A 53,646-nucleotide genomic window follows, 5' to 3' on the forward strand; every position below is an offset into this window, starting at 1 on the left:
CGAACTGTACGCCGAGACGATGTAAGGCCGCTCGCCAGCGCGACCCCTGATACGAGATACCCAGACCCATGCCCACGCTCGAAACCAAACTCAATGCGCGCTCGGAATCGTTCCGCGCCAATGCCGACGCCATGCAGGCGCTGGTCGACGACCTCAAGGCCAGGATCGCCAAACTGGCCGAAGGCGGCGGCGAGGACGCGCGCGCCAAGCATCTGTCGCGCGGCAAGATGCTGCCGCGCGAGCGCGTGCAGCAGCTGCTGGACCCCGGCACGCCGTTCCTGGAGCTGTCGCAGCTGGCGGCCTACGACATGTACGACGATGCCGCGCCGGGCGCGGGCATCATCACCGGCATCGGCAGCATCGCCGGGCAGGAATGCGTGATCGTCTGCAACGACGCCACCGTCAAGGGCGGCACCTATTACCCGCTGACCGTGCGCAAGCACCTGCGCGCGCAGGAGATCGCCGAGCAGAACAACCTGCCCTGCATCTACCTGGTGGATTCGGGCGGCGCCAACCTGCCCAACCAGGACGACGTGTTCCCCGACCGCGACCACTTCGGCCGCATCTTCTACAACCAGGCCAACCTGTCCAAGCAGGGCATCCCGCAGATCGCGGTGGTGATGGGCTCGTGCACGGCGGGCGGCGCCTACGTGCCGGCCATGAGCGACGAGTCCATCATCGTCAAGAACCAGGGCACCATCTTCCTGGGCGGCCCGCCGCTGGTGAAGGCGGCCACCGGCGAGGAAGTGAGCGCCGAGGACCTGGGCGGCGCCGACGTGCACACGCGCCTGTCCGGCGTGGCGGACTACTTCGCGCAGAACGACGCGCACGCGCTGTCGCTGGCGCGCAATATCGTGCAGCACCTGAACCGCCGCAAGCCGGACCAGATCCGCCTGCACGAGCCGCTGCCGCCGCGCTACCCGGTGGAGGAGCTGTACGGCGTGATCCCCACCGACACGCGCAAGCCCTACGACGTGCGCGAGGTCATCGCGCGCATCGTGGACGATTCCGACTTCGACGAGTTCAAGGCGCGCTACGGCACCACGCTGGTGTGCGGCTTCGCGCGGATCTGGGGCTACCCGGTCGGCATCATCGCCAACAACGGCATCCTGTTCTCGGAGTCGGCGCTCAAGGGCGCGCACTTCATCGAGCTGTGCTGCCAGCGCAAGATCCCGCTGGTGTTCCTGCAGAACATCACCGGCTTCATGGTGGGCCGCAAGTACGAGAACGAAGGCATCGCGCGCAACGGCGCCAAGATGGTGACGGCGGTGGCCACGGCGCAGGTGCCCAAGTTCACGGTCATCATCGGCGGCTCGTTCGGCGCGGGCAACTACGGCATGTGCGGGCGCGCGTATTCGCCGCGCTTCTTGTGGATGTGGCCGAACGCGCGCATCTCGGTGATGGGCGGCGAGCAGGCCGCCAGCGTGCTGGCCACGGTGCGCCGCGACGGCATCGAGGCCCGCGGCGGCGCCTGGAGCGCCGAGGAAGAAGACAAGTTCAAGCAGCCGATCCGCGACCAGTACGAGCACCAGGGCCATCCCTACTACGCCAGCGCGCGCCTGTGGGACGACGGCGTGATCGACCCCGCGCAGACGCGCACGGTGCTGGGCCTGGGCCTGTCGGCCAGCCTCAACGCGCCGATCGGCGAGATGAAGTTCGGCGTGTTCCGCATGTAACGCCCTGCCCCGCCCACGCTCACGCACCGCCACAGGACACCGAAATGGAATTCACCACCCTCACCGTCACCACCGCGCAGCACGTGGCCACCGTCACGCTGAACCGGCCCGACGTGCGCAACGCCTTCAACGAAACCGTGATCGCCGAGCTGACCGGCGCCTTCCGCGCGCTGGGCAGCGAGCCCTCGGTGCGCGCCATCGTGCTGGCCGGCAACGGCCCGGCCTTCTGCGCCGGCGCCGACCTGAACTGGATGAAGAAGATGGCCGGCTACTCGCACGACGAGAACCGCTCCGACGCGCTGACGCTGGCGCAGATGCTGCACACCATCTGGTCCTGCCCCAAGCCGGTGATCGCGCGCGTCCACGGCGACGCCTACGCCGGCGGCGTGGGGCTGGTGGCGGCGTGCGACATCGCGGTGGCGGCCGAGGGCGTGACCTTCTGCCTGTCGGAGGCGCGCCTGGGCCTGCTGCCGGCCACCATCAGCCCCTACGTGATCCGCGCGCTGGGCGAGCAGGCCTCGCGCCGCTACTTCATCACCGCCGAGCGCTTCGGCGCGGCCGAGGCGCTGCGGCTGGGCTTCGTGCACGAGGTGGTGGCCGCCGCCGCGCTGGACGCCAAGGTGGCCGAACTGGCCGCCACGCTGGCGGCCAACAGCCCGAACGCGGTGCGCGAGAGCAAGCGGCTGGTGCAGGAGGTGGCCGGGCAGCCGGTCGACGACGACCTGCTGGCGCAGACGGCGGAGCGCATAGCCGCGATCCGCGCTTCGGACGAAGGGCGGGAAGGCGTGAAGTCCTTCCTGGAGAAGCGCGCGCCCGCCTGGAAGGTCTGAGGCACGCCGCACGCAAGGAAAAGACAAGAGGACCACCAGCATGTTCAACAAAATCCTGATCGCCAACCGCGGCGAAATCGCCTGCCGCGTGGCCGCCACCTGCCGCCGCCTGGGCATCCGCACGGTGGCGGTCTACTCGGACGCCGATGCCGGCGCGCGCCACGTGGCGCTGTGCGACGAAGCCGTGCACATCGGCGGCGCGGCCGCGCGCGACAGCTACCTGCGCGGCGAGCACATCATCGCGGTGGCCCTGGCCACCGGCGCGCAGGCGATCCACCCGGGCTACGGCTTCCTGTCCGAGAACGACGGTTTTGCCGAGGCTTGCGCGGCCGCCGGGCTGGTCTTCATCGGGCCGCCGGCATCGAGCATCCGCGCGATGGGCAGCAAGAGCGCGGCCAAGCAACTGATGGAAAAGGCCGCGGTGCCGCTGGTGCCGGGCTACCACGGCGAGGACCAGGACGCCGCGCTGCTGCGCCGCGAGGCCGACCGCATCGGCTACCCGGTGCTGCTCAAGGCCAGCGCCGGCGGCGGCGGCAAGGGCATGCGCGTGGTCGAGGCCGGCGCTGGCTTCGAGGCCGCGCTGGCCTCGGTCAAGCGCGAGGCATCGGCCAGCTTCGGCGACGACAAGGTGCTGGTGGAGAAGTACCTGACGCGCCCGCGCCATATCGAGATCCAGGTGTTCGCCGATACGCACGGCAACTGCGTCTACCTGTTCGAGCGCGACTGCTCGGTGCAGCGGCGCCACCAGAAGGTGCTGGAAGAAGCCCCGGCGCCGGGCATGAGCGAGGAGCGCCGGCGCGCAATGGGCGACGCCGCCGTGGCCGCGGCGCAGGCGGTGGGCTACGTGGGCGCCGGCACCGTGGAGTTCATCGCCAACCAGGACGGCTCGTTCTACTTCATGGAGATGAACACGCGCCTGCAGGTGGAACATCCCGTGACCGAGATGATCACCGGGCAGGACCTGGTGGAGTGGCAGTTGCGCGTGGCCGCCGGCGAGCCGCTGCCGCTGAGGCAGGACCAGTTGCGCATCCACGGCCACGCGCTGGAGGCGCGCGTGTACGCCGAGAACCCGGACAAGGGCTTCCTGCCGTCCACCGGCACGCTGCGCTACCTGCGCACGCCGGCGGCGGTGCAGTTCGAGCTGGGCCAGGACCGCGGCGGCCCGGCCGGCGCGCGCATCGATTCCGGCGTGCGCGAGGGCGACACCATCAGCCCCTTCTACGACCCCATGATCGCCAAGCTGATCGTGTGGGGCCGCGACCGCGAGGAAGCGCTGGCGCGCATGGCGCAGGCGCTGGCGCAGTACCACGTGGTGGGCCTGTCCACCAATATCGCCTTCCTGCAGCGGCTGGTGGCCTCGCCGGCGTTCGCCACGGCGGACCTCGACACCGGCCTGATCGAGCGCAACCACGCGGCGCTGTTCCCGCCCGCCGGGCCGGAGGGCATCGACGCCATCGCGCTGGCGGTGGCGGCGCTGCTCGACGCGCAGGCGCGCGCGCGCCGCGTGGACCCGGCCGACGCGCATTCGCCGTGGCGGCACGGCGGCGCCTGGCGCCTGAACGGCGAGGCCACGCGCCGCTTCCGCCTGCGCACGGCCGAGGGCGAGACCGAGGCCAGCCTGCGCGACGACGGCGCGCGGCAGTGGCTGAGCGTGAACGGGCAGACCGTGCCCTTCCGCGCGGCCAGCGCCGGCGACGGCCATGCGCTCGACCTTGGCGAGCGCACGGTCAAGGGCAGCACCCATCTCGACGGCGATGCCATCCATGTGTTCAGCGGCAGCCGGCAAACCCGGCTGGAGGTGATCGACCCGCTCGCGCACGCGGCCGGCGCCGATGCCGAGGGCGGCAAGCTGGTGGCGCCGATGCCGGGCCGCATCATCGCGGTGATGGTCAAGGCCGGCGCCGTGATCGGCAAGGGCGATCCGCTCATCGTGATGGAAGCCATGAAGATGGAGCACACGCTGACCGCGCCCGCCGACGGCGTGGTGCAGGAAGTGCTGTACGCGGTGGGCGACCAGGTGCAGGACGGCGCGCAGCTGGTCACGCTGGAAGACGCGCCGGCCTGACGCCTTGCCCGGCATGGCCTGTGCCTTGCCGCGCCGCGGGCATCCACGGAGTGCCTGCGGCGCGGCTTTTGCGCGCATTTGACGGCAAATTCCGGCCCGCGGCGGGGTATTTCGGGCATACTGCCCGCTCCCTCCCTCTAGCGGGGCCGGTTCCCGGCCTCCCCCTCTCCCCATGCCCGGGTATCAAACCAAGCAAGAGCGCGTTGCCATCGCGGGCGCGCCCGATTTGGTCATTCGTTGCCTGCTGGACCAGCAGCAGTTCCACGATCCCCACGGCGACGCCGAACGCATGGGCATTTCCTCCGCCGCGTGGCCGCTGTTCGGCATGCTGTGGCCGTCCGGCGCGCTGCTGGCCGAACGCATCGCCGCGCGGCCGGTGGACCCGGCCGAGCGCATCCTCGAGATCGGCTGCGGCACGGCGCTGGCCAGCCTGGTCGCGCACCGCCGCGGCGCCGACGTGACTGCCAGCGACTGCCACCCGATGGCCGGCCCCTTCCTGGCGGAGAACGCGCGCATCAACGGCCTCGCGCCGATGAAATACCGGCACGGCCACTGGGGCGCGGCCGACGGCAGCGACCCGAGCCTGGCAGGCGTGCAGAACGTGGCGGGCGACTTCGACCTGATCATCGGCAGCGACCTGCTCTACGAGCGCGACACCGACGGCAGGCTCGCGCGCTACATCGACAGCCACGCCAGCGCGGCCGCGGAGGTCTGGATCGTCGACCCCGACCGCGGCAACCGCCCGGCCTTCAACCGGTGGATGGCGGCGCTCGGTTTCTCGCTGGCGGAGCAGCGGCTGGACCGTCCCGCCGGCACCGACCAGGACGCCTACAAGGGACGCCTGCTGGTGTACACGCGGATGGCGCGGCCGGGCATCGTGGCGCAGTAGGCGGTGCGATGGTCTGGCGGGGGCTTGTGGTGGTGGCGGCAGGCGCCTGCCCTCACCCCCGCGCCGCGCGCGCCCGCGCCAGCAGCAGTTCGCGCTCGCGCGCGTTGCGGGTCATGCCGGCGGCGCGTTCGAACTCGGCGCGCGCTTGCGCGAAGCGGCCCAGCTTCGACAGCAGGTCGCCGCGCACGCTGGGCAGCAGGTGATAGTTCTCCAGCGCGGCCCCCGCGGCCAGCGCATCGACGATCTCCAGCCCGGCCGCCGGGCCGAAGGCCATGCCCACCGCCACCGCGCGGTTCAGCTCCACCACCGGCGACGGCATGACCCGCGCGAGCGCGTCGTACAGCGCGGCGATCTGCGCCCAGTCGGTCTCGGCCGCGCTCGGCGCGCGCGCGTGGCAGGCGGCCAGCGCGGCCTGCAGCGCGTAGGGGCCGAGCGCGCCGCCAAGCGCCTGCGCGCGCGCCAGCGCGTGCAGGCCGCGCCGGATCAGCAGCGGGTCCCAGCGGCCGCGGTCCTGGTCGGGCAGCAGCACCGGCCGGCCCTGCGCGTCGACGCGCGCGTGCGTGCGCGAGGCCTGTATCTCCATCAGCGCCACCAGTCCGTGCACCTCGCTTTCGTCCGGCATCAGGCCGGCCAGCGTGCGGCCCAGGCGCAGCGCTTCCTCGCACAGCGCAGGGCGCATCCAGTCGCTGCCGGCGGTGGCGGCATACCCCTCGTTGAAGATCAGGTAGATCACCTCCAGCACCGACGCCAGGCGCGCCGCGCGCGCCTGCGGCCCCGGCACCTCGAACGGCACGCGCGCCGCGCCCAGCGCGCGCTTGGCGCGCACGATGCGCTGGGCGATGGTGGGCTCCGGCGTGAGGAACGCGCGCGCGATCTCGGCGGTGGTCAGGCCACCGAGCAGGCGCAGGGTCATGGCCACGCGCGCCTCGCGCGACAGCACCGGATGGCAGGCGGTGAAGACCAGGCGCAGCAGGTCGTCGCCGATGTCGTCCTCGCGGGCCACGTCGAGCCCATCGACGAAGTCGGGCACTATGCGGGCCTCCAGCGCGTCGAGCTCATGGCCGATCTGCTCGTGCTTGCGCGCGTGCAGCGCCTGCCGGCGCAGGTGGTCCAGCGCGCGGCGCCGGGCCGTGGTCATCAGCCACGCGCCGGGGTTGTCCGGCACGCCGTTTTCCGGCCAGCGCTCCAGCGCGGCCAGCAAGGCGTCCTGCGCCAGTTCCTCGGCCAGGCCCACGTCGCGCACCACGCGCGCCACGTGGGCGATGACCCTGGCGGATTCGATGCGCCATACGGCCTCGATCGCGCGGTGCGCCGGGGGAATCGCCGTCATCCTGCCGCCCCGGGGCATTCAGGCCGGGTCCGCGGCCTGCGGCTCCATGTACACCAGCTCCCAGATATGGCCGTCCAGGTCCTCGAAGCCGTGGCCGTACATGAAACCGTGGTCCTGCGGCGCGCGCGGCGCGCGGGCGCCGGCGGCCAGCGCCTTGGCGACCAGCGCATCGACCTCGGCGCGGCTCTCGCACGACAGGCAGATCAGCACCTCGGTGCTGTGCGCGGTGTCGCACAGCGCGCGCGTGGTGAAGCTCTTGAAGAAGGCCTCGGTCAGCAGCATGGCGTGGATGTTCTCGCCGATGACCATGCAGGCCGCGTTGCCGTCGGTGAAGCGCGGGTTGAAGGTAAAGCCCAGGCCCTTGAAGAAATCCATCGCGCGCGGCAGGTCGGCCACGGCGAGGTTGACGTAGATTTGCTTGTGCATGATGTCCTCGTGGTGCTCGTGATGTGCGTTGCGCTCGTTGCGCTCGCGTCCGCTTCGGCGCCTTCAGCGCTGGCCCATGCCGAGCGCGCGGAAGCGGTCCACGGCGGGGCCGGGCGCGAAATCCTCCAGTTCATAGAGCGGACGCACCTCGATCTCGCCGTCGGCCGTCTCGCCGTGCGGCGCGGGAAAGCGGCGCGCCCACTCCATCGCTTCCTCGCGGCTGCGCACCTGGATCAGGGTGTAGCCGGCCACGAGTTCGTTGGTCTGCGCGAACGGGCCGTCCGTCACCGTGCGCCGGCCGCCGGCATGGCGGATGCGCCAGCCGGCCGCGCTGGGCTTGAGCCCGGCGCCGTCGAGCAGCACGCCGGCCCTGGCCAGTTGCTCGTGATAGGCCGCCATCGCGGCAATGAGGCTTTCCTCGGGCATCTGGCCGGCTTCGCTGGCCTGGGTGGCTTTCACCAGGATCATGAATCGCATTGCATCGCTCCTCGGGTTGACCGTCGGTCGGAAGCCGGCGGCACCGGCATTGCGGTCGGTCCTGTGACCGGCCCGGTGCCGCGGCGCATGCCGGCACGACGCGCCGCGCGCGGCAGGATCGACAGCGCGCGCGCGAAAATCCCGCGAACCCAGGGTAATTACCTAGAAGCATCCACCTCCGCCCATGCCGCCCATGCAGCCGCGTGGAGCTTCACGTAAAGCACGGCCCCACTTCGCGCACTTCCACCGTGCACCAGCTTGCGGCCGGACATTCGGCGGCGATGGCGATGGCCTCGTCCTGGCTGGCGCAGTCGAGCAGGAAATAACCGCCGACCATCTCCTTGGCCTCCGCGAACGGACCGTCGAGCAGGTCGCGGCGGCCTTCGCGCACCTGCACGCGCACGCCCCGGGCATCCGAGGTGAGCGAATTGCAGCCCAGCAGCACGCCGCGCTCGGTCAGGCGGCCGGCGAACTGCGTCATGCTTGCATAGGCCTGCCGGCCCGCCTCCTCGGTGCGCGCGGCGCGCTGGCCGACAGGTTCCACGATCAGCAGCATGTACGGCATACGGGTCTCCAGCGCATGTCGGGATTGGACAGGCCCCCATCCTGCGCGCCCCCGGTGCCGGCCGCAAGCGGCCGGCCACCTGCGCGGCCACCCTCGCTTCCTGGCCGTTAATTGCAGTGAGGATGCCGGCGGCAGGACGCGACACGACGCGGCAGGCCGGCGTGCCGGTTTTCCCTTGCGGTCCGGCGCAGGCCGCCAATAATCCTATTCGCACGTCCGGCGCAGGCTGCCCCGGGCGACTGCATCGAATCTCGAACGGGAGCACGACGATGGGCGAAATGGTGAAGATAAGCACGGCGGACGGGACCTTCGCCGCCTACCTGGCGCGGCCGGCGGCGGCGAAGGCGCCGGCGATCGTGGTGATCCAGGAGATCTTTGGCATCAACGCGGACATGCGCAAGACCTGCGACGACTTCGCCGCGCAGGGTTACGTGGCCATCTGCCCCGATCTCTACTGGCGCCAGGAGCCCGGCGTGGAACTGACCGACGCCACCCAGGCCGAGTGGGACAAGGCATTCAAGCTCTACAACGGCTTCGACGTGCCGGCGGGCGTGCGCGACATCGACGCCACCATCCGCTACACGCGCGCGCTGGACGGCGCCGGCGGCAAGGTCGGCGCGGTGGGCTTCTGCCTGGGCGGGCTGCTCGCCTTCCTCACCGCGGCGCGCACGGACGCCGATGCCGTGACGGTGTACTACGGCGTCGGCATCGACCAGTACCTCGGCGAGGCCGGCAACATCCGCCAGCCGCTGCTGATGCATATCGCGGAAGCCGACGAATTCGTGCCGCGCGAAACCTGGACGCGGATCATCGCCGCGCTGTCGCCGCGGTCCCATATCGAGATACACACCTACCCCGGCTGCTCGCATGCGTTCGCGCGCAACAACGGCGTGCATTTCGACGCGGCCTCCGCGCAGGCCGCCAACGAGCGCACCGCGGCCTTCTTCCGCGCCAACCTGTCCTGACGGTGGCGCTGTTGGCCGGCCACCGTCACCGCGGCGGCGCCTGTCGGGCGCGGCCCGCCTGTTCCGCGGCGCAAACGCGCGGCTCCCGCGCGCCAGGGCGGGCATGCGCCACAAATGCCGGCGCCGCGCCACCGGCACGGACCGTGCGTTGTCATGGTCAGGCGGGCCACACCGTTGGCCCGCCGCCAACATGACCCGTCACGGAGAACCATCATGGACACCCTCGAAATCAAGGACCTTCCCGCCGCGGAAGCGCTCGACCGCGAAGCGATGCAAGCCGTGAAAGGCGGCATCGGCAGGACCCCGGTGCAGATCGCGGCCTGGGAATTGTCGGGCAAGCCCGCCACGTGGCAGGGGCTGGTGCTCGGCGACGATGGCCAGCTGCACATGCCCACGCCGAAGTGATGCGCGCTGCGCGGCACGGGCGCAGGCGGGAAGAACGCCCGCCGCGCCCGCCGCGCCCGGCTGCGTGGCCGGCTGCGTGGCTGGATGCGGCGCGCCGGCAGGCAGGACCGACATCCCGCCGCGGTTCATCAGCGTGACCGGCCACGAACGATTGGAAGGCCGCAACGCGCGCACGCATCGGCGATGCCCTGCACCGCTGCGTCTGCCAGCGCATCGACACCCGCGACGATGCCTGCGACCACTTCGACCGCTTCGACCGCTTCGACCTCGACAACCCGCCGCACGGCAAGCTGCGCGCGGCGCCGGCAAAACACCTGTTGGAAATTCGCGCGCGACTGCTAGCATGAGAGGAAGCCGATTGCCCCGCGGCGCATCGCCGCCGCGCAGCGGATAGCACGGCGGCCCGCGCAGACATCTGCTCCGCCCGCATACGAAGGAGGCCGCCGACATGACCTGCTCCCGATCTTGGCAAAAGGCATGGCAACGGGCCACCCTGGCATGCGTGCTCGCCGGCGGCGCGCTGCTGGCGCAGGCGGGCGACATCACCGGCGCCGGCTCGACCTTCGTCTACCCGCTGCTGCTGAAATGGGCCTCGACCTACTACGCCAGGACCGGGCAGGAGGTGAACTACCAGGCCATCGGCTCGGGCAACGGCATCCGCCAGATCAAGGCCGCCAACGTTGCCTTCGGCGCCTCGGACATGCCGCTCAAGCCGGACGAGCTGCGCGCCTCGGGGCTGGTCCAGTTCCCGCTGGTGGCCGGCGGCGTGGTGCCCATCGTCAATCTCGACGGCGTGGTCCCGGGCCAGGTCCGGCTGACCGGGCAGGTGCTGGCCGACATCTACCTCGGCAAGATCGCCAGGTGGAACGATCCCGCCATCGGCGCGCTCAATCCCGGCCTCGCGCTGCCGGACCAGAAGATCCTGGTGGTACATCGCAGCGACAGTTCCGGCACCACCTTCAACTGGGCCAACTACCTGTCCGAGGTCAGCGGCGAATGGAAGCGCGGCGTGGGCGCCGGCACCACCATCAAGTGGCCGACCGGCGTGGGCGCGGTCGGCAACGAGGGCGTGGCCGCCTACATCAAGAGCGTCAAGGGCGCGATCGGCTATGCCGAGCTGACCTACGCGCTCCAGCGCAAGCTGCCCTACACCGCGCTGCGCAACAAGGACGGCGCCTACGTCGTGCCCTCGCGCGAGACGTTCAGCGCCGCGGTGGCGTCGGCGGACTGGAACCAGCAGCCGGACTTCTACCAGGTCATCACCGATCCGCCCGGCGGGCAGGCGTGGCCCATCACCGGCGTGGTGTTCGTCATCATGCCGAAGGCGCCCAGGGATGCCGCCAGCGCGAAGAACGCGCTGTCGTTCTTCCGCTGGGCGCTCAACGACGGCCAGGCCGACGCCACCGCCGAGCACTACGTGGCCCTGCCGCCGGTGCTGGTCAAGCAGATCGAGGCCTACTGGAGCGAGAACATGAAATGAGCCGGCGGGCTGCCGGCAAGACCGCGCGAAGGCGTCTGGCCCGCGCGGCTCAAGAAGGCACGGAAACAGCCGATACCGGTAAAATCAGACGCCGCCGATTCACGACGGCGCGCATACCTGATCCCGGAGTTGGCATGGAATCCCTCTCGTTCGAGTTCGTCTCAATCGAGGAAGCAAAACAGATACTGGACGGCGCGGTCCCCACGCAGGCCGAACCCGACTGGCCGACCATGCGGCGCCCCGAAAGCACCGGGACGCAGGTCCTCACCGACACCGCGCTCAAATGGCTGGCCTCGCTGCCGCCCGACGCGCGGCCGCTGGAACTGTGCCGCGGCTACGCCCGCATCGGCAACCAGATGGCCGCGCTCGCGGCCAGCCCCGCCGTGCTGTCGGCCTACCTCACCGACCTGCTGATCGACCGGCGCGGCGGCCGCCAGGGCTTTCCCGGCGGCATCGCGCTCGAACTGAGCCGCCTGCAGGAACACCTGCTGCGCACCATACAGCCCTGAACCAGCGCCGCCCGCGGTGCCGCCGGCGCGGCGGCACCGGCACGGCAGCGCTAGCGCGTCTTCGCCGGCGCGCAGTCCTCGACCATGCCGCGCACGCGGCCGCCACTGAGCAGCGGATGCCATTCGTCCGCGCTGCGGATCTCCACTTCCGTGCCTTCCCCGCCCCGGCGCAGGCTGACCAGGTGGTAATACCTGTACTCGGAATTGTCGGTACTGCCGATGCGGATATCCACCCTGCCCGGCTCGGGATACGACACCACGTTGGCGTCATCGCCCAGCCGGCCCTTCAGGCACGCCACCAGCGCGGCCGGGCTGGCCGCCGAGTGCACGCGCACCGGCTCCCTCGCCTGGATGGACTCCGGACTGACGCCGCTGGCGCATCCCGCGAGCCATGAAACCGCCAGCGCCAGCGCGGCGGACAGCAATACGCGTCGGTGGGACATTTTCTCTCCTTTGGCAAAAAACGGTGGCCGCATGTTACCGCAATCGGCTTGGGAGGCTGTCGGTGTGGGAAGGCGGACGATCGGACCAACCAATACACATGAGCGGACACTTTCGATTCCCGTACGTGGAAGCCTGGCTATGACGCCGCCCTACAGCCTTCTTCCGGCAATCGCGTCGACGTCGGTCCTTGATTCGAAGAATCCCCTGAGAGTCCTTATTTTTGGAATTTGTCAGATTTACTCTTCACACCGATTCCAGTCAAATGGCCAGCCATAGCGAGCGGGCGCGCTACCAAAGCCAGCATATACATATGTTCCTAAAGCCGGACTATCTGGAATCTACCCATGAGCCATCTGGAATACGAGATCGACAGCAACCAGCGCCTGAGGCAAGCATTCGAAGATCTGCTGAGAGAAAGATCCGCCTTCTCCCTGCCCGAAACCTCCTTGACGCCGCGTGAAATCGTCAAGATGCTGGAACTCGACGAGATGGATCGGCGGATCCAGAACCGCAGGGCACGGTTGTTCTTCGACGGCAAGCACCTGAAGTGGGTCGAGGGTCGAAATATGAGATTCTGGCCAGCGACCTCAGGAAAACAAGGCCATACCGCACCGATCCATCAGACGAAAAAAGATGTGGGGCCAATCCCCGAAGGAAAATATACGGCCCTGCAACGGGACTTCCAGCGCTGGGAAGACACCGGGATATTCAATCGAGCCGCTTGCCTGCTCAACATCATCAAGATCAAGGCCGGAAGATGGCCAGGCTGTACGATGGCCTGGGGCACCCGGCGCGTAGGTCTGCTGCCATACCCCGGGACTGAGGTCTACGGACGCAGCAATTTTACAATTCATGGCGGCTGGTTCCCGGGTTCCATTGGATGCATCGATCTTACGAATTCGATGGAAGCGTTTGCCAAAGAGTTTTTATATTATGCGAAAGACATGGAACTGGAAGTTCGCTATTAAGATAGCGGCGGCAATCATGCCCGGTCTGATCGCCGCGCTGATGCCAATCGACTTCTGGAATGCCTGGACTGCACCGGAAGCGTATCCGTTTGACGCCGCCGGACCCGCCGCCGCCATGTGGGCATACCAATCGCAGGCGCATTATCTGGTCTCGGTCGCCGCGCTGTGGGCGAGCAGCGTGCTGGCACTCTGCGCGTTGTTTGCCACAAGACATGGGTGGCGTCTTCGCTGGCTGTGCGCCATGCCCTTTCTTGCCGTCTGGGCGTTCTGGGTGCTGGACGGGTCTCGGCTGGCCTGACGCCAACGAAGCGGGTCGCGCAAAAAAAAACGGCCCGGAGAGCGACAACTCTCCGGGCCATTGCTTGCATCGTCACTGTAATAGATGGTGCGGCTGGCAGGATTCGAACCCACGACCCCTTGGTTCGTAGCCTTGATAGCTCATCTAACCACCTGATTTAATTGAAAAATTCGGCGACGCACGCTACCAATCTTGTGCCGTCCTGCACAATTTCGTACTTGTCAGTTACCCAGAAGTCCCCATGCCGGCCAGGGCCAGGCTCGCCGGCGGAATCCGCGATTTCGCTACCGGCATGCCGCGGCGGCCGCCCGCAGCCTGACCTCATACCCCACCCGCAGCGCCAGCTCGGCCAGTGCCGCCCGGTACCACTCGAAGTCGCTGGCCGTCTCCGGCACCTGCGCCAACGGCCAGTCCGGCTCTGGGATCTCCGGCGCCTGGCACGGCACCGCGATAGGCACCTTCACCTCCACCGGTTTTTCGATCACCGCTGGCGCGGCCGCGCATCCGGCCAGCAGCAAGCACAGCATCAGCGCACGGATCATGGCTGGCCCCTGACGAACGTCTGCCGCAGCCCGTGCAGCGATACGCACTGGTCCACCCCTGGCGCCTGCGCCTGTATGCGGCCAGCCAACAGGCCGTATTTCGACTGCTTCACCTGGGCATCGGCATCCGCCTTGGCCGCCTGATACTGTCGCAGCTTGGCCTGCGCTTGCAGGTCTGCCACCGCGGCGTTCTGGGTGGCCACCGAGCCGGCTAGCGTCTTGTTGGTTTCCGTGGCCTTACCCAGATCGGTCTTTGCCTGCACGAGCTCGGCGCGCGCTGCGTCCCGCTCGCCGCGGTAGATCCACACCGACCCGCCGGCCAGCGCCAGGACGACCAGCACGGCGAAGACGGCAATGCGCTGCGGCGTGGCGAAGATGGCTTTGATGATGTCGATCATGCCTTGACCCCCAGCGCCGCCTTCGCGCGCGCCCAGAACTGCTGCCGATCGGCCAGCCCGTTCGTGCTGCCGTTGATGGCCCGCGTGAGGCCGATGAAGTCCCCGGCATCCACGAATCGGTCCAGCCCGTGCGCCTGCCAGTACCAGCCAGCCGAGGCGGCGGCCGCATCCGGCTGCTCGAGCAGCGCCGGCATGGAGAGCAGATCCAGGTGCAACCCCAGCCCGCACAGCAGGTAGTTCTTGCGCCCGGTGATCTGGATCAGCCCACGGCCCATGAACCGCTTGCCGTCGCCCGGCTGCGTATTGCCGAGGTCGGCCCTACCCTCGTAGCGCATCTGCGTGGGCGTCGGGCCCCAGATCTCGCGCGTGTAGATCAGTTGCCCCGACTCGTGCGCGACCTGGGCGAGCCACGCGGCCACGCGCGCCGGCGTGTCGATGCCGAAGCGCTGGGCGGCATCACCGAGCGGCAGCGCGAACACGTCCGCCCGCCGGCCGGCACCGGGCATGATGGCGTGGAGGATAGCGGGCGTGATCATTGCGTGAACTCCTTCCGCACCTCGTCCACCACCTCCAGCGCATCCTTGTCGCGCCGGCGCTCAATGAAGTTGAACAGCCAGCGCACCACCGCCCAGCCTGGCAACCCACAGGCAAAGACCAGGCCGAACAGCGCCACCAGACCGATGTAATCGACCGTCCAGCCGTGCAACCCGAAGTGCTGGACCACCGCCGCTCCGCCGCCCACGCTCGACACCACCGTCGAGATGAGCGCGACGGCCCATTCTCCCGTGCTGCGCGGCCGCATCATGAGCATGACCACAAACGCGGCCAGCCCGCTCGCGCCGGCTGCTACGCCAGCGACGCCGCCCACCGCCTTGAAGGCGGCCGCACCGCCCGCTGCTGCCGCGGCACCGCCGCTGATTGGTTCAGACATGTAGTTCCCCGAAAATGAAAAAGCCCGCTCGAGGCGGGCAAAAAAAAGCCGCCTCGATGGGCGGTGACACGTTGGAGGCCTGGTGGCCAGAGCTACAGCAGCGATACGTCGACCAGCACCACCTGCGGAGCGCGACCCGATTCGATCTGCAAGCCATTGCCGTCGCCCTGGTCCCAAATGCCTTTGGTAGCGTAGCCCTGCAGCCGCAGGCCTCCGCCTGTCGCCGTGGTGTACACATGGTCCGCCACAAAGATCACGTCCGAGCCGGGGATGCTGTAGATCCCCATGCGCGTATAGGAGACGCATGCGGCGTAGGCTCCGGCTGGCAGCGGGTTCGATTCCCATGTCTGGTTGTAGCCAGGCGCACCGCCAGGCGGCGACAGCACGCCAACGATCTTCATGTAGTTCATGTTCGAATCGAACGCGAGCGTGCCGTCCTGCTTGTAGACCTGCAGGCCGAAATTGCTGCCAATGGGCACCGGCTCATCGAACACGTATGCCGTGACGGTAGCGCCCGGCGTGCCGTTGAGCGTGAGCGTCCAGGATGTGCCGTTGTTGACCGAGCCAAGCAGAGCCACCGGGCTGGAAGAGCGCACGCAGACCATCGGCAGCGTGGCGTTGAAGCTGTAGGAGCCCCGCCCATTTGCGCCCAGCGTGATGACGGCCTTCTGCCGGAAAGCGAGGTTGGAATAGGACTCCGTGATCTGGACGAAGCCATGTTCACCGTACACCGTCAAGCCAGCCGGCATTTCCCCCTCCCCATCACCACCATCAGAACACCCCGAAAACAAGCACACTGTTAGCGCGCTGAGCACCAACAGCAGCGGACCACGCCGGAAAGGCCCAACGAATCGTGCCACCGACAATCGTGACCTCCGCGATTGCCAGTGGCGAGTCGCCCGGGCCAGGGATTGAACCCAACGGAATAACATTGCAAAACGCCTGACCATTTGTCAGCTCCTGATGTGAAATGGAACCATCGATGGTTCCGGTGGAGACGCTGCCCAGCACACGCCCGACACGATCATTTGTACTGAAGGTGCGAACGCCGGCGGCGTTGTAGATTTCCAGACCGACCGGCATTACCAGATCCCCAAACGAACAGCCAACTGCCCGTTGGGCCAGTAGATCTGCGTGAGCATGTTGGTATCCACGCGCCTCCCTCCCTCGCCCGTGCCGTTGTTTTCGTAGGTGCCCGCCTTGTTCAGGCGCCACCCCGTTTGACCAGCCACGAAGTTGTCCGACTGGATGACATCGCCGATCATGAGATTCGTGATCCAGCCCTTTCCGATCAATGCCTGGCTGATGAAGGTCTGGCCACCTTCGATGACGAACGGCGTGGTCACATTGCCGTTGACGAGGTTGATCAGGCCGAAGCGGTCGGCCTGGAAAAGCACCTGTGACTGGACGGCCCCGGTCTCGTTGCTGATCCCAATCGCCATCCCGGCGCCGTAGTACTTCCCGTCCTCAGTCACCCCCACCTTGATGGTGTAGCTGGCCGAGATCTTCCCATCGAGCGCGACCATGGCCGACGCCGTGGTCTGCACCAGCGCCGTGTTCTCGCCGATCTGGGCCTGCAGCGTCGTCTGCTGCTGCGCCAGCGCCATATCGCCTTCCTGCTGCAGCGACTGGATGGACTGGATGCCGGCAAAGATCTGGACCGAACCGGCATAGTCATCCTCCGACCCCGCGAACGGCGGCGCAAACGACTGGATCTCCGAGAGCAGGTCCTGCGCCAGCTGCGTCTTGCCGATCTGGCCAGCCAGGTAGTCGAGGATCTGGTCGGCGTCCGCACTGGCCTGACCCGCAACACCGATGCCCGCGGGATACCAGGCGCCGATATTTCCGCTCTTGTCGACCAGGCGCGCCCAGAAGTACAGGCGCGCCCCGGCCGAGAGCCCCATCAGCGTGTGGGTGTTTTGCGGGAAAGCAAAGTCACCCAGCTTGATCGCGTCGTCCCGGCTGTTGGTCTGGCCGTACCAGATCTCTGTGCGCTCCACGTCCAGCGGGCCGGTGGGGAAGCCCCAATCCAGCCGGACGCCAAAGATCAGGCCGGTGGCCACCAGCGAGCTCACCACCGGCGGCGGCGAGGTTTTGCCCTGCAGCGCCGTCTCGACCGAGTAGGCCGGGATCGATTTCACATCCAGCGCGTTCACCGCGCGCACGCGGGCCAGGTAGGTGCCGGCATAGATGCCGCGAACCTCGACGCTGCAGGATCCCGTGCGCGGCAAGCTCACCCATTCGCTGTTGTCGCGGCGCCAGTCCACGTCGTAGGCAACCGCCTTGTCCGCGGCCGTCCACTGGATCACCATCGTGGTCGAGGCGATGCCCTGGTCGATCACCGAATAGGTGTCGAAGCCGACGTTGGTCGGCGGCGGCTGCACCGATGGCGGGATGACCGTCACCGGTCGCGTCTCGATGCGCGTGCCGTTGTCGATGTTGGCGTACTTGCCGGGCTCGTGGTGCAGCGCGCTGATCTCGCACGTGATGCCGTCGGACTCGCTGACGTCCAGGATGCGGAATAGCTGCGTCTTCAGCGTCGCGCTCTCGATCGCCCACACTGCCTCCGGCTGGACAGGCTCGCTCCAGTCGTCCGACACCGTGAGCGCATCACCATCGACCGCGGAGACCGTGCGGGTCTGCGCCACGCCCGATGGCAGGATAACGGTCAAGGTGTCGCCGGCGGCGGCCTGGTCCACCTTGTCGAGCGTGACAGTGCGCCCGGCGGCAGCGCGAACACGGCCGCCAATGCGCCGGCCAGCCCGCGCGGGATCGGCAATCCGCACAATCGAGCCGGGCGCTACCAGGGCCGCATCCAGTCCCACCTTGAACGTGACCGTCTCGGTTTCGAGCCGGCTCGTCAGCAGGATCCACTTCCCAGCCCGATTCGCCTGGGCCTGCGACGTGCAACCAAATGCCGTCACCTCGGTCTGCTGGACGCCGTAGCGCGCGATGCCGTCCTGGTCCTCGACGTACTCGACCTTGGCCCGGTACTGATCCGCCGGATCGTTCCACGAGACCAGCGCCACCGTTTTGCGCGCCTTCAGCCCACTACCGGCATAGGAAAACTTGCCGTCCTCCACGTTGGCCGCGGTGAAGGTGTACACCGGGTCCTGCGGCATGTCGGCACACGCCACCACCACGCCCGACGCCCAGTAAGCCATGCCACGGAAGATCGAGGCCAAGTCCTGCAGCACCTTGTAGGCGTCCGCACGCGATTGCAGGTAGCAGTTGCAGGTGAAGCGCGGCTCCTGGCCGCCCCTGCCATCCGGCACCAGCTGGTCGCAGTACTGGCCGATCTGGTAAAGCGACCACTTGTCGATCATGGCGGCATTGACGCGATGGCCCAGGCCATAGCGCTGATGCAGCACCAGATCGTAAAACACCCATGCCGGGTTGTTGCAGTAGGCAGTCTGGAACGTGCCGTCCCACACCCCGGTATACGTGCACGTCGCTGGGTCGTAGTTCGAGGGCACCCGGATAATGCGGCCGAAAAGCTCGAATGACCGTGCCGGCACGCTGTTGAACTGGCGCGCGTCCACCCGCAGTCCCACCAGGGCGCTGTTGGGGTAGCGCAGCTTGGCGTCGATCACCTCGGTGATGGACTCCACGACGGTGGTGTCCGCGATCGTGTTGCTGTTCGCCTCCGGCGTGACGCGGCGCACGCGCACCGCCCAGCCCGTCGCAGCATGCGGCAAATCAACGCGATGGGAGCGCTCGTATTTGTTGGTCGTCTTGCCATCGAAGGCGGCGGACAGCACCTGCTGATAGGAGCCCCCATCGGTCGCCAGGTCAATGGCATATTCGACGCGGTATCCGGTGATATCGCCGTTGCTGGTGTTAGCCTGCGAGAGCGCCGGCACAGAAAGACGGATGCGAATGGCCGACAGCTGCGTGTTCGTCACCGCTCGCGACCACGGCACCGCCGTGGTCAGCGTGACACCGATCGAGGTTTCGTTCTCGACCGACGGAAAACCCGCGATGTAGTCCTGGTCTTGCGTGCCCAGCCGCACATCAACGGACACGTTCTGGAAGTTGCTCGAGCCGTCAGCATTCACCAGCGGCGTGCCGTCGAGAAATATGCTCTGCAGCCCATTCACTGGACCGCCGATTTCGCCCTCGGATACCAGGTCCAGGACGCGCGCGTATGCGATGGAGTGAAGGCTGTCGGGGCTTTCCGTGGGCGCGCTGCCCCCACCCCCATCCTTGCCGCCGCCGTAGCCAATGATGTCGCGCATGCGTCGTGCTCACAAAAGAAAAAGCCCCGCGCGCGGCGGGGCTTCGTGTGCGGAAAATGGCGTGATGCCTATGTCTGGTCCTCGGCGTAGATGCCGGCCGAGATCACCGCACTGCCGACGATCATGCGACCGTAGAGCAGCGGCACCGGGTTGCCTTGGGCGGTGGTATTCACCGGGCCGTTGAAGTTGTAGCTGGCACCGTTGTCGGGGCCGTCCTTGGCGGAGAGGCCGCGCTGCTGGGGCGAGAGCATCTGGACGACGCCACCCAATGCCAGCGCCGCGCCCAGCTTCATGAGGGGCGCGCCCAGGCCTCCACCGTAGACGCTGATCAATGCACCCACCACGATGAGGGCAGCGCCGAGAATCGTCTGGAACAGGCCGGCCCGCTTCGATCCCTGCAGGACAGGCGCGATGCGGATGTCATCCCGCCCAGGAGGCAGCTCTATCTCATCTGCCTTCAGATTGCGCCTGCCCGCGAACACGGCATAGGTGATGCCACGCGCCCCGCTGGACGTGAGCTCCTCCCTGAACCCGGGCAACTGGACGCACAGCGCGCGTATGGCCTCCGCTGGGGTGGCCACCATGAACCGGAACACGCGCCCAAAGCGGGCCCCCAGCTTGCCGTAGAGGCGGATCGTTCTCAGTTTCTCGCTCATCCTTGATACCTCAGTACACAGCGCGTGATCTCCTGCCAGTAGCCGCCGTAGACATCGCGCGAGGACAGCCGGCCGTGCAGGTGGTGCAGCATCAGCCCGTCGCCAAGGTAGACCGCGGCATGATTTGCCACCTTGGCGCGCAGCTGCATCAGGATCACGTCACCAGGCCGTTCCGGCTGATCCTGCGAGATCCGCTCGAAGCCCGCTTCGGCGTAGTGCTGCAGGTACAGGTCCTCGCCCTGGTTCCACCACTCGTCGTGCCGCGGGAAGTCCTTCAGCACAATGCCGCGCTCGCGCTGGTACCAGTCACGCACCAGCGTGTAGCAGTCCAGCACGCCATGAGCGAACGTGCGCCCCACCAGCGGTGCCTGGTAGCCGCTGGGCTGGATGGTCCGCAGGTCGTCGGCCGGCCAGGACAGGATGTGCCACGAGAGGCCAGAGGCCTCGCAGCTGACTAGATCCGCCTCACTCGGCGCCGCCGGGTAGTCGGGATGGCTGTGGACCACCGCCACCACCTCGCCCAGATCCTCCGCCGCGGCATAGTCCTCGGCCGGCAAGATAAAGTGCTCGGTGCCGCTGGCCGAATTTCGACAGGGCACGTAGCGCTCGCGGCCCCTCACCACCACCACCAGGCCGCAGGCCTCGCGGGGATAGTCACGCGCGGCATGCACCCGGATGGCCTCGATCGTTGCCCTCTCCATGTCAACTCCGAAGCAAGTCGGCCGCCGGAAACGAGCCGAACGGCAACGGGTTGTTTTCGCCGAATCGGCATTTGCAGGACGTGAGGCGGCCGCCACAACGGTCCAGCGTCGGGTCTCCCACCGGGTTGTCGTCGCGATCGAAGTAGGCGGCGCCCGTGTACCCGCAATAGGGGCCGCGGTATCCACCGATCGTCAACCAGGTGCAGACGTTGGCGACGATCTGCCGGCGCGGCAACTGCTCCCCGTTGAAGTCCAGCGCGGTCGACAGCTCGAATGCCACCGTCTCGCTCGTCTCGGCCGTTTTCTGCTCGATGTACCAGAGCTCCGGCGGGAGTTCCTCGTCGGGATCGGCTTCCGCATTCCCGCCCGGGAAATTGACCGAGTCGAGATAGCGCCCGAGCGTGCGCCGGCGCGTCACCTTGACCCCCACCAGGTCCTGCAGGAAGAGACACAGCGCCGAGATGCTGCCGTCGACGTTGCCGACCGTCAGCGTCGGGGCGGGCTGCTGGCCGTCGCCGGTGCGCGCGAAGCCCTCCGCCTGGATCGGCCAGCCGGAGTACTCCAGGCCCTGCCACCAGATCGATCCGGCCTGCGTATAGCCATGAAAGCGCAGCACATCGCCGCCCTGGTCGGTGGCGTCTAGCTCGAATAGCTCCACCAATGCACCGGGCTCAAGGCCTTGAATATCGCAGGTGATGCTCATTGGGCCTCCAATGCCTCAATGCGTGCCACGGCCTGATCATGCTTGTCAGCCAACTCGTTGATGGCCTGAACCAGCAGGCCGACCATATTGCCGTACATGACAGCAAGATTCCCAGACACCGGATCGGGCGCCTTGACCAGCTCCGGGCATACTGTCTGCACCTCTTGAGCTATCACCCCGATCTCGGGGTCGCTGAGCTTTGGGGGCAACTCGGGACCACCGCTCTCATCGAATTTCACCACCGATGGCAGCATGCGCTGGTATGTCACCCCACGTATGCTGCGCACCTTGGATAGCGCCCCCTCCAACGTGCGGATATTCGCCTTGATTCTCACATCTGAGCCTTGTGAGAGAGTGCCGCTCAACGCCAGATTCCCCCCGCCTGACAGCACCGCTCGCGTGCCGACCCATGACGCCGTACCATCCGAATTCGCGAAGACGAGATCGCCCGACGACAGCAGGTATGTCATGCATGCTGTCTGCGCTGGAATCAGATACTCATAGCCCGGTTGGAACCCATGGCTTTGATAAATGGTGCCCAAGGAGCGCGTGAATGCACCGTCGCCACGCAGGAATGTGCCGCCCCCCATACCGGGGTTCTTCGCGAGCTTCCCATTCAGACCATTGTCAACGTACGTCTTGTCGGCCTTTGCAGCGAGCCCGTCGTCTACGTACTCCTGGTCCACCTTGTCCTGCATGCTCGCCCGGAGTGCCGCATCCACGTCAAGCACGTCACTGCCATCGGTGCGCAGCACAGCATCGCCACCCCGCTCGATGACGACACCCTCGCCGCCCTGTGTGCGAAACTTCACGGTATAGGCGCCAACCGTGCTGTTACGCACAATCCAGGACTGCACCGGCTCCGCCGGCACAGCAACCTCGCGATTCCCCGTGATCTCGCCGGTCAGCTCAATCACCCCATACAGCACCTCCTCGGCCGTCAGGCTGACCAAGCCGGCACCGCCGCCGATGTCCTTGCTGAGCCGCCCTTGCGCGCGCGCGTATAGCTCATCGAAGTTCGCCTTCGTCTTCGTGAAGGCAGTCCGCGACGTATCGCCGTCGGACGCGCCAGGCGGCGTGCCAAGATCGATTACCTGTTTTGCCATAGATCAAGGCCTGAAGGCCTGCTCGAAGGTTGCGGTAAGGCTGTACACGCCAGCAGCCTCAACCGCCGGCGTGTACTTGGCCACCTGATAGAGACCTTGCTGGCCGAGCGGCGGCGTCCAGTAGAACGAGGTCGCGCCGGCGTGCTGGTCGATGAAATCCTGGATCGCAAGGATCCGCTCCCGAGAGCCGACGAACTTCATCGGCCAGGACTGGACTTTGTTGTTGATGCCGTCGGCGACGACCTGTTTGTAGCCATCGCCGAATTGCGCGGACCGGACGCGCAGGGTGACATCTCCCTGCGCGCTCGGGCCCGCAGCCTGCCAGGTGAAGGTTTCGGTTGCCATCTATGCCTGCCCGTTCCTCATCTTCCAAAGAACACCGCCTTGCCGCTGTTCGCGCGCGAGCCGCTCCGAAACCGCGGCGTTCACCATCGCGCCGATCTGCTTGCCCACCGCCTCGTCGCCGCCAGTCACCTGCGCCTGGCTGGAGCCGTCCGCCAGGTTGACCTGCGTGCTGACGTAGATGTCGCCACCGCCCAGCGCGTGGTTGGGCATGATCGAGCCGGGCTGGCTCGGCACGAACAGTTCGCGCCCCGCCTCACCGACCAGGTAAGGCTGGCCAGCGACCACCGGACCGCCCGCCGCGCGCGCCGGCAAGCTGAAAATGCCGGCGCCATAGCCGCCGGACACCGAGCCCGCCGTACCGAAGTAGTCGCCGGCCAGCGGCGTGGCCAGAGATGACGAAGCGCCGGCAGCCGCACTGGCCGCGCCACCGAAGGCCCCCGCTCCGGCGCCCAGATCACCACCACCGAGCAGGCCGCCCACCAAGCTGACACCCATCTGGAAGAGCCCAGAAATGGCCGCGCGCGCCTGGATGCGGGCGAGATCTGCGATCACCGATTTGGCAAAGTCACCGAATGACGCCTTGCCGGTCGTCGCGAAGGCAACGAGCGAGTTCTCCATGCCCTGGAAGGCATTGCCAAACAACCGGCCGGTCTGGTCGGCCACGTTGGCGGCGGAGTCCTGATAATCGGCAAACGCCGCCTTCGCACCATTGCTCCAGTCGGCTCGCTTCTCGTTGAGCTGGTCGTAGTACAGCCCGAGCTGCTCGAGCGCCGCGCGCTCGCCTTGATTGACCTTATCCAGCTCGTCCTGGAAGAGCGGCGTACCGAGTTGCCCCCGGTCCGTCATGCTCTTGATCCAGTCGGTGCGCGTGCGGGCAAACTCACGGTAGATGCTCTTGGCGGCATTCACCTGCTCGAGCGCACGGCCGCCCATCCCGAAGGCATCCAACTGGCGCGAGTACTGATCGCCGCGCGACTGCTCGCCCTCGCGGATTCGCACGTCGATGCCGGCGGCCTGCACGCGGGCCTGTTCGGCAAGCCGCGCCTGCTTTTCGGTCTCCTTGGTCTGCGCCTTCTTCTTCTCCAGCTCGGCATCGGCAGCGATGTTCAGGGCGAGCTGGGCGCGAATCTCATCTTGCCGCGCAAGCAGGCTCTTCTGGTCTGCCGTCAGGACCTTCTTGGTCTTGATGTCGGCCAGCTGCTGATTGAACTCGGCGAGCTGCTTCTCGGCCGCCGTAAGCTTGTCGGTGTCGGCCAGCTGCGCCTGCACGGCGGCGCCGGCCTGCTTGAGCTGGTCGAGGTAGCGGGTGGCGTAGTCCTCGGTGTAGGCCTTGCCCTTGGGCGCTGCCTTGTCCTTGTATTTCTCCTCGATGGCGGCGGCACGCTTGGCGTATTCGTCGGCGGCGAGCCCGACCTTGTCGGAATCGGCCTTGAGCTGCTTGAGCTCGTCGGCCCGCTGCTGCGCGCGCGATCGCGTGGCCTTTTCCTGCGCATCGAGACGCTGGCGCGCCTCCATCGTCTCCTGATCGCCCCGACGCTGGCGGCCTTCCTCTGCGGCCTTGTCGGCCTTGGCCTGCAGATCCTGCTCCTGGGACTGCAGCGCCTTCAGGCGTGCCAGCGCGCCGACTCGGCGACGATCACCGTTGCCGGTGGCCGCGCCGCCGGCGGTCGAGTCGAACCCGGTCGGCTGGCCCATCTTCTCCAGCTCGGACTGCACCGCAGCGATGTTCTTGCGAACGTCGGCGAGGGTGTCCGGCCGGCCCAGGCCCAGCATGTAGTCCCACGCGCCCTTGGCAGCCCTGGCCACGGAATTCCAGCCGCGCTCCATCAAGCCAAGGTTCTGCAGCACCTGGTTCGCGCGCTGGGTCATGGCCTCGGCATAGGTACGCTGCGCCAGCGCCGCCGCCTGATCCTTGTCACCCTGCTCCTCCAGCGCCTTGATCTGCTGGAAGACCGAATCGGTCAGGTAGTGATATTGCTCATTGAGCTTGAGCGACGCCTTGACCGGCTCGTCACCCAACTCGTTGAAATGTCCAACCGTTTCCTTGACCGATACGCCGACCTTGGCCAGCGTCACGGTGGCGGTCCCCACCATCTGCAGCTGGTCGGCCGCGACCTTGCCGGACGCGGCGAGGTCATTGAGGACTTCGGCGGCGGCGCCTTGTGTACCAATCGTCCGCGAGATCTCCCCCGACATGGCCACCAGCTGGTTCGCGCTGACGCCGGCATAGTTCCCCGTCAGGGTCAGCGACTTCTGGAAAGCCGTCTGCTCCGCCGCTCCCTGATGCGCCGCCAACGCCAATGCGCCGAAGGCACCAACAGCCAGCGTCGCCGGCGTCACCAGGCCAGCGATATATCCGCCCAGCGCCTTCGCCGCAGGTCCGATGCCGCCGAACATGTCCTTGAGCTGGCCACCCTGCTGCGTGATCACGAGTAGCGGACTTCCGCCGCCGGCGAGCTGCGTCACGATGTCGGTGAACTGCGCCGGCACACCGCGCAGCGCCGCGGCCGTCTGTGCGGCCGATACACCCGTCTTCCCAAGCGCGGCCTCCGTCTCGCGGATCTTATTGATCAGCGGTTCGGCCTGCTGTGTGACGCCGAGTTGCGCTGCCCGATAGGCTAGCCACTCGGATCGGGATTTGCCGACTTGATCCGATTCCCGCTGCAGGTTCGTGAGGAAGCGCTTCGTTGACGCATCGACCTTCCCCGCCGCACCGTCGGCCGATACCCCAACCTTGTTGAAGCTGTCGGCGGTCGACCTGCCCGCATCAGTGACCGCCGATTCGAACTGCTTGACCGACTTGGTCCCTTCTTGCATGCCGGCCTTGACGCCCGAAACGTCGGCACCCACCTGCAGCGTGGCCTTGCCAACGACCTCGCTTCCACCTTGACCGGCGCCCGCACCGCCGGCGGCACCATCCGCCATATCAGCCCCCGTTCATCGCCGCCAGCGCAGCGTTTTCCATGATGCGGATGCTCTCCAGCACCTCATCCCACTGATCCCGCGACACCCGTGCCGTCTCCAGCACGAACGGCAGCACGTTGTAGTCCAGCCCGATTGGCCCACCGAAGCCCATCCGCCATTGCGTGGCTGCCCGGCAGAACACACCGAAGGCCACAGCGTTTTCCGGCCAGAGGTCGATCTCCGGCCGCAGATAGTCATCGGCAGTGAGCCCGAACGCGGCGAGCTGCTTCAGGTCGGGCGGACGCCAGTACAGCGCGCGCGCCGCGGCGATCAGTTTCCCCGGCGCGCGCCGCCCAGCGAGTCGAAATAGCCCTCGTGGATCGCCCGGGCAGCAAACGGGTAGTTGGCCAGCAGATCGGCGAAAGTCTCCTCGGAGAACGGCGTGTCGACATCCCGCCAACCCTCCACCACCTCCAGCAGGTGCTTGGCAAATGCCTGCGTACTGGACTGCAGGCCATCAGCGGACAGATCTGCCGCCCGGCGGTAGTAGTCGTCGGCCTCTGCGGCCGTCTTGTGCTTGAACACCAGCTTGAGCGCCTTCGGCCCTTCCCCGGGGACGTGCACCTTCGCTTCTCCGACGAAGGTCGGATTCGGCTTTACCTTGAAGCTCATGCCTGGTCTCCCGAGTAGCGCGTGGGCTCGCCATCGAGCGAAAGCGTCACATTGAGCGCCATCGCTTGATTCTTGGTCAGTGACGGCACCTTCGAGAACGACACATAGGCGCGGTAGTACGTGCGCGCACCGCTGGGCAGTTGCAGCCAGATCGGCCGGGGCGTCCGCTCTGCATCGGCCTGGTCCAACACGGCATAGTGCGGCTTGGTGTCATCGTCCGCCACCTGGAGCGTCGCCGAGCGCGCGTTGCGAACCGTCGGCTGCTGGCGCTCGGCGTCCGTGTCCTCCAGGAACTGGTAGGTGTAGAACTGCTGTTCCCCGCCGCTCATGTTGGCATCCAGCACCTGCGTGATCGGCTCCCAGGTCTGCACCTTGCGCACGCTGCCGATACCGGCGCCGGCCGGGAAGCGCTTAAGATTGGTCGTGTCGATACCCTCCAGCGCGAAGGTGCCGGCATCGCTGTCAATGACGCGCGCCACGCGGCCATTGAGCGACGGCCAGCCGGAAACGATCTCAACGATGTCGCCGTCGGCCAGGGGATGGGCCGCCGCGGTGGCCACGGCCGGCTTGGCATTGCTCAGCGCCGTGATGATGACGGCCGCGCCCATTGCAGACGCGACGGAATAAACTGCCCCGTTGGGCAAACTCACAGACATATGTGACTCCTGAAAAAGAAGAGGCCCGCGCGCGGCGGGCCTGTGGATGTGTCGCTCCGAAACCGGGGCGTTATGCGTCGAACCAGATGGAAAAATCCTGCTGCGCACCGTAGAGCTTGGTTTCCGGCTCGTAGCGTGCGAGCACCCCGGTCATGATCGTGGCCAGTAGCGCGGGGTGGAGGCACATGATCTTGCGGGCCTCGCGCATGAGCTGGCTGGCCTGCTCCCTGTCGTCCGACCAGATGTTCAGTTGGAAGCGGCCGTTTTCCTTGTCCGGCACGCCGGCAAGGAAATTGAGCGGCTGGCCACCGATCTGCTGATAGGTGGAAAACGGCAAGCCAACATCGGGTGGTGCCACGTCTGGAAAAATCCGGTCGCCGAACAGGCCTGACAGCGCCTGCCGCAAATCCGCCTCAATCGCCATGCAACGCCCCCACTACAGTTACCTCATTGCCGAAATCGTCCACCACGGTGCGCGTCAGGACCTCCTGCATCTTTTCGATGGCGCGCTGCTGCATGGCCTCGACGGCCGCCGGCGCGCGGTCGAACGAGCCGCGAATGAACGGCACCGCCGGTACCCATTTGATGCGACGTGGAGGCCCCGTGTTGCCGCGCCCGAGTTTTCCGCGGACGAGCCAATGGCCGTTCTCCAGCAAATGCCCATGAGGCGCCTTGGATGCGTTCCAGCTGATCTCATAGATCTTGTGCAAGTCGCTGGACTGGTCTTCCGAGAAGACATGGTAGATCGCATCGCGCAGCTGGCCAGGCTTCACCTCCACCCCGTTCTTGCGAGTGAATGCGCCCCCTTGGTAGACGGGCGCCCGGATCCGCGCTTCCTCGTAGAGCACCTTGGCGCCCGCGTAGGCAACAGGACGCACGACATGCTTTTGCACGTCCTCGTCGAGTTGCTGCAGCGCCGCCACCAGATCCCCCTCCAAGTTCATCATGGTCAGCCCCTTGATGCGCCGACAACGGCAACCAGGTCGACATGCTCCCGGTTGTCGTAGTCAGGCAGCACCGCCTGAATGTCGTAAACCGCGCCCCGGTAAATCACGCGCCACTGCGCCGTCACGTCCTCGCGGTAACGGATGCGCATGCTCACCGTCGTCGCGTCGACCTCCTTGTCGGCCGCTATGGTTTCTCTGCCGTTCTTGCCGAGCAGTCGGGCCCAAGGCCGGGCCACGTCGATCCATACGTCGTCCGGCTGGCCCGAGGGCTTGCGGCCAGGGCCCCTGCGTTGCAGCGTGATCCGTGCACGCCGATGGCGACCGATGTCCATGTCACAGCTCCTCGATGACGTAGCGGTTGATCAGCCCCTGGGTATAGGAGCTCGGCACGTCGAAGGTCTGTCCGTGCGTGACGGTCTGCCGGATCTGGTCCAGCGAGCCAAGCTGCAACAGCATCCAGCTCACCAACGTGCGCGGCACACTCTCCGGGTCGGGAAAGGCACCACAGCGAAACCGCACTCGCACGTTGCTCGCCACTGGCAGGCTCCCCGACAGCCGCAGCCATACGCCGCCCTCGACGCGGCATTGCCCGACGGGGAGCACCTGATCGGCACCATCAGCATCGCTGTAGATTACCGATTCGAGGACCGTCACGTCATGCCACAACCGGATCCGGTCCCGCAGCGCATCGGCCCGCACCTCGCAGAGCTGCGGGAGCAGCGGCCTGTGCAGCGCACCCTCCAGCGCTTCACGTGCGGCCACGATGCCGTCTTCGATGTCGCCGTCTACATCCTCATCAGCTTCATCGTCGATCAACAGATGCCGCTTCGCGCGCAGGAGGCTGATTGCCTCCTCGGAGGGAGGCTCGATCACGGCCCGCATCGCTTACAGGCTCTTCGCGTAGGCGACAGCAGCCGGGTGCGCGTCCAGCTCGCCGGCACCAGCGGCAAGTTCGTCCTGGGTGACTGTGATCACCGCATTGACCTTGCCGAAGCGGCCGTCGACCAGCACACGCGCCAGAATGCACGGCACCACCTGGGCGGCCATCTCGACCACCCCCGTATCCTGAGCACCGTCGCCCTGCGGGGCCGCACCGCTGTCGCCGGCGCCGCTTCCAGCGCTACCGTCCGCTGCGCCGCCGCCCGCGGCCACGCCCACCGCAGCGCCATCACCGGCCGTCGCCGGGGCGCCCGTCGCGCCAGCCGCATCGGCCAGCATCGCGGCCGTGGCAGCCGCCTGGTTTTGTTTCGCCATATTGATTCTCCTGAGATCCGCGCCGGCATCCCGGCGCCTCCGTTGACGTTGCCAGCCTGCGTTACGCCGCGGCGTTCTGGTAGCTCTTGACGGCGCCGCCCACGTCGATCAGGTTGCCGCCCTGGCGATTGAACGCCACAAAGCCGATCTGGCCATTTTCGATGTACTTCGAGTCGGCCATGCGGAACAGCGTCAGGTCCATCACTTCCCGGATGACGTACTTGGAGAAATCGCCGAACATGATCGATTTCGCGTTCACCGCCATCACCGGCATGGCCTGGTCGATCTGCACCGGGCGGTTGAGCAGGCGATCCGGCGCGCCGCCGGGATTGCCCTGCTCGTATCCCGGCACGAAGATCGGCCGGCCGTCGGCGTCCTTGATCTTGCGCACGACCTTGAGCGTCTGGTCATGCATCAGGAATGCCACCCTGCCGCCGTTGCGGTAGGCCGGGTCCACGCTGTGCTCCAGATCGACCAGGTCGTCGTACACCACCGTGGCCGTCTGCCCCGCCGCACCGACCTTGCCGACCGCCGCAGCAGTATTGAGACCGTTGGGCTGGGTGGTGCCATTACCGATCACATAGTGCTTGCTCGTGATGCGACCGAGCCGTACGGCGAGCAGCGCGCGGATGTACAGCTCGATGTCGAACATGCTGTCCTGGATCAGCTCGAACGGCACCGCGATCGACTTGGAGCTGTACTTGAAGACCGGCAGTTGCAGGTTCGCGAACGTCGTATCGGCGGCCGAGACCGGGGCGTTCTGGCCCACGATCTCGCCCTCTTCCGCCGTGGCATCCGCTGCCGGGAAGTTCATCTGGCCACCCGTGCCGGTATAGATCACCGTGGCCAGGCTACGCACGCCGCCATAGGCTTTCATGGCTTCGGTCAGCTGGCGGAAATACTCGATGGCGACGGTGTAGCCGCCCTCGGAAGGCGTGGTGGTCGACATCGCGGCCTGGATGTCCGGTGCCCGCCGGGCGCGGGCGCGCTGCGCATCCTCCGGCGAGAGGTTGGAGAAGCCACCCGACAGGTAGGCGCGCAGGGCGCGCGACTCTTCGCTGTGGGCGCCGGGCGTGCGCATGGACTCGTTGAGCAGGCCTTCCGGCCGGCCGTTGGCGGCGTCCTCGCCGAGCTTGGCCAGGTAGTCCTCGGTCCGCTTGATCTCGGCGTTGATCTGATCGACCTCGGCCATGCTGTCGTCGTAGGTCTTCTGGTGTTCCGCCGTCCAGCTCTTGCCCTTGTTGTTTTCCATCAGGGCATTGAGGTTCTTGGCGATCGCGTCACGGCGCTCCCGCAACGCTTGGATGCTTTGCTTCATGGATTCTCCGGGTGTGGAAATGAAAAAAGCCGCCCACGTGGGCGGCTCGGACCGACGCGGGAGCGCGTCAGATGCGGCTGGCCAGATCCAGGCGGCGGCGCATGGCCTGCACGTCGTGGTCCGGTTCCGGCGCCGGCACAACATTCACCGGCGGTTCGTTTTCGGGCTCTTGGGCGGGCGGCGCACCGCGGGCCTTCGCCGGGGCATTGCTGAACGCACGGAGGTTCCACGCGCTCGCCCGCGCCTCCGCCTTGGTGTCGACGGCCTTGCGATCCGCGAAGCCTCGCTCGATCGCCTCATCGGCGTTGAACCAGGTCTCCGCCGCCATCCATGCCGCGATGTCGTCCGCGGCCTGCCCGGTGCGCTGGGCATAGGTGTTGATCAGCGTGCCGTCGATCTTGTCCAGCAGATCGGCCTCGGAGCGCAAGTCGTCGGCGTTGCCCCACAGGGCTGTCCATGCCTTGTGGATCATCACGAACGCGCCGTCGGAGATCTCGATCTCGTCGGCCGCCATGATCAGGAAACTGGCCGCGCTGGCGGCAAGGCCGTCGACGTGCCCGATGATCTTCGCCGAGTGCCCGCGCAGCGCCGCCTCCATCGCCCGGGCCGCGAAGACATCACCACCGGGGGAGTTCACCCGCAGGCGAATCACGCCGGCGGTGATGCTGGCCAGCTCTTTGACGAACGTGGTGGCAGAGACACCGCCCCAATAGTCGTCGGAAACGATGTAGTCGTAGAGGTAGATCGTCACCTCGTCGTCGGCACTGGCCACGACATTGAAAGCCCGCGCCGCGGCGCGGTTGTCACTCAGCAGCTGGAGGATTTTGTTTCGGCGCATCGCCTTTCCCTTCGTTGAATTTGTCCGCCGGCGTCGACGCGGGCAGGTTGAAGATCCGCCGGACTTCATCCCGAGTCATCCAGCCCGGCTCGCCGGCCCGGCCGAAGGCGATGCGGGCCGCCTCCAGGCGAGACTTCAGGTCGCCGCGCTCAAGGGTCTCGGTGTCGAACTCGACGTACTGATCGCGGTTGCCGCGGTAGATCTTGCGGTTCAGCTCCTGCTCGATCTTCACCAGGTGGCGCTGCAGGGTGTACTTGACGAAGCCGATACCCATCTGCTCGACGCCGCTGCCCCAGCCGGTGGTCTTGTCGGTGTAGCCGATCATGAATGGCGGAATGCCGAAAATCCGGGCAGTGTCCTCGACGGACTTCTGCAGGAGCTCGAGCAGTTGGGCATCCTGCGGTGTGATGCTGATTTGCTTGATGTCCATCCCGCCCGTCAGGATGACCGGCGCGCCGTTCTTGCCGCCGGGGCCGCTGTATCGCTCCAGCCATTGCTTGCGAAGCGAGTCGATGTCCGAGCCTTCCAGCTTCTTGGCTTCCCGGTTCTGCGTGAGCACCAGGTCGGGCCGCATGTTGTCGAGCATCGAATTGGCCTGCTCGTTGCCGGCCGTGGCCAGGGAAACGGCATGCCGCAGCACATACCGGATCTGGGACATTCCCCGGCGACCGTCGAAGCCAGGGCCGGGAACATGAATCATGTCGTCCTGGTCAACGACTTCCACCTCCCCGCTCTCATCCCACAGGTAGTACAGCAGCCGTTCCTTGTTGTCCGGGTAGGGCTGCGGATCGACCTGCAGCGCATGGTATGGCTTGAGGGTGGTGATGTTGGGAGACAGCCGACTGCGCCGGCCGATCCGCATGAACAAGTCACCATGCAGCAGCAGCGACTGCGCCCCAAACTCCCATGCGACCGGCGCAGCCCATCGCGGGTGCATTTCCTCGTTCAAGACCCACCAGAGATCCGGGCGGTATGCCTCGCCAATGCGACCGACCCGTTTGTATGTCTCCAGCGTCAGCGAGGCCAGCGCCCCACCGATCAGCGCGACACACGCATAGACGGCGCCGATGCTCATGGCCGTGCGCTCACTGACCGGCCGACCGCTACCCGGCATGCCGCCGGTCAGCCAGCCGAAGGCCTCGGTACCGGGCCGGATGTCCGAGACCGGCACGGCGGCGGCCTGGCGCTCCGCCTCGCGTTTCTCGCGCCAGGCGTTGAGGACGACAGAGCCCTTTTGCGCCACGCGCTCTTTGTTGTACCAGTCGCTCATAGCACGATGATTCCCGATTCGGGCCTAGTTGGTTCGATTGCCACGGCGCGGCTGAGCGCCATGCAGGTGGCGACAGCGGGGTCGATGCGGCCGCGGCCGATGGATTTTTTCTTGTCGGGGCGGAAATTCCCGTTCGTGTCGTACAGCAGCGAGATATTGAGGACGGCCCAGCGCAGCACCGGGTTGCCTCCGTGCCGCAGCTTCTTGCCGTAGATCAGCTCCTCGAAACGGCGCGCGCCCGGGTACATGCCCTGGGTGTTCTGGGGCACCTTCACCAGCGGCACCCCTTCAGCCATCAGCTCGCCGACCAGCTGGGCGGCGTTCCATTCGTCGAATCCGACCTCTACCAGGTCGAACATGCGCCGGGCCGCCCGGATGCGTTCCTTCACGGGCGCGTAGTCGGTAATCGTGCCCTCGGTGACTTCCAACCAGCCATCCTTGTCCCAGCGGTCATAGCGCGCCCGCTCGTCCTTGGCATTGGCCTGCAGGTCCACCTTCTCCTGCGGGCACCAGGTCCACACCAAGACATGCCACTCGCCGCCGGGATCGTCATCCGCCGGCGGGAAAACCAGCGAGAACGCCGTCAAATCCTGCGTGGCAGAGAGGTCCAGGCCGCCATAGCAGCGCCGGCCGGCGAGCTGCGACATGTCGAACTTCTTCGCGCCCTTGTCCCAGACCTGCGGACTGATCCAGCCGTCGGCCGAATTCACCCAGACGTTCAGGTCCTTTGTCAGGAAATTGGCGAGCGCGCTCGGCAAGAAAGCCGCCTTGCGAGCCATCGTGCGCATGTAGTCAAGGCGCTTGGAGCGTCCCAGGCCTGGGTTGGCCTTGTACCAGTTGCGCTCGAGGAACGGATCGTCGCCTTCGTCCAGCGTGTAGATGTAGCCGAAGTACGAGTCGTCGGCGCGCTCGCCCTTCAGCACCTCGATTAGGTAACGCCGCTGCTCGGTGCAGATGCCATCCAGGATGAAGCCCGCCGTGGTGATCGCGGACAAAAGCGGCTGCTCGCGCGCGCCCAGCGCGGTCTCCATCACGTCCCACACGTCCGGTGTTTTCTGAGCATGCAGCTCGTCGAACAGAATGGCAGACGGGTTGAGGCCGTCCAGCGACTCGGCATTGGCCGGCAACGGCTTGAAGATCGACGTGTCAAACGAGATCTTCTCGAGGTTGGTGCCCTCGTGGATCTTGAAAGAGCGCTTCACGCCTGGTGAAGTGCGGGCCCAGCGACGGAAGTTGTCGAAGGCTGGCCGGAAAACCGACATAGCCTGCTCGCGCGTGGTGGCCACGGCGTACACCTCGGCGCCGACCTCGCCGTCCATCATGAACAGGTAAGCGCCCTGCGGTCCCTTCCAGGTCGACTTTCCGTTCTTCCGTGCTACCTCTTCATAGCCCCGCGTGAAGCGCCGCAGGTTTTCGGCTGTCTTCCAGCCGTACAGCACCGCCGTCCAAAACTTCTGCCACGGATCCAGCAGGATCGGCTGGCGCGCCAGCGGCCCCTTGATGTGGAAGAAGAATTTCTCGATGAACTGGATGACATGCCACCCAGCATCCGGATCGAAGTGGAGGCCGCGCTTGTGGCCATCCAGCAAATCCCGGTAGTGACGCTCCACCGCCAGATAGACATACTCGCCCACCACCACCTCACCGCGCAGGACAGGCAGGCCGTAGGCAGTGTCCCATTCGTTGAGTTGGTCCGCCGCCGGTGTTAGACGGGCGACATGCTTCTTTGTCCGGCGCGCCCGTTCGCGGCGTTCCGTTCGCTTTGCGCGTGGGCCAGAAGATCGCCGAACAGATCGTCCTGCTTGCCCTCCTCCCCCATCTTCGCCTTGGCCATCACTGCCGATGGCAGGCTCAAGCATGCCTCTGGCAACCATTTGAGCAACTCTTGCTTGATGTCGCGAGCCGCGTAGTACAGCGGGTGCGGCTGGCTGTAGTCGCTCTTGGAAGACCTCATCAAGATCGACCCGCCATTGCTGGCGATGTAGTTCTGCAGCTCCAGCTCCGTTTGGATGTACTGGATGAAGGTCTTGCAGATGATGGCAATGGCGATACCGCCGGTCCGGTGCGGCAAGCCCTCATCGCGAAGCACGCCGCAGATGTAGTCCCACACCTTCCGTTCGCGCGGGGACAGTTGGGTGCCCGGCGGAGGCTCGGGCGAGCGAATTTCCTTATCACCGGCACGGGACGGGCCTTTCGCTTCCCCGTCACCGCCGGCCAGCCTATCGGCGTTTTCAAGGCCCATACACGGCTCCTAATCGCTGGGCCCACCAAAAAAGCCATCCGGCTCGATTGCTGGGCTGTACGAGGCGGATCCGTTGACCCCCCCCTCTCTGAAAATGGCCCGTCTACAAAGCGAGCCTGAACGAACGGTCCCGGCCCGGATCGGCCCCGGACTTTTGACACCCCCCTCGCCGCCGGGGGCGCGCACCCCCGCCCCCGGCCCCGCTCAGCGCCGGCGCGGCGCGTGGGCAACCCGCATCACCCACGCGCCACCGACCCAGCGCCCTTGCTCCGCGACCGTCGGCGCCGCGCTCCGCGGCGGCGTCCGTTCGCGCAACGTCTTCGCCTTGTGGCAATCACGGTTGATCGCCTGCAGGTTGTCGTCGTCATCGGTGCCGCCCTGCGCCTTCGGCACGATGTGGTCCACTTCTTTCGCCACGCGGACACGGTCCAGCGCGCGGCACTCGGCGCATTCACACAGCCCGCGCGCCCGCTTCAGGATGCGTGCGCGGATCCGCTCCCACTCGGCGTCGTAGCCACGCTGGTGCCTGGTGCCGCGCTCAGCGTCGGGCGCCCAGCCGCCGGCGGGCCGCGCGTGTGCCGTGCAGTAGCCTGGCCGCGCGATGGTGATGCCGCAGCCAGGCTGACGGCAGATGGATGGCGGCCTGGCCGTCATCAGAGAGGTGCGGGCTGAGCGGCAGCCCGCACCAGCGCCATGACGCCAGTTTCGATGTCGGTCTTGGCAATCGCCGCCCAGCGCAACGACTCCGCCGCCCTGAACCGGCTCAACTCGACGCAGCCGGCGCAGCCACACACCGATGATTGACCGATGCGGCGCGCCACCCACTCGTCCGATGCCTGGCACGCCGCCCGGCGCTTCGCCGCCGAGTCACCCTCCAGCCGTTCACTCAGTTCCCGCTGAAGGGCAAGCAGCTCGGCGCCCTTGGCCTTGATGCGATTCATCAGGTCGATTTCTTCTTGCGACAGTTCGCGGTAGCCGGCGATGCGGCGATGCTGGTTATCCATGTGAGCCCCAAAAAGGATTGGGCCAGCACCATGCGGCACCGGCCCAACGGAAAAAGCCCGCACGCGGCGGGCCAGGGAGGAGACACGGGAAAAGCAAAAGCCCCGAGGGCTTTCGCGCTCGGGGCTTTGGTGCTTACGAATTCTGCGGACGCACGTTTCCTGTCCTATGCCGCCCCAGCTCCTATTGCTATTTTTGTATGTCCGGGGAGGGACGCACCGCTATTGCGCGGTGCCAGCAGGAATCGTCATCAACGATTGGAGCGGATTCTATGCCACGTTTTTCGATTGTGCAACTGGTGCCAGTTGCTGCCGCACACGGCGCTCGGTGTCACCATCGAACCGATCCAACATCGCAAGCACTGCCGCGAACTGGCGAGCCCAGTTGCGCCGGTAGACCTCGACCGGGAGCCGAAGCGCCCCCGCGCGCTCGGCATCCGGGTACCGCCGCCGGCCAGTGCCGCCGCAGGCGATGCAGCAAAAGAGCCGGCCGCCGAGCGGGTGCGTCGCGTCCTGGATCTCGCCAACGATGGCGCCGTGGCATTCGCCGCACCGATCGCCAAGCCATTCCCATACTGCTCGCCGCGCCATCAGCGTGAACACGTCCGCACCGAGTTCGCGACTGCCGGCTGGCGAGTGATCGCGCAGCCCGGTCCGGCGCTTCGGCCCCAGCGCGCGCACGCGCTTCGTCAGCAGCGCCACCGCGCGATCCATGCCCGCACGGCGCGAGACCTCCCCATAGCGCATGCGCCACAGTGCCCGACCCAAGTCATCGGCAGCCGCTAGCGCACCCATCATTGTCTCCGTGTTGGCACCCGACTCTCCGAGTTGCCCCCGCACGCTCATTGCCACTGCCACCTGCTCTCGCACATCAACCCGCATCACGCCCCCTGTCGTCAAAGCCCTGCATCACTTCCGATTGCCCACGATGGCGCGCATGTGCGCCAGGCCCCTTTCCGCCGCCGCGACCGACGGCGGCGCCCCTACGTCCGGCGCGCCAGGGATGGGCGCCAGGTGTTCACGCACTGCGATCTCCCACAACACCGTCCAGCGCTCCGCTACGGTCGGCTCCGCCGAGGCCAGATCAGGCCCCAACCGGACGGCGGTCCAGAACGCCACGCGAGAGGTCCAACGGTCGCCGCCGGCCCGGCGGCGCGGCCACTGCTCGCGCGCCTCCCGCAAACCGGCCTCGGCATCGAGCTCGCCGGCCTTCATTGCCCGCGCCCCATGCGGCGCGCTGCGCGCTGGGCCTCGAGGGACTTGGCGAACTGACCGAGCGCGCCTGCGGGCATCGGCCCAGGCTGGCCGAGACTCGCCTGGTAGGCCGCCTCCTGCGCCGCAAGGTTTGCAAGCCGGACCCGCTCATCCTCGCGGGCGACCTCGACGCCCTCGGCGTACTTCGTCTCCCAGGCATGCCCCTGCTCCCTCGCGGCCTTGAGCAGCGAATTGAAGTACGGCCACGGCTTGGCGACGACACCGGCCAACATAGCGCCGTGCCATTCGTCCAGAACGAGCTGCGCGAGCGTTTTGCCTAGCGGCTTGGTCGATCGCGCAATGTAGGCCCGCTGACGCTGCTCTATGCCGATCGGCCACGCAAGATGCGCTTCCCACGTCAAATCGGGCTTCGCCTCCTCATCTGAATGGCCGGCCGCAGGCCATCCCCCACCGCGCACAGCCGGCCCGTGGCGTTCCTCTGAGAGCCGCTGCGCTTCTGCACCGCCCGGTGTTTCGTCGCCGTTGGGGTTGTGATCCTCGCGCGCCGCAGGCGCGGGAGGGTCGATCGCTGTTCCATCCCCATCGGGCCGCAGGCCTGAGGGGGTAGGGGGAGGGTTTAAGGTTTTATCGGAAGCCGGATGTGTGTCGGCTTTCGGCGCCGAATCGGTTTGTGGATAACCCTGCGAAGGCTTGCGCGGCTTTGGTTTGCGGGCCGCAGCAGGGGCTATCGCACTGGTGTCGGGTTTTTTCGGGGCGTTCTTATCCGAGCGTGCGAGCAGCATGCGAAAGCGCAGGCGCAGCTTGTCGCCAATCGATTCGATCAACCCGAAGAGCTCCAGCTGCTTGGCGCGCCTGCGCAGCTGCTGCTCCGAAGGCTTGATGGCCTTGATGCCGGGCCGGCCAGGCACCTCCGTGTCCTCGCGCAGGGACTGCCACGAGATCGCCTTCTCAGGGCCACCAACGACACCGGTCTTGAAGTTCATGGACCAGCGCAGGGCCATATACAGGCAGCGCGCCAGGTGGTCGACGTAGCGCAGCGCGTTCTCTTCGCGCCGCGTCAGCAGGATCATGTCGCTCATCGCAAGCCTCCTAGAACGCGCCCATCAATCGGCCCGCCGCCAACGTGACCGCAACGCTGTGGCCCCGCGCGCCAGCCACTCGCACGAATTCACCGTCAATGTGGCCAAGGTCCCATTGACGGTGATGCTCGGTCCCCGACAAAAACGGATTCGCGCTGGCCGGCCTCCCGGCAGCGCCCTGCGCCTGGCCAGCAGCGCGCAACGACTCGATGGATTGAATAGGTAGGTCCATAGCTGAAATGGTCACGGCCGCGCGGTGGCGGCCTCACAGAGAACGTGGAACGTGGATAGGAATGCCGCCGCCATGTGGGCGCCGGTCTCGACGCGGTAGGCAGCCGTCGCGGCCGCTACCTCGGCCGCGTATGCGGCCCTGCCCTCTTTCGTTGGAATGGCACACCAGCGCTGCGCGCAGACCTGCGCGAGGGCGGAAAGCTGGCCGGCGGCCTGGAACGACCAGAACACATGCGACAGCGGCCAGGCGCACTCACCCAGCAGATGCGAGGCGAATGCCTGCAGCGCGCGCCATGCACGATCCGCCGGCGCGACTTGCGCGATGCGCTCGGCATTGCGCCAGGCGCAGCCGAGCTGGTAGCGACGCTCGCAGACCAGGCCGGCGGTAGCGCGCGCCGGCTTGCAGCACAGCATGTCGGGCGCGAAGCGCGGCACGTCGCCCGCCGGTGCGCCGGCGGCCGCCTCAGAACTGGGTGCCTTCATTCAGCTGCAGGCACCTTGCGCTTGGTGGCGGCTCGCTGCTGGATGTCGGCGCGCCAGGCCATCAGGGCCGCATGGGCCTCGACGAACTCGCGCTCGATGTCGTCCAGCTCGGCCGCAGTGATCACACCATCTTCTGCAGCGCGCGTGACGGTCGCCGCCACGTCGCCCACTTCCTTCATCACATGGATGACGGCCGCCGTTGGGTCGCCGAGCTCCTCGGCAACTTTCGGCAGGGCCACGGCCACCAGGCCATGGCGCCAGCACAGTGCCTCGATCGGCATCGTCGCGTCGGGCATGCCGGCTTCCTGGCACAGCTCGACGATCAGCGACAGATCTTCGTGGGAGACGTGATGCGTGGTGATGCCGGGCCGCAGTTTGTTGCGCAGCACCGGCACGGTGATCCGCTTGCCGAGACGCTGGCTCAACGCTGCGGCAAGACCGTTGATACCACCAGGGTAACGGCGCGCCAGGTTGTAGAGCGCCTCATGCTGATCGGTATCGGAATATTCATACGACACGGTAAACCCCCGGCGATTTGGCCGTGGCACGGAAGTGCCTCCGGCTTTACTCTTTGTTCAAACGCGGCCATGACCTGGAGCCGCGAAGCCAGGGAGAAATCAGTGTTCCACCCCATGCTTGTACCCAGCCGCCTTGTTGCTTTGCCGGAGGCGCGCGGCCTCGCCTCCGGCTGTTTTAGGTGCGTACCCGCGATCGGTGATAATCAAGGCTCACATTCATCAACCACCACCGAAAGGGGTACGCATGGAACTGAACTTAGACGGCGCGATGCTGAATCTCGCCTGTCCGAAGTGCGGCCATCAATTCGAGGAGACGGTCGGACGGCTGAAGGATCAGCCGGATGTCACCTGCAGCGCATGCGGCACCGTGATCACCATCGACCTGAGCCAACTTCACGAGGCCAGCGGGGACATCCAGAAGGAGCTCACGGACCTCGAGCGCATGCTCGGGGACTCCTTCAAATAGCGCGCGGAGGCTGGTCAGTGCCGCCTTCAGAGGGCTCGCATCAACGAGCACGCGCAACTCGATTTGCTCAGAGCTCATCGCGACCGCCCTGGCCGGCGTCAGGCAACCCATCGAACCGCAGCCGGCCATCCTTCCCCAACTGCCACCGGCCGTTGTGCGCGCGCACTATCGCGAGTTCGGTCTCAAGCGAAATCCGCACTTTCTGCAATTCGCTTGTTGAGCAACCTCGGCGCGAAACTGAGGCAAGCACAGACCGGATCACCGCAACGTCGTCGTTGCGCTCTGCTTCACTCGCCCGGCGATGATGTTCGACGAGTGCCGGCGCGATCAGCCACAGCACCAGGCGGGCGTATAGGTTCTTGAACAAGGGTCTTTTGCTCCAGGAAGAACAAGGACAAGAAATGCATCGCGATATGGACACCATTCGGCAAATCGCGCTGAAGACCGCGGAGCTCGAATATGGAGAAGCCTTGACAGGCCTCACCGACATCAGCAAAGAAGCCTTCGCAATGCACTCGACGTGGATGGAGGAGGCCGGACTTATCAAGGCCACCATTACCGAGTACTTGAGCGGCGAGACGCCCCACGTCGTTATCTTTCGCTTGACGTGGGAGGGTTGCGAGTTCGCCGATGCAGTCAAAAATGACACCCTCTGGCGCAAGGCAAAGGACACGGTGATCAAGCCCACAGCGTCATTCACCTTTGGGCTCTTGAAGGAGTGGCTCAAGTCCGAGCTTCAGCACGGCTTCCCGACCCTGAGGACTTAGCATGAGCACGTCGTACAGATCGCACCCCGCCGCCAGGAAAGCTCTTTGCTCCGGGGAACTGGCCGCAATCCGTGTCGGCGAGATGCGATGGCGCAGCTGCAACACGGAACCACCGAGTGCCAGCCACTCCCTTACGAGAAACCACAGGCACAGCATGAGGCCGTCGGTCGTGCCGCTCTCCAGCGCCGCGATGCTCTCGGGGCTTAGCCCGGCCACGCTGCGCTGCGCCTGGACTTCGAACGCATTCGATTTCTTCATGGGTGGTTCACTCGGATGGGATAGATAGGCCGCGCGCAGCAAGCGTGGCGCCCTTCAGACCGACTCGTCGCCGGCCTCGGATGAGGCGCCAAGGTCGGCAGGTGCATGTGATATCGCGAGTTCGGGCCAGATCAAGTGCCAGTCACTGGGCCGCAGGTCCTTTCGCGTAACAGAGCCATTGGTGGCCCTCTCGATCGCCACGCAACGCTCCGGTGAGATCGGGCTGGACCCGCTCACCATCTGGGACAAATACGATGGGGATACATGAAGAGTCCCAGCCAGCTTTACCGCCGTGCCCCGCCCGCCCGCCGAGATGTAGGTCTTGAGATCCATGCGACGCAGTTTAGTCATGACTAAACCAAAGGTCAAGTGAACGCTTCTTTATAGTTAACTAAACTTCCGGCATGGACATCATTGAAACTAGGCGTACGCGCCTGCGTATGTGGCTCGACGGCCGTGCTGCGCCGAAGAAAGAGAAGAGCTATTTCTCTCAGCTCATCAATGGAACTTCGGCGTTCGGCGAGAAAGCTGCGCGCCGATTGGAGCGCGACTACGGGATGGGGGATGGCTATCTGGATACACCTGTTACCGACGGTGCGCCCAACCTTTCGCCGGCGGAATCCACAGGGGCACTAGACAAGCAGGGCCCGGCCTCTGACGCAGACAACCAGGGGCAAGCAGAAGGCACCACAATGCATGGTGTGTACGTCAGGCCAATTGTTACCTACGAGAGCCTAGAAGAACTCCCAAAGGAGTCTACGGTCCTCATTACGAGAGTAGATGTGAAATTGTCGGCGGGGAATGGAAGGGAGGTTTGGCATATTGAGGAAAGAGAGCCACTGCCTTTTCAGGCAGACTATATTAGACGCCTAGATGCGAAACCGAAGGACTTGGTGGCAGTAAAGGTTAAAGGCGATAGCATGGAGACGCGGCTATTTGATGAAGATACGGTTGCCGTGGATACAGCCGATACGCGGGTCCCAGCAAATGGCGGTGTTTTTGCGTTGGTTTACGCAGGCGAGCTACTAGTAAAGCGTCTTTTTCGGCTTCCAGACAATGGAATAAAAATCTATAGTGACAATCACGAACGGTATGAGCCAATTATCGTCGCACCCGATCACGTCGATAACATCACGATAATCGGCCGCGTCAAATATCGCTCTGGCATGGGCGATTTCTGATTTTATTGCAATGACTGGATCCCACTCGTGAGACATCTTTCAATTGCTGTCGCCAGCACACTCATCTTGGCAACATCGGCAATGGCCGCAGGGAAACGCGAGACCGTACAGCATGCGTCGCAGCCTGCTCCCGCCAAGTGGGCGAAGGAACCGGATGGATTCTTAGGAATAAAATTCTCGGAGTTATTCCCACAACTCCCGGACTGCCCGAGATCTTCTCTTGGAGTAGTAGATTTTCAGCAGATTAATCAGCTACCAGGCCTATGTTTTGATGGTACCAGTAGGTCCTCATATGGTCATCTATGGAACCTACCGAAACTTGGCTTCAGCTATTCAGTAACCGTTATGATCGCTGTCGGGTCCCCGATAGACTTCACCTTAACCACTTCGGTCGACAATTACGACGATTTGGTAAAGGTACTCATTGATCGTTACGGGCAACCGACCTCCCGCACTAAAGGCACGGTCAAGACCAAAGTCGGAGCAGAATTTGATAATGAGTCGCTTGAGTGGATCGGCACGAGAGTCAGCATCAGTCTTGATAAAAGGCGAGATTCAATAGATACATCAGCTGTATCTATCATGGATAGAGAATATTGGAAGACGAAATTGGATCAACAACAACGAGAGGCCGCAGCCGGAGCCTCCAAGCTGTAGTCCTTATAGATCACATCAACTCTGAGTATGGGATAGCGAGCCTGTTGTAACGGGCATGCTCCTCGCGAGGCCGCACGATGCGGCCTTTTTTTCGCATGTCGGTTTAGTTTTTACTTTACATGGAGTTTAGTGATAACTACACTCCATCCATCGACGCACATGCGCCACCGATGGAGTCACCGTGAAGATCGTCAAGGCCCACATCAAAGGCTGGATCGGCTACACCGCCCTGGTCCTCGCCGTCCTGGTCGCCCACTCGTGCGCCCTGGAGCGCGACGAGCAGGCCGCCCCTCGCGCCACTGCGGCGCGCACCGCCTGAGGGGCCGGCCATGCATCTCGAATACACCCTCACTCCTGGCTTGCACGCATGGTCGGCCCGGCCAAACGAATGGATCGTCATCGACGACTACGGCACGAAGCACGATGCTATCCACAGGCGCGAGCCTGGCGCGATGTTCGTCGACAGCCTGCATAAGCGTTGGGATCTGACCGATCGGCAATACGAAGACCCCGACTATTTCCGCACGAAGCTGTCGCAGCCCAAGCATTACTACTGCCGCGAAGCGATGCCCTTCTCCAGCCCGATTGGGCTGAGCATCGAGCTTGATCTCCACATCGACCTTGCAGTTCACCCGGCATGGGATGAACGTGCCGGCGACGCTTACTACGAGCGCGACCGCGGCGCCCGTCTCGAGATCCTTTGCCAATGCGTCCACGTGGTCGCTGACTTCGCCAGCACGGTGACGCTGGCGCCGGCCGAGGTCGAGGAATTCTGCTGGCAGTACATCGAGCTAGAGCGCGCACGTGAAGTTGCCGAGCAGCGCGCCGCGCAGGAGGCCGCTCGATGAAGCGCTTCCGCATCACCATCGACGGCCACCACACCTACACCGGCCTGTTCCGCTCCACCTGCGACGCGATCCTTGATGCCCTGGACCGCGGCGCGCGCACGGTATCGGCGGTGCCGGCATGACTGCGCGCCGGATCTCCCGCGCGGAGCTCATTGAAGAGTTCCACCGCGTGCGCGGCAGCGGCCGCGCCGAGGAACAGATCGAGATTCCGGCCATCCGCAAGCAGCTGGCCCGCTCCCGCCGTGCCTTCCTGAAAGCCCAGGCCCGCCGCAAGCCGGCGCGGCCTCGCTTCGACCCCACCGTCATCGACCACAAACGCCGCCAGGCAAACGACCTCGACTGAGGAGAACCCATGTTGATAGGACTCACCGGCCGCGCAGGCGCCGGCAAGGACACTGCTGCCGCCTACATGGCGCAGGCCCATCGTTGCATGCCGCTGGCATTCGCCACGCCGCTGCGGCGCATGCTCCAGGCCGGACTCGGCCTGACCGAACAGCACTTCACGGCCGCAGAAAAAAATGAGCCGATCGACTGGCTCAACCGCTCGCCGCGCCAGCTGATGCAGACGCTGGGCACCGAATGGGCTCGCACCCATATCGGCTCCAGCATCTGGGTGGACGTCGCCGCGCGCGAGCTCGACAAGCTCGCTGGCCTGGACGTGGTCTTCACCGACGTGCGCTTCGAGAACGAAGCCGCGATGATCCGCGAGCGCGGCGGCATCCTGATCCGCTTGATGCGCACCGCCGCATTGCCCGTCAACCCGCACGTCAGCGAGGTCGGTCTCAAGCTGCAGCTAAACGATCGCGAGATCCACAACAACGGCACGCTGTTCCAGCTCTACGACCAGCTCGACGCGATCATCGGCGAGGAATCCTTCATCGGGAGCCTGTCATGAGCACGCAGACCGCCCGCCAAGCACGCCCGCCGCGCATCCCCATGATGCCCGGCAACACGCTGCACCTGAAGCTCACCTTCCATGCCGACCTGGTGGCCTTCATCAGCGACCCGACGCCGCTCGCCTATAACCGCTTGCTGCGCATACTCGACATCCTGGCCATCATCTCGCAGGTCCAGCGCATGGCGGACTACCGCCTGCAGATTCAGTCGGCCCGCCGTGCCATGACCGCCATTCTCAGCCGCTTCGAGCGCACCGGCACCCTCGCCGTGACGCCGCTTGACGCGAGCACCCTTCGGACCGCCGCGCCCTTCATCGAATCGGCCATCGGCCGAACCCGCCTCGACGCCTTCACCCTCGCCAACGCCATCGTCCAGCACAAGATGCAACTGGACGGCGTGGCCACCACCGACTAATCCCGGAGCCCACCACCATGAGCCAAGACCAAGAACTGGTGACCGTTCGCGTGCGCGATCTGGTCGTCTCGTCCAACAACGTCCGCCAGCGCCCGCCGCAGACCATCCGCGAACTTGCCGCGTCGATCAAGCACCACGGCCTGCTTGAGCCGCTGATCATCGAGGACACGCCATCTGCCCCTTACAAGGTGATCGATGGCCGCCGCCGGCGCCTGGCCCTGCTGTGGCTACTCGACAACGGCGACATTACCGACGATCACCGCGTGCTGTGCTCGGTCTACAAGGGCAACGCGCCCAAGGAAGCCAGCGCGGCCGCGAACATGCATGAAGCGATGCACCCGGCCGACGAGTTCGAGGCCTTCCGCGACATGATCGATGACGGCAGCTCGGTCGAGGAGGTCGCCGCGCATTTCGGCACCACGCCGCTGACGGTGCAGCGCCGCCTCAAGCTGGCCAACGTGGCGCCGACGCTGATCGAAGCCTACCGCGCCGAAGAAATCGCGCTCGACCACCTGATGGCCTTCGCCATCACCGACGACCACGATGCCCAGTTGCGCGTCTGGAAAAAGATCAAAGACGCCGCCGCGTACCACCGCGCGCCCCGCCAGATCCGCGCGGCGCTGGTCAAAGCCGACTCAATCAACGTCGCGGAAAACAAGCTCGCGCGCTTCGTCGGCCTGGACGCCTACGAGGCCGCCGGCGGCCCGGTCGTGCGCGACCTGTTCAGCGATGGCGGCGGCTTCATCGGCGATGCGAAGCTGCTGCAGAAGCTCGCCGACGAAAAGCTGGCCAGCGCCGCCGCAACCCTGCAGGCCGAGGGCTGGAGTTGGGTGGAGACGGCGGACAGCTGGACCTACTCGGACGAAACCAAGTACGGCAGGAGTCAACCGAAAAAGCGGGCGCTGTCGGACGACGAGGAGGCAGAACTGGTCACCTTGCGCCAGCGCGCCGACGAGATCGACAGGCTGAATGCGAGCGCCGATGTCGAAGACGAGGCGATGCTGGAAGAGCTCGGCCAGGTCGAGGCGAAGATCGAAGCGATCGAGGCCAGCATCGAGACCTTCTCCGACCGCCAGATGGCCAAGGCTGGCGCCGTCGTGACCATCGCCAATGACGGCACGCTGCAGATCCGCCGCGGCCTCATCAAGCCGGAGAAGGGCAAGAAGGCCAAGAACGCTGCGGACGATGACGGCGCGCCGGACGACGGCCGGCCGGCCGCCCCCGAGGGGCCCGTCGAGCGCGCTCTGTCCGAGAGCCTGGTCAACAAGCTGACGGCACACCGCACCGCCGCCCTGCAGGCGCTGGTGGCCAGCTCGCCGGGCATCGCACTGGCACTGCTGCTGCGCGCGCTGGTGCCGCAGATCTTCACGAAGTGCACGGACTACCGCTGGCGCTACAGCGGCCTGGCCAAGATCTCCGCCAGCGATCAGCGCGGCATCATCCAGCGCACGGCCGACGACCTGGAAAACTCGCGCGCCTGGCAGAGCATGGAGGCGAGCGTCGCCCACTGGGAGGATCGACTGCCCGGCGAGGACCAGGATCTGTTCGCCTGGCTGCAGACGCTCAGCCAGGCCGACCAGCTCGACCTGCTGGCCGTCTGCGTGGCACACACCGTCGACACGCAGGCCCCGCGCGAGGACTCGGCGGTGCATGAGCACGCCCACCAGCTCGCCGAGGCGGTCGACCTGGACATGGCCGACTGGTGGTGTGCCACTGCCGGCTCCTACCTGGCCAGCGTGCCCAAGACGCGACGCATGGAGGCGGTCCGCGAAGCCGTCGGCGAGGACGCGGCCAACACCATCGCCGGCATGAAGAAGGAAGCCATGATCGGCGCGGCCGAGGAATACCTCGACGGCCGCCGCTGGCTGCCCGCCATTCTGCGCCGCCCCGGCGCGCCTGCCACCACCACCGACGAAACGCCGCCGACCGAGCCGGAACAGGATCTGCCGGCGACCGACGCGGCGTCGACTCCCACCGACCCGGCCGATCCGCTCGGCCCCATCGTCACGCTCGCCGGCGTGCGCTACCGCGACGCGAGGACCGGCAGCACCTGGACCGGGCGCGGCAAGCGGCCTGCATGGGTCGTCCATGCGCTGGAGAGCGGCGTCGAGCTGCACGACCTGTTGGTCCACCCCACCGCCACCGAGGAGGCCTGACATGGCAATGAACGATAGCGCCGTCGGCACCATGCGTGAAGCACTGACCAACCTGGTCAGTGCCGGCCGCAGCTGGCTCGCCGCGCTCAACATGCGCCGCACACACCACGACCTCAAGGGCGACCTGCAGATCCAGGAGCGCAACGCGGCCCTGGATGTCGAGGATGCTCTGCACGTGGTCATCGCCCACGAGGAGCAGCAACACCTCGACGACATCGCCGTCGACGGCACGGCCGAGGCGATGAAACAGCGCCTGGCCGAGAAGCGCGCCGAGGGCCGCGGCGGCTGGCACGACCCCGAGGAGAGCACCGTCGAATACATTGCCGCGCTGCTGGTCGGCGCCGTCCTCAAGGGCAAGCCCATCGACGTGGCCAATTTCGCCATGATGCTGCATCAGCGCGGGGCCGCAAGGCACGTGCTGACCAATGCCCTCATCAACCACTGCGCCCTCGCGTCACCGCGCAATCTGGAAGATCTCGCCGCCGAGCTGCTGGCACCGCGCGACATCGTTCGCGACCAGGACGGCCACCTGCAGCACCCCGCTATGCCGATCACTGGCGAGGACGTGCATCTCGACGAATTCCTTGCCGCTTTCGGCCTCGAGACTTCGTTCATCGACATGGAGTCCGACGATGCCGCTGCGTTCGAGCGCTATATCGACTCAGAGAGCACGGATTGCCGCAGTTGGACCCCCTCCCGCCCCAAGGGCGACGATTGGCAACTGATCGAGATCTACGAAAGCGAGGATGGCCCCTGTGCCATGTACGCCCGGCGCGCGCCCGAAGCCGCACGCGCACCGCGTGGCGCACATACGCTCCCTCTGACCGCCAGAATCACGCGTGTGAAGACCGCCCAGGGCGAAATCACCCTGCAGCTCGGCCACCAGGTGCCTCGCTATACCACCGCAGGCCTGAGGGTCATCTGTTGGACCGCGGGTGCGGATGACAGCGCCGAGGGCTTCACCGCTGTGGGAGGCACTGATGCTTGACCGCGACATCGATCTCCCGTCGCAAGCGACGGTATCCGCCGCCGGTGCGCCGCGGCCGCCGGCGTTTCCCGCCAGCGCCTTCAACCTCGCGCCGGCCGCCAAGGCTGACGCGAGCAAGCCGAAAGAAAAGACCCGCGTCCAGCTCGCCATCGAGCACATCACCGAGCACGGCCCGGCGACGAATGCCGAGCTGGTCGAGGCGATGGGCCTCAAGGCCGGCGTGCACCCGGGCGCCTATCTCTCCATCGCTGTTCGAGATGGGCGGCTTGCCGTGCACGAAGGCCGCTACCACCTGGCCCCGCTGCCGCCGCCAGAAGCGGCAGAGCAGCCTCCGGCCGATCTGCCGGAGGCGCCCTGGCCAGCCCTTGCCGCGGCGCTGGCGCCGACCACCGAGTTTTTTGACCCCACTCCCGCCGTGCAGATCCTGCCCACCGACGTGGCCGTGATCGCACGCGCGGACGGCTCGGTCCTGATCTCGGTCGATGGCCAGGCCGTCGACCTCACGCCGAAGCAAGTCCATCTCCTGCAGGCCTTCCACGCCCTGCTGCCCCAGCTCGGAGGCACCCAATGATCCCGTCGCCTTTCAAGAAGCCGTACACACTGGACGAGCTCGAGGCGCGCATCGCATCGCACGACTACAGCGCCGAGATGCTGCTGCAGCATGCGATGGAGCTGCTGCGCGCCCAGGCCGCGCCGAGCGACCCCACCATGCGCTTTATGGCGGATGTGTCCGCTGAATTGCGGCGCGCCCGCGCGAAGTTTCCGGGCGATAGGATCATGACCATCGCCCTAGCCGAGGAGTTCGGCGAGCTGTGCAAAGCCATTCTGGACGAGCCCGGCGCGAACGTCTGGAAAGAGGCGGTCCAAACCGCGGTCATGGCCGCACGTGTCGCCATTGATGGCGACAGCTCCGTCGATGAATGGCGATCAGCAAAAGGCCTGGATAACCACCGCGCGATTGCCACTCACGGAGCCGCAAAGTGGTCCTCCGACAAGCTCGACCTCGATGTCGAGCAGTTGCTGCGCGACACCGTTCCCGGGGGCTCGGTCTGTGATCCGCAACAGGTTGCCGATTCGATTCGCGCGTGGTTCGAGCGGCGCGCCGTCGGCGCCGACGATCCGCAGGACGCGGCACGGTTCGTCGCGCTGCTCGGCTCGATGTTGGCCCATATGAACGGCTCCGCGATGACCGCCGAGCAGCGCCGCGTTCAAGCAGCGTTCGAGGTTCGGGAAGCTGCCCCGCTCACGCTGCAGGTCATCCGCGACCGCATCGATGCCGCCCTCCGCACCAACACCGGAGAGACGGCATGAGGTTCCACATCGTCTGCGTGAGCCAGTTCACCAATACGCCATACCTCGAAGAGGTAATCGGCCACACCATCGAAATCCCAGGCATGCCAGCCAGCTCTTGCGCAGTGCATGCCCTGGTCAACAACGGCGCCGGCCCGGTTTACGCAGTCTCGCACGTCGAGAGTGGCTGGCGCGTCGCCGCCGGCGACAGCATTGATTCCGCCATTCGGCTGGCCCGCGATCGCGTGGCCGCCACCAACCCCGCAGTGCGTGACGCCGGACTGAAGAAGGCCATCGCATTGCGTCGCAAGCTGGCACGCGGTCCCGCACGCCAGCATCTCACCGCAGTTCCCACTTCCGCCTCGATCGAGGCCAATCCCTCCACCAAGGAGTCCGCATGACCGCAATCACCGCAGTTGAAACCCAAGCCATCCAGAAGACCATCACCCAGGCTGCAGCCGATGCGCTCCAGTTTGGCCAACCCGTCGGCGGCGGCTTCTTCGCCGGCAAGATCCGCAAGGCCGACGGCGTGCACGTGCTGGTGTCCGCCCCGAAGGACGGCGGCGAGCGCTTGCGCGTGGCCTGGCACACGTCGGACGATAACATCGTCGGCGCCACCAGCTTCTTCGACGGCCGCGCCAACACCCTGGCGATGGCCGAGGCCGGCAGCGAGCTGGCCAAGTGGGCCATCGACCTGCAGCTGAACGGCCTCGATGACTGGCACGTACCGGCCCGCGACGAGGCCGAGCTGCTCCACCGCAACCTGAAGCCCAGCGCCGGCAATATCGCCAGCTTCCGCGATGGCGAAAACCCGAGCAGCGTGCCGGCCGGCTACCCCTACACGGAAGACTCCCCCACCCAGACCGCGGCCGAGGCCTTCCAGGCCGGCGGCCCCGAGGCCTTCGAGGAAGGCTACTACTTCACCTCCACGCAGAACGCGGAGTACCCGTCCTATGCCTGGGTCCAGGGCTTCGGCAGTGGCTACCAGTACGTCAACCGCAAGGGCTACCGGTTTCACGCGCGCGTCGTCCGCAGCATGCTGATCATTCAGTAATTCAGCCCTTTATCCATTCGGGCCGCGTCAGCGGCCCCGCGCAAAAATTTCTCCATCAGGAGCTCAAGCACATGACGCAAGTCGCAGAAAACGTGACCTTCAAGCTCGGCGAGGCGCACGTCACCATCCCCGCCAAATCGTTCATGAAGGTCTGGCTGGACAGCCTGACCACCACCATCGCGCCGTCGGCCCACGCGGTGCGCCCGCTGCTGGCTGCCGGCGAGAGCTACGCCGGCATCATGCTCGGCAAGAATCGCGCCGCCGACTACCGCCTGATCCTGCTCCCCAGCGTGGCCAAGGATGTCACCTATGACGAGGCCGTTGAGTGGGCCGCATCTACCGGCGGCGTGCTGCCCGACCCGAGCGAGCAATGCCTGCTCCGCGCCAACCTCAATGAGGAGTTCTTGCCCGCCTGCTACTGGTCCGGCAAGCAGGACGCGGAGGACCCGTCCTTTGCCTGGATCCAGGGCTTCGGCCATGGCACCCAGGGCTACGGCCGCAAGGACGACCGGTTTCACGCGCGCGTCGTCCGCAGAGAGCTGATTGAGTAATTCAGTCTTTATCAATTCGGCCGCGTAAGCGGCCCCGATTTAATTTTCCAGCATGGCGCTTCATACCAACTTGGCCATCTACAAGGTGGCTTATGACCTGTTCAAAGAAGTGACCGACATCACCCGGAATATGCCGCGCGATTTCAAGCTGTCGCTCGGTGGTCGCATTCGCGACGAGGCGCTGACGATCGTCACGCTGATCTTTCGGGCGAACGTTGCACAGGGCACGGAGAAGGTGCCGCACCTCAGCGCACTGCTTGAGCATGTGCAGGTCGTTGAGCTGTTGCTACGCCTTTCTCGCGACATGCGCTTCATTTCCACGAAGCAATACGCATCCGCGATCCAGTTCACTGACAGCGCGGGGAAACAGGCCAATGGTTGGCGAAGGCATTCCGCATCATCGCCTGTTGCCTGACCGCTACGGCGGTCAGGTCCGTGCGATTTTTATCTGGTCGTGCCGCTGGCCCCGTCAGGCCACCGCCACGCGCAATGAGGATACCGCCGGGCATGCCCGGGTCTGGTCCAGCGCAGTTTCCCCGCTGATCGGCGAGAGCCTTCGGCGAGGCGACGTAGATAGCACGATGCGACGCAGAACGCGGAGAACCCGTCCTATGCCTGGATCCAGAACTTCGGCAATGGCAACCAGAACTACAACCACAAGGACAACCGGTTTCACGCGCGCGTCGTCCGCAGATCAAACTGACGCGGCCCATGCTGGCCTTTCTTTCGAGGAAATCGTGCAGGCATATTTCGATTGCCGCCGCAACAAACGCAACACCCGAAGCGCATTGCAGTTCGAGCAGCAGCTCGAGCGCAACCTGATGCAGCTCTACCGCGACCTGGCCAACGGAACCTATCAGCCAGGCCGGTCGATCTGCTTCGTCACGCTCCGCCCGAAGCCGCGCGAGGTGTGGGCAGCGAGCTTTCCTGATCGCGTGGTGCATCACCTGCTGTACAACCGCATCGCCGGCCGCTTCCATGCGGCGTTCATCACAGATAGCTGCGCCTGCATTCCCGGCCGCGGCACGCACTATGCCGCCCAGCGCCTCGAAGCCAAGGTACGGAGCATCACGCAGAACTGGTCCAGGCCGGCCCACTACCTGAAATGCGACCTGGCCAATTTCTTCGTCTCGATCGACAAGCACGTCTTGCGCGAGCAGCTCGCCGCGCGTGTAACGGAGCCTTGGTGGATGTGGCTGGCCGACCTGGTGCTGATGCATGACCCTCGCCCCGCCGCGCTCTTTCACAGCTCGCGCGAGTTCATGGCGCGTGTGCCGGCCCACAAGAGCCTATTGAACCAGCCCAAGCACCGTGGCCTGCCGATCGGCAACCTGAGCAGCCAGTTTTTCGCCAACGTCCACCTCGATGCGCTGGACCAGCACGTGAAGCACCAGCTGCGCGGCCGCCATTACATCCGCTACGTGGACGACTTCCTGCTACTGCACGAATCGCCGCAGTGGCTGAATGGCGCGCTGGCCGACATCGATGCGTTCCTGCCGCGCCGCCTGGGCGTGCAATTGAACCCGAAGAAGACCATCCTGCAGCCCATTCCACGCGGTGTCGACTTCGTTGGCCAGGTCATCCGACCGTGGGTGCGCACCACGCGCACCAGGACCGTCAATGTTGCCGCCAGCCGCCTGGCGGAAATGCCGGCGACCGAGGTATACGCCGCGGCGAATAGCTACCTCGGCCTGCTGCGCCAGGCGACGGGCAACCATGCCGACCGCGCACGCCTGGCCAACGTGGCACGCCGGCGAGGGCACTCGATTGCCGGCGATCTGGCGAAGATCTACCGCCGGCGCAGCGAGGCCGGCGACGAGCTACCCCAGCCCGAATGGAGGACGTAGCGCATGGAAAAACGCTGCTACTCCACCCAGGAAGCCCAAGCCTACCTCGGCGTGCGCCGGCGCTTCTTCGAAACCAACATCCAGCCCATGCTGGCCGGCAAGGGCATCCGCGCCGGCACCTCCATCGTCTACGAAAAAAGTGACCTGGATGCCGCATGGGATCAGTATAAAATCAGCGCCGGTAGCGAGCGTCCCGGCGAGAAAGGAGAAAAGTCATGGGACGTGCTAAAACGCCCGGCATCTACCCGTCGGCCGACGGAAGTTGGCAGATCGATGCCTGGTACAAGAAGCGGCGCATTCGCAGCCGCGGCTTCCCGAGTTTTGGAGAGGCAGAGTCCTACCTGATCGACCAGAAGGCCGCCTTGCGGCGCGTGCTGGTGATGGGAGAGCGGCCGCGCATCACGCTGGATGCGGCAGCAGCCCACTATGTCGAGGAAGAGGCCAAACGCGGCAAGATCTCGCTGGCCACGGAGATCGCCCTGCTGAAGCCTGTCATCGCGCATTGTGGCCACCTCCTGCTGGACCAGATCGGCAACCAGACCCTGCAGCCGTTCGTCGACGAGCGGCTGCGCGCCGGCCGCAAGACAAAGACGATCAACAATGCGCTGTCGCTGGTGCGCAGGATCTGCAATCTGGCCGCGCGCGAGTGGCGGCTGGAGAACGGCCGGACGTGGCTGGAAACGGCGCCGTTGATTCG

70 protein-coding genes (1 of these 70 only partly in view) are annotated in these 53,646 nt (G+C 66.0%); 30 read left to right on the forward strand and 40 right to left on the reverse strand.

What is annotated here, in order from left to right; translation table 11 throughout:
* Positions 1-68: 68 nt before the first annotated feature.
* The 4 genes from K206_RS0107720 (at position 69) to K206_RS0107735 (ending at position 5,460) form a co-directional block, all read left to right on the forward strand.
* On the forward strand, positions 69-1,676 hold the full coding sequence (locus K206_RS0107720; protein WP_020201839.1) for a carboxyl transferase domain-containing protein: 1,608 nt from the start codon (positions 69-71) through the stop codon (positions 1,674-1,676).
* A gap of 44 nt (positions 1,677-1,720) precedes the next feature.
* Positions 1,721-2,506 carry an enoyl-CoA hydratase/isomerase family protein gene (locus K206_RS0107725; RefSeq protein WP_020201840.1) on the forward strand — a complete coding sequence of 262 codons (786 nt, stop codon included), beginning with the start codon at positions 1,721-1,723 and terminating at the stop codon, positions 2,504-2,506.
* 40 nt (positions 2,507-2,546) lie between these two features.
* Positions 2,547-4,571 (forward strand): acetyl/propionyl/methylcrotonyl-CoA carboxylase subunit alpha, encoded by a 2,025-nt coding sequence (locus tag K206_RS0107730; protein WP_020201841.1) that lies wholly within the window; start codon positions 2,547-2,549, stop codon positions 4,569-4,571.
* A gap of 172 nt (positions 4,572-4,743) precedes the next feature.
* Positions 4,744-5,460 carry a methyltransferase gene (locus tag K206_RS0107735; protein ID WP_029043349.1) on the forward strand — a complete coding sequence of 239 codons (717 nt, stop codon included), beginning with the start codon at positions 4,744-4,746 and terminating at the stop codon, positions 5,458-5,460.
* A gap of 52 nt (positions 5,461-5,512) precedes the next feature.
* Here K206_RS0107735 and K206_RS0107740 read toward each other — a convergent pair whose 3' ends face one another.
* The 4 genes from K206_RS0107740 to K206_RS0107755 form a co-directional block, all read right to left on the reverse strand.
* Entirely contained in the window at positions 5,513-6,790 is a 1,278-nt protein-coding gene (locus K206_RS0107740; RefSeq protein ID WP_020201843.1) for an RNA polymerase sigma factor, read from the reverse strand.
* Between the two features lie 18 nt (positions 6,791-6,808).
* Positions 6,809-7,216, reverse strand: a complete 408-nt coding sequence (locus K206_RS0107745; protein ID WP_020201844.1) for a VOC family protein — start codon at positions 7,214-7,216, stop codon at positions 6,809-6,811.
* A 63-nt stretch (positions 7,217-7,279) separates the two neighbouring features.
* A complete protein-coding gene (locus tag K206_RS0107750; RefSeq protein ID WP_020201845.1) occupies positions 7,280-7,693 on the reverse strand; it encodes a YciI family protein in 414 nt (137 codons plus the stop codon).
* Positions 7,694-7,904: 211 nt separating this feature from the next.
* Positions 7,905-8,258: a YciI family protein gene (locus K206_RS0107755; protein WP_020201846.1), complete on the reverse strand. Its 354-nt coding sequence runs from the start codon at positions 8,256-8,258 to the stop codon at positions 7,905-7,907.
* Between the two features lie 269 nt (positions 8,259-8,527).
* Here K206_RS0107755 and K206_RS0107760 point away from each other — a divergent pair, with 269 nt between their 5' ends.
* The 4 genes from K206_RS0107760 (at position 8,528) to K206_RS0107775 (ending at position 11,617) form a co-directional block, all read left to right on the forward strand.
* A complete protein-coding gene (locus K206_RS0107760; RefSeq protein WP_020201847.1) occupies positions 8,528-9,223 on the forward strand; it encodes a dienelactone hydrolase family protein in 696 nt (231 codons plus the stop codon).
* A gap of 213 nt (positions 9,224-9,436) precedes the next feature.
* Positions 9,437-9,628 carry a hypothetical protein gene (locus tag K206_RS0107765; protein ID WP_020201848.1) on the forward strand — a complete coding sequence of 64 codons (192 nt, stop codon included), beginning with the start codon at positions 9,437-9,439 and terminating at the stop codon, positions 9,626-9,628.
* A gap of 448 nt (positions 9,629-10,076) precedes the next feature.
* Positions 10,077-11,108, forward strand: coding sequence for a phosphate ABC transporter substrate-binding protein PstS (gene pstS, locus K206_RS0107770; RefSeq protein ID WP_052165816.1), 1,032 nt, complete (start codon positions 10,077-10,079; stop codon positions 11,106-11,108).
* 134 nt (positions 11,109-11,242) lie between these two features.
* Positions 11,243-11,617 (forward strand): hypothetical protein, encoded by a 375-nt coding sequence (locus K206_RS0107775; protein WP_020201850.1) that lies wholly within the window; start codon positions 11,243-11,245, stop codon positions 11,615-11,617.
* Between the two features lie 50 nt (positions 11,618-11,667).
* On the opposite strand, the gene K206_RS0107780 is transcribed toward K206_RS0107775, so the two are convergent.
* Positions 11,668-12,060, reverse strand: coding sequence for a hypothetical protein (locus K206_RS0107780; RefSeq protein ID WP_043365824.1), 393 nt, complete (start codon positions 12,058-12,060; stop codon positions 11,668-11,670).
* 345 nt (positions 12,061-12,405) lie between these two features.
* On the opposite strand from K206_RS0107780, the gene K206_RS37755 reads away from it, so the two are divergent.
* Both K206_RS37755 and K206_RS0107790 read left to right on the forward strand, forming a co-directional pair.
* Positions 12,406-13,029, forward strand: coding sequence for a DUF2778 domain-containing protein (locus K206_RS37755; RefSeq protein ID WP_020201852.1), 624 nt, complete (start codon positions 12,406-12,408; stop codon positions 13,027-13,029).
* Positions 13,030-13,045: 16 nt separating this feature from the next.
* On the forward strand, positions 13,046-13,327 hold the full coding sequence (locus K206_RS0107790; RefSeq protein WP_020201853.1) for a hypothetical protein: 282 nt from the start codon (positions 13,046-13,048) through the stop codon (positions 13,325-13,327).
* A 284-nt stretch (positions 13,328-13,611) separates the two neighbouring features.
* Here the strand turns inward: K206_RS0107790 and K206_RS0107795 are convergent, their stop codons facing one another.
* The 33 genes from K206_RS0107795 to K206_RS0107950 all read right to left on the reverse strand — a co-directional run bounded on the left by K206_RS0107795 (position 13,612) and on the right by K206_RS0107950 (position 39,575).
* A complete protein-coding gene (locus tag K206_RS0107795; protein ID WP_020201854.1) occupies positions 13,612-13,869 on the reverse strand; it encodes a hypothetical protein in 258 nt (85 codons plus the stop codon).
* Entirely contained in the window at positions 13,866-14,267 is a 402-nt protein-coding gene (locus K206_RS0107800) for a hypothetical protein (RefSeq protein WP_020201855.1), read from the reverse strand. Before K206_RS0107800 ends, K206_RS0107795 begins: the two co-directional genes overlap by 4 nt.
* On the reverse strand, positions 14,264-14,803 hold the full coding sequence (locus tag K206_RS0107805; RefSeq protein ID WP_020201856.1) for a glycoside hydrolase family 19 protein: 540 nt from the start codon (positions 14,801-14,803) through the stop codon (positions 14,264-14,266). The genes K206_RS0107800 and K206_RS0107805 overlap by 4 nt, the downstream gene beginning before the upstream one ends.
* On the reverse strand, positions 14,800-15,198 hold the full coding sequence (locus K206_RS0107810; RefSeq protein WP_029043351.1) for a hypothetical protein: 399 nt from the start codon (positions 15,196-15,198) through the stop codon (positions 14,800-14,802). Before K206_RS0107810 ends, K206_RS0107805 begins: the two co-directional genes overlap by 4 nt.
* Before the next feature lie 92 nt (positions 15,199-15,290).
* The gene (locus K206_RS0107815) at positions 15,291-15,929 is read right to left on the reverse strand and encodes a hypothetical protein (protein ID WP_231401582.1); all 639 of its coding nucleotides are present in this window, start codon (positions 15,927-15,929) and stop codon (positions 15,291-15,293) included.
* A gap of 40 nt (positions 15,930-15,969) precedes the next feature.
* Entirely contained in the window at positions 15,970-16,281 is a 312-nt protein-coding gene (locus tag K206_RS41475) for a hypothetical protein (RefSeq protein WP_081651352.1), read from the reverse strand.
* Positions 16,281-19,436, reverse strand: coding sequence for a host specificity protein J (locus tag K206_RS0107820; RefSeq protein WP_020201859.1), 3,156 nt, complete (start codon positions 19,434-19,436; stop codon positions 16,281-16,283). Before K206_RS0107820 ends, K206_RS41475 begins: the two co-directional genes overlap by 1 nt.
* A 68-nt stretch (positions 19,437-19,504) precedes the next feature.
* Entirely contained in the window at positions 19,505-20,092 is a 588-nt protein-coding gene (locus K206_RS0107825) for a tail assembly protein (protein WP_020201860.1), read from the reverse strand.
* Positions 20,089-20,793 (reverse strand): C40 family peptidase, encoded by a 705-nt coding sequence (locus K206_RS0107830; RefSeq protein WP_020201861.1) that lies wholly within the window; start codon positions 20,791-20,793, stop codon positions 20,089-20,091. The genes K206_RS0107825 and K206_RS0107830 overlap by 4 nt, the downstream gene beginning before the upstream one ends.
* Before the next feature lies 1 nt (position 20,794).
* Entirely contained in the window at positions 20,795-21,496 is a 702-nt protein-coding gene (locus K206_RS0107835) for a phage minor tail protein L (RefSeq protein WP_020201862.1), read from the reverse strand.
* Complete coding sequence (locus tag K206_RS0107840) at positions 21,493-22,602, reverse strand: tail fiber domain-containing protein (protein ID WP_020201863.1); 1,110 nt, start codon at positions 22,600-22,602, stop codon at positions 21,493-21,495. The genes K206_RS0107835 and K206_RS0107840 overlap by 4 nt, the downstream gene beginning before the upstream one ends.
* A 3-nt stretch (positions 22,603-22,605) precedes the next feature.
* Complete coding sequence (locus tag K206_RS0107845) at positions 22,606-22,947, reverse strand: phage tail protein (RefSeq protein WP_020201864.1); 342 nt, start codon at positions 22,945-22,947, stop codon at positions 22,606-22,608.
* Positions 22,948-25,872 (reverse strand): phage tail tape measure protein, encoded by a 2,925-nt coding sequence (locus K206_RS0107850; protein WP_020201865.1) that lies wholly within the window; start codon positions 25,870-25,872, stop codon positions 22,948-22,950.
* A 1-nt stretch (position 25,873) separates the two neighbouring features.
* The gene (locus K206_RS44630; protein WP_255359635.1) at positions 25,874-26,185 is read right to left on the reverse strand and encodes a DUF1799 domain-containing protein; all 312 of its coding nucleotides are present in this window, start codon (positions 26,183-26,185) and stop codon (positions 25,874-25,876) included.
* Positions 26,182-26,523, reverse strand: coding sequence for a phage tail assembly chaperone (locus K206_RS37760; protein WP_020201867.1), 342 nt, complete (start codon positions 26,521-26,523; stop codon positions 26,182-26,184). The genes K206_RS44630 and K206_RS37760 overlap by 4 nt, the downstream gene beginning before the upstream one ends.
* Positions 26,520-27,179: a phage tail protein gene (locus K206_RS0107860; RefSeq protein ID WP_029043354.1), complete on the reverse strand. Its 660-nt coding sequence runs from the start codon at positions 27,177-27,179 to the stop codon at positions 26,520-26,522. The genes K206_RS37760 and K206_RS0107860 overlap by 4 nt, the downstream gene beginning before the upstream one ends.
* Positions 27,180-27,249: 70 nt before the next feature.
* Positions 27,250-27,603 (reverse strand): DUF3168 domain-containing protein, encoded by a 354-nt coding sequence (locus tag K206_RS0107865; RefSeq protein ID WP_029043355.1) that lies wholly within the window; start codon positions 27,601-27,603, stop codon positions 27,250-27,252.
* Positions 27,593-28,126 (reverse strand): HK97 gp10 family phage protein, encoded by a 534-nt coding sequence (locus tag K206_RS0107870; protein WP_020201870.1) that lies wholly within the window; start codon positions 28,124-28,126, stop codon positions 27,593-27,595. Before K206_RS0107870 ends, K206_RS0107865 begins: the two co-directional genes overlap by 11 nt.
* Positions 28,127-28,128: 2 nt before the next feature.
* Entirely contained in the window at positions 28,129-28,458 is a 330-nt protein-coding gene (locus K206_RS0107875; protein ID WP_020201871.1) for a phage head closure protein, read from the reverse strand.
* Between the two features lies 1 nt (position 28,459).
* Positions 28,460-29,008 carry a head-tail connector protein gene (locus tag K206_RS0107880; RefSeq protein ID WP_020201872.1) on the reverse strand — a complete coding sequence of 183 codons (549 nt, stop codon included), beginning with the start codon at positions 29,006-29,008 and terminating at the stop codon, positions 28,460-28,462.
* A gap of 3 nt (positions 29,009-29,011) precedes the next feature.
* Positions 29,012-29,380: a hypothetical protein gene (locus K206_RS0107885; protein ID WP_020201873.1), complete on the reverse strand. Its 369-nt coding sequence runs from the start codon at positions 29,378-29,380 to the stop codon at positions 29,012-29,014.
* A 61-nt stretch (positions 29,381-29,441) separates the two neighbouring features.
* On the reverse strand, positions 29,442-30,698 hold the full coding sequence (locus tag K206_RS0107890; RefSeq protein ID WP_020201874.1) for a phage major capsid protein: 1,257 nt from the start codon (positions 30,696-30,698) through the stop codon (positions 29,442-29,444).
* A 67-nt stretch (positions 30,699-30,765) separates the two neighbouring features.
* Entirely contained in the window at positions 30,766-31,536 is a 771-nt protein-coding gene (locus K206_RS0107895; protein WP_020201875.1) for a head maturation protease, ClpP-related, read from the reverse strand.
* The gene (locus tag K206_RS0107900; protein ID WP_020201876.1) at positions 31,502-32,806 is read right to left on the reverse strand and encodes a phage portal protein; all 1,305 of its coding nucleotides are present in this window, start codon (positions 32,804-32,806) and stop codon (positions 31,502-31,504) included. The genes K206_RS0107895 and K206_RS0107900 overlap by 35 nt, the downstream gene beginning before the upstream one ends.
* Positions 32,803-34,440, reverse strand: coding sequence for a terminase large subunit (locus K206_RS0107905; protein ID WP_231401578.1), 1,638 nt, complete (start codon positions 34,438-34,440; stop codon positions 32,803-32,805). The genes K206_RS0107900 and K206_RS0107905 overlap by 4 nt, the downstream gene beginning before the upstream one ends.
* Positions 34,441-34,511: 71 nt before the next feature.
* Positions 34,512-35,048 carry a P27 family phage terminase small subunit gene (locus K206_RS0107910; protein WP_020201878.1) on the reverse strand — a complete coding sequence of 179 codons (537 nt, stop codon included), beginning with the start codon at positions 35,046-35,048 and terminating at the stop codon, positions 34,512-34,514.
* A gap of 204 nt (positions 35,049-35,252) precedes the next feature.
* Positions 35,253-35,702, reverse strand: coding sequence for an HNH endonuclease (locus K206_RS0107915; RefSeq protein WP_020201879.1), 450 nt, complete (start codon positions 35,700-35,702; stop codon positions 35,253-35,255).
* Positions 35,702-36,052, reverse strand: coding sequence for a hypothetical protein (locus K206_RS0107920; protein ID WP_020201880.1), 351 nt, complete (start codon positions 36,050-36,052; stop codon positions 35,702-35,704). The genes K206_RS0107915 and K206_RS0107920 overlap by 1 nt, the downstream gene beginning before the upstream one ends.
* A 267-nt stretch (positions 36,053-36,319) precedes the next feature.
* Positions 36,320-36,763 (reverse strand): hypothetical protein, encoded by a 444-nt coding sequence (locus K206_RS0107925; RefSeq protein ID WP_231401579.1) that lies wholly within the window; start codon positions 36,761-36,763, stop codon positions 36,320-36,322.
* A 195-nt stretch (positions 36,764-36,958) separates the two neighbouring features.
* A complete protein-coding gene (locus K206_RS0107930) occupies positions 36,959-37,264 on the reverse strand; it encodes a hypothetical protein (protein ID WP_020201882.1) in 306 nt (101 codons plus the stop codon).
* On the reverse strand, positions 37,261-38,343 hold the full coding sequence (locus K206_RS40810; RefSeq protein ID WP_020201883.1) for a hypothetical protein: 1,083 nt from the start codon (positions 38,341-38,343) through the stop codon (positions 37,261-37,263). Before K206_RS40810 ends, K206_RS0107930 begins: the two co-directional genes overlap by 4 nt.
* 243 nt (positions 38,344-38,586) lie before the next feature.
* Complete coding sequence (locus tag K206_RS0107945) at positions 38,587-39,009, reverse strand: hypothetical protein (RefSeq protein ID WP_029043358.1); 423 nt, start codon at positions 39,007-39,009, stop codon at positions 38,587-38,589.
* Between the two features lie 44 nt (positions 39,010-39,053).
* Complete coding sequence (locus tag K206_RS0107950) at positions 39,054-39,575, reverse strand: phage regulatory CII family protein (protein ID WP_029043359.1); 522 nt, start codon at positions 39,573-39,575, stop codon at positions 39,054-39,056.
* A 244-nt stretch (positions 39,576-39,819) separates the two neighbouring features.
* On the opposite strand from K206_RS0107950, the gene K206_RS37775 reads away from it, so the two are divergent.
* A complete protein-coding gene (locus tag K206_RS37775) occupies positions 39,820-40,041 on the forward strand; it encodes a hypothetical protein (protein ID WP_020201886.1) in 222 nt (73 codons plus the stop codon).
* Between the two features lie 67 nt (positions 40,042-40,108).
* Here K206_RS37775 and K206_RS42710 read toward each other — a convergent pair whose 3' ends face one another.
* Positions 40,109-40,408 carry a hypothetical protein gene (locus tag K206_RS42710; RefSeq protein WP_155887996.1) on the reverse strand — a complete coding sequence of 100 codons (300 nt, stop codon included), beginning with the start codon at positions 40,406-40,408 and terminating at the stop codon, positions 40,109-40,111.
* On the opposite strand from K206_RS42710, the gene K206_RS0107965 reads away from it, so the two are divergent.
* Positions 40,401-40,808: a DUF2513 domain-containing protein gene (locus K206_RS0107965; RefSeq protein ID WP_231401580.1), complete on the forward strand. Its 408-nt coding sequence runs from the start codon at positions 40,401-40,403 to the stop codon at positions 40,806-40,808. The genes K206_RS42710 and K206_RS0107965 overlap by 8 nt on opposite strands.
* 312 nt (positions 40,809-41,120) lie before the next feature.
* On the opposite strand, the gene K206_RS41480 is transcribed toward K206_RS0107965, so the two are convergent.
* Positions 41,121-41,417 carry a transcriptional regulator gene (locus K206_RS41480; RefSeq protein ID WP_369796870.1) on the reverse strand — a complete coding sequence of 99 codons (297 nt, stop codon included), beginning with the start codon at positions 41,415-41,417 and terminating at the stop codon, positions 41,121-41,123.
* A gap of 53 nt (positions 41,418-41,470) precedes the next feature.
* Between K206_RS41480 and K206_RS41485 the strand changes: the two genes are divergently transcribed.
* The 18 genes from K206_RS41485 to K206_RS0108050 all read left to right on the forward strand — a co-directional run.
* Complete coding sequence (locus K206_RS41485; RefSeq protein ID WP_155887997.1) at positions 41,471-42,247, forward strand: S24 family peptidase; 777 nt, start codon at positions 41,471-41,473, stop codon at positions 42,245-42,247.
* Between the two features lie 27 nt (positions 42,248-42,274).
* Positions 42,275-42,904, forward strand: a complete 630-nt coding sequence (locus K206_RS42715) for a hypothetical protein (protein WP_155887998.1) — start codon at positions 42,275-42,277, stop codon at positions 42,902-42,904.
* Positions 42,905-43,085: 181 nt separating this feature from the next.
* Positions 43,086-43,223 (forward strand): hypothetical protein, encoded by a 138-nt coding sequence (locus K206_RS42720; RefSeq protein WP_020201888.1) that lies wholly within the window; start codon positions 43,086-43,088, stop codon positions 43,221-43,223.
* A gap of 10 nt (positions 43,224-43,233) precedes the next feature.
* Positions 43,234-43,752 carry a hypothetical protein gene (locus K206_RS0107975; protein WP_020201889.1) on the forward strand — a complete coding sequence of 173 codons (519 nt, stop codon included), beginning with the start codon at positions 43,234-43,236 and terminating at the stop codon, positions 43,750-43,752.
* Entirely contained in the window at positions 43,749-43,874 is a 126-nt protein-coding gene (locus K206_RS44635) for a hypothetical protein (RefSeq protein ID WP_020201890.1), read from the forward strand. The genes K206_RS0107975 and K206_RS44635 overlap by 4 nt, the downstream gene beginning before the upstream one ends.
* Positions 43,871-44,095, forward strand: a complete 225-nt coding sequence (locus K206_RS0107985) for a hypothetical protein (protein ID WP_020201891.1) — start codon at positions 43,871-43,873, stop codon at positions 44,093-44,095. The genes K206_RS44635 and K206_RS0107985 overlap by 4 nt, the downstream gene beginning before the upstream one ends.
* Before the next feature lie 9 nt (positions 44,096-44,104).
* Positions 44,105-44,647 carry a hypothetical protein gene (locus K206_RS0107990; protein ID WP_020201892.1) on the forward strand — a complete coding sequence of 181 codons (543 nt, stop codon included), beginning with the start codon at positions 44,105-44,107 and terminating at the stop codon, positions 44,645-44,647.
* Positions 44,644-45,063, forward strand: coding sequence for a hypothetical protein (locus K206_RS0107995; RefSeq protein WP_020201893.1), 420 nt, complete (start codon positions 44,644-44,646; stop codon positions 45,061-45,063). The genes K206_RS0107990 and K206_RS0107995 overlap by 4 nt, the downstream gene beginning before the upstream one ends.
* 17 nt (positions 45,064-45,080) lie before the next feature.
* Positions 45,081-47,219 (forward strand): ParB N-terminal domain-containing protein, encoded by a 2,139-nt coding sequence (locus tag K206_RS0108000; protein WP_020201894.1) that lies wholly within the window; start codon positions 45,081-45,083, stop codon positions 47,217-47,219.
* A 1-nt stretch (position 47,220) separates the two neighbouring features.
* The gene (locus K206_RS40815) at positions 47,221-48,207 is read left to right on the forward strand and encodes a hypothetical protein (protein ID WP_052165818.1); all 987 of its coding nucleotides are present in this window, start codon (positions 47,221-47,223) and stop codon (positions 48,205-48,207) included.
* A complete protein-coding gene (locus tag K206_RS0108015; protein ID WP_020201896.1) occupies positions 48,200-48,778 on the forward strand; it encodes a hypothetical protein in 579 nt (192 codons plus the stop codon). Before K206_RS40815 ends, K206_RS0108015 begins: the two co-directional genes overlap by 8 nt.
* Entirely contained in the window at positions 48,775-49,518 is a 744-nt protein-coding gene (locus tag K206_RS0108020; protein WP_020201897.1) for a hypothetical protein, read from the forward strand. Before K206_RS0108015 ends, K206_RS0108020 begins: the two co-directional genes overlap by 4 nt.
* Positions 49,515-49,898 (forward strand): hypothetical protein, encoded by a 384-nt coding sequence (locus K206_RS0108025; protein WP_020201898.1) that lies wholly within the window; start codon positions 49,515-49,517, stop codon positions 49,896-49,898. Before K206_RS0108020 ends, K206_RS0108025 begins: the two co-directional genes overlap by 4 nt.
* Positions 49,895-50,551, forward strand: a complete 657-nt coding sequence (locus K206_RS0108030; RefSeq protein WP_020201899.1) for a DUF1566 domain-containing protein — start codon at positions 49,895-49,897, stop codon at positions 50,549-50,551. Before K206_RS0108025 ends, K206_RS0108030 begins: the two co-directional genes overlap by 4 nt.
* Positions 50,552-50,622: 71 nt before the next feature.
* Positions 50,623-51,102, forward strand: coding sequence for a DUF1566 domain-containing protein (locus K206_RS37790; RefSeq protein ID WP_020201900.1), 480 nt, complete (start codon positions 50,623-50,625; stop codon positions 51,100-51,102).
* Positions 51,103-51,154: 52 nt separating this feature from the next.
* The gene (locus K206_RS0108040; protein WP_020201901.1) at positions 51,155-51,517 is read left to right on the forward strand and encodes a four helix bundle protein; all 363 of its coding nucleotides are present in this window, start codon (positions 51,155-51,157) and stop codon (positions 51,515-51,517) included.
* Positions 51,518-51,839: 322 nt separating this feature from the next.
* A complete protein-coding gene (locus K206_RS37795) occupies positions 51,840-52,949 on the forward strand; it encodes an RNA-directed DNA polymerase (RefSeq protein WP_231401581.1) in 1,110 nt (369 codons plus the stop codon).
* A gap of 215 nt (positions 52,950-53,164) precedes the next feature.
* Positions 53,165-53,646, forward strand: the 5' portion of a protein-coding gene (locus tag K206_RS0108050; RefSeq protein ID WP_020201903.1) for a tyrosine-type recombinase/integrase. It continues 706 nt past the right edge of the window; 482 of the gene's 1,188 nt are visible here — the first part of the coding sequence; the start codon lies at positions 53,165-53,167; the stop codon falls past the right edge of the window.

This window comes from Cupriavidus sp. WS, from assembly GCF_000395345.1.
Classification (GTDB): Bacteria; Pseudomonadota; Gammaproteobacteria; order Burkholderiales; family Burkholderiaceae; genus Cupriavidus; species Cupriavidus basilensis_B.

Bases quoted from the DNA above. Each gene is read 5' to 3' on its own strand.
- K206_RS0107720 (WP_020201839.1), top strand. From the start codon at position 69: ATGCCCACGCTCGAAACCAAACTCAATGCGCGCTCGGAATCGTTCCGC.
- K206_RS0107725 (WP_020201840.1), top strand. From the start codon at position 1,721: ATGGAATTCACCACCCTCACCGTCACCACCGCGCAGCACGTGGCCACC.
- K206_RS0107730 (WP_020201841.1), top strand. From the start codon at position 2,547: ATGTTCAACAAAATCCTGATCGCCAACCGCGGCGAAATCGCCTGCCGC.
- K206_RS0107735 (WP_029043349.1), top strand. From the start codon at position 4,744: ATGCCCGGGTATCAAACCAAGCAAGAGCGCGTTGCCATCGCGGGCGCG.
- K206_RS0107740 (WP_020201843.1), bottom strand. From the start codon at position 6,790: ATGACGGCGATTCCCCCGGCGCACCGCGCGATCGAGGCCGTATGGCGC.
- K206_RS0107745 (WP_020201844.1), bottom strand. From the start codon at position 7,216: ATGCACAAGCAAATCTACGTCAACCTCGCCGTGGCCGACCTGCCGCGC.
- K206_RS0107750 (WP_020201845.1), bottom strand. From the start codon at position 7,693: ATGCGATTCATGATCCTGGTGAAAGCCACCCAGGCCAGCGAAGCCGGC.
- K206_RS0107755 (WP_020201846.1), bottom strand. From the start codon at position 8,258: ATGCCGTACATGCTGCTGATCGTGGAACCTGTCGGCCAGCGCGCCGCG.
- K206_RS0107760 (WP_020201847.1), top strand. From the start codon at position 8,528: ATGGGCGAAATGGTGAAGATAAGCACGGCGGACGGGACCTTCGCCGCC.
- K206_RS0107765 (WP_020201848.1), top strand. From the start codon at position 9,437: ATGGACACCCTCGAAATCAAGGACCTTCCCGCCGCGGAAGCGCTCGAC.
- pstS (WP_052165816.1), top strand. From the start codon at position 10,077: ATGACCTGCTCCCGATCTTGGCAAAAGGCATGGCAACGGGCCACCCTG.
- K206_RS0107775 (WP_020201850.1), top strand. From the start codon at position 11,243: ATGGAATCCCTCTCGTTCGAGTTCGTCTCAATCGAGGAAGCAAAACAG.
- K206_RS0107780 (WP_043365824.1), bottom strand. From the start codon at position 12,060: ATGTCCCACCGACGCGTATTGCTGTCCGCCGCGCTGGCGCTGGCGGTT.
- K206_RS37755 (WP_020201852.1), top strand. From the start codon at position 12,406: ATGAGCCATCTGGAATACGAGATCGACAGCAACCAGCGCCTGAGGCAA.
- K206_RS0107790 (WP_020201853.1), top strand. From the start codon at position 13,046: ATGCCCGGTCTGATCGCCGCGCTGATGCCAATCGACTTCTGGAATGCC.
- K206_RS0107795 (WP_020201854.1), bottom strand. From the start codon at position 13,869: ATGATCCGTGCGCTGATGCTGTGCTTGCTGCTGGCCGGATGCGCGGCC.
- K206_RS0107800 (WP_020201855.1), bottom strand. From the start codon at position 14,267: ATGATCGACATCATCAAAGCCATCTTCGCCACGCCGCAGCGCATTGCC.
- K206_RS0107805 (WP_020201856.1), bottom strand. From the start codon at position 14,803: ATGATCACGCCCGCTATCCTCCACGCCATCATGCCCGGTGCCGGCCGG.
- K206_RS0107810 (WP_029043351.1), bottom strand. From the start codon at position 15,198: ATGTCTGAACCAATCAGCGGCGGTGCCGCGGCAGCAGCGGGCGGTGCG.
- K206_RS41475 (WP_081651352.1), bottom strand. From the start codon at position 16,281: ATGCCGGTCGGTCTGGAAATCTACAACGCCGCCGGCGTTCGCACCTTC.
- K206_RS0107820 (WP_020201859.1), bottom strand. From the start codon at position 19,436: ATGCGCGACATCATTGGCTACGGCGGCGGCAAGGATGGGGGTGGGGGC.
- K206_RS0107825 (WP_020201860.1), bottom strand. From the start codon at position 20,092: ATGAGCGAGAAACTGAGAACGATCCGCCTCTACGGCAAGCTGGGGGCC.
- K206_RS0107830 (WP_020201861.1), bottom strand. From the start codon at position 20,793: ATGGAGAGGGCAACGATCGAGGCCATCCGGGTGCATGCCGCGCGTGAC.
- K206_RS0107835 (WP_020201862.1), bottom strand. From the start codon at position 21,496: ATGAGCATCACCTGCGATATTCAAGGCCTTGAGCCCGGTGCATTGGTG.
- K206_RS0107840 (WP_020201863.1), bottom strand. From the start codon at position 22,602: ATGGCAAAACAGGTAATCGATCTTGGCACGCCGCCTGGCGCGTCCGAC.
- K206_RS0107845 (WP_020201864.1), bottom strand. From the start codon at position 22,947: ATGGCAACCGAAACCTTCACCTGGCAGGCTGCGGGCCCGAGCGCGCAG.
- K206_RS0107850 (WP_020201865.1), bottom strand. From the start codon at position 25,872: ATGGCGGATGGTGCCGCCGGCGGTGCGGGCGCCGGTCAAGGTGGAAGC.
- K206_RS37760 (WP_020201867.1), bottom strand. From the start codon at position 26,523: ATGAGCTTCAAGGTAAAGCCGAATCCGACCTTCGTCGGAGAAGCGAAG.
- K206_RS0107860 (WP_029043354.1), bottom strand. From the start codon at position 27,179: ATGTCTGTGAGTTTGCCCAACGGGGCAGTTTATTCCGTCGCGTCTGCA.
- K206_RS0107865 (WP_029043355.1), bottom strand. From the start codon at position 27,603: ATGGCGATTGAGGCGGATTTGCGGCAGGCGCTGTCAGGCCTGTTCGGC.
- K206_RS0107870 (WP_020201870.1), bottom strand. From the start codon at position 28,126: ATGATGAACTTGGAGGGGGATCTGGTGGCGGCGCTGCAGCAACTCGAC.
- K206_RS0107875 (WP_020201871.1), bottom strand. From the start codon at position 28,458: ATGGACATCGGTCGCCATCGGCGTGCACGGATCACGCTGCAACGCAGG.
- K206_RS0107880 (WP_020201872.1), bottom strand. From the start codon at position 29,008: ATGCGGGCCGTGATCGAGCCTCCCTCCGAGGAGGCAATCAGCCTCCTG.
- K206_RS0107885 (WP_020201873.1), bottom strand. From the start codon at position 29,380: ATGGCGAAACAAAACCAGGCGGCTGCCACGGCCGCGATGCTGGCCGAT.
- K206_RS0107890 (WP_020201874.1), bottom strand. From the start codon at position 30,698: ATGAAGCAAAGCATCCAAGCGTTGCGGGAGCGCCGTGACGCGATCGCC.
- K206_RS0107895 (WP_020201875.1), bottom strand. From the start codon at position 31,536: ATGCGCCGAAACAAAATCCTCCAGCTGCTGAGTGACAACCGCGCCGCG.
- K206_RS0107900 (WP_020201876.1), bottom strand. From the start codon at position 32,806: ATGAGCGACTGGTACAACAAAGAGCGCGTGGCGCAAAAGGGCTCTGTC.
- K206_RS0107910 (WP_020201878.1), bottom strand. From the start codon at position 35,048: ATGGGCCTTGAAAACGCCGATAGGCTGGCCGGCGGTGACGGGGAAGCG.
- K206_RS0107915 (WP_020201879.1), bottom strand. From the start codon at position 35,702: ATGACGGCCAGGCCGCCATCCATCTGCCGTCAGCCTGGCTGCGGCATC.
- K206_RS0107920 (WP_020201880.1), bottom strand. From the start codon at position 36,052: ATGGATAACCAGCATCGCCGCATCGCCGGCTACCGCGAACTGTCGCAA.
- K206_RS0107925 (WP_231401579.1), bottom strand. From the start codon at position 36,763: ATGGATCGCGCGGTGGCGCTGCTGACGAAGCGCGTGCGCGCGCTGGGG.
- K206_RS0107930 (WP_020201882.1), bottom strand. From the start codon at position 37,264: ATGAAGGCCGGCGAGCTCGATGCCGAGGCCGGTTTGCGGGAGGCGCGC.
- K206_RS40810 (WP_020201883.1), bottom strand. From the start codon at position 38,343: ATGAGCGACATGATCCTGCTGACGCGGCGCGAAGAGAACGCGCTGCGC.
- K206_RS37775 (WP_020201886.1), top strand. From the start codon at position 39,820: ATGGAACTGAACTTAGACGGCGCGATGCTGAATCTCGCCTGTCCGAAG.
- K206_RS41480 (WP_369796870.1), bottom strand. From the start codon at position 41,417: ATGACTAAACTGCGTCGCATGGATCTCAAGACCTACATCTCGGCGGGC.
- K206_RS41485 (WP_155887997.1), top strand. From the start codon at position 41,471: ATGGACATCATTGAAACTAGGCGTACGCGCCTGCGTATGTGGCTCGAC.
- K206_RS0107975 (WP_020201889.1), top strand. From the start codon at position 43,234: ATGCATCTCGAATACACCCTCACTCCTGGCTTGCACGCATGGTCGGCC.
- K206_RS44635 (WP_020201890.1), top strand. From the start codon at position 43,749: ATGAAGCGCTTCCGCATCACCATCGACGGCCACCACACCTACACCGGC.
- K206_RS0107985 (WP_020201891.1), top strand. From the start codon at position 43,871: ATGACTGCGCGCCGGATCTCCCGCGCGGAGCTCATTGAAGAGTTCCAC.
- K206_RS0107990 (WP_020201892.1), top strand. From the start codon at position 44,105: ATGTTGATAGGACTCACCGGCCGCGCAGGCGCCGGCAAGGACACTGCT.
- K206_RS0107995 (WP_020201893.1), top strand. From the start codon at position 44,644: ATGAGCACGCAGACCGCCCGCCAAGCACGCCCGCCGCGCATCCCCATG.
- K206_RS0108000 (WP_020201894.1), top strand. From the start codon at position 45,081: ATGAGCCAAGACCAAGAACTGGTGACCGTTCGCGTGCGCGATCTGGTC.
- K206_RS40815 (WP_052165818.1), top strand. From the start codon at position 47,221: ATGGCAATGAACGATAGCGCCGTCGGCACCATGCGTGAAGCACTGACC.
- K206_RS0108015 (WP_020201896.1), top strand. From the start codon at position 48,200: ATGCTTGACCGCGACATCGATCTCCCGTCGCAAGCGACGGTATCCGCC.
- K206_RS0108020 (WP_020201897.1), top strand. From the start codon at position 48,775: ATGATCCCGTCGCCTTTCAAGAAGCCGTACACACTGGACGAGCTCGAG.
- K206_RS0108025 (WP_020201898.1), top strand. From the start codon at position 49,515: ATGAGGTTCCACATCGTCTGCGTGAGCCAGTTCACCAATACGCCATAC.
- K206_RS0108030 (WP_020201899.1), top strand. From the start codon at position 49,895: ATGACCGCAATCACCGCAGTTGAAACCCAAGCCATCCAGAAGACCATC.
- K206_RS37790 (WP_020201900.1), top strand. From the start codon at position 50,623: ATGACGCAAGTCGCAGAAAACGTGACCTTCAAGCTCGGCGAGGCGCAC.
- K206_RS0108040 (WP_020201901.1), top strand. From the start codon at position 51,155: ATGGCGCTTCATACCAACTTGGCCATCTACAAGGTGGCTTATGACCTG.